At 66.4% G+C, this 57671-nt stretch carries 50 protein-coding genes (1 of these 50 running past the window's edge); 24 read left to right on the forward strand and 26 right to left on the reverse strand.

The window, feature by feature from the left end:
• Positions 1 to 349: 349 nt before the first annotated feature.
• Positions 350 to 1513 carry a cobalamin-independent methionine synthase II family protein gene (locus tag VGV41_RS22645; protein WP_326866513.1) on the reverse strand — a complete coding sequence of 388 codons (1164 nt, stop codon included), beginning with the start codon at positions 1511 to 1513 and terminating at the stop codon, positions 350 to 352.
• Positions 1514 to 1723: 210 nt separating this feature from the next.
• On the opposite strand from VGV41_RS22645, the gene VGV41_RS22650 reads away from it, so the two are divergent.
• Positions 1724 to 3304 (forward strand): benzoate-CoA ligase family protein, encoded by a 1581-nt coding sequence (locus VGV41_RS22650; protein ID WP_326866514.1) that lies wholly within the window; start codon positions 1724 to 1726, stop codon positions 3302 to 3304.
• Between the two features lie 96 nt (positions 3305 to 3400).
• On the opposite strand, the gene VGV41_RS22655 is transcribed toward VGV41_RS22650, so the two are convergent.
• The gene (locus VGV41_RS22655) at positions 3401 to 4609 is read right to left on the reverse strand and encodes a pyridoxal-phosphate-dependent aminotransferase family protein (RefSeq protein ID WP_326866516.1); all 1209 of its coding nucleotides are present in this window, start codon (positions 4607 to 4609) and stop codon (positions 3401 to 3403) included.
• 190 nt (positions 4610 to 4799) lie between these two features.
• Between VGV41_RS22655 and VGV41_RS22660 the strand changes: the two genes are divergently transcribed.
• The 4 genes from VGV41_RS22660 to VGV41_RS22675 all read left to right on the forward strand — a co-directional run bounded on the left by VGV41_RS22660 (position 4800) and on the right by VGV41_RS22675 (position 10345).
• Positions 4800 to 7721: an FAD-binding and (Fe-S)-binding domain-containing protein gene (locus tag VGV41_RS22660; protein ID WP_326866584.1), complete on the forward strand. Its 2922-nt coding sequence runs from the start codon at positions 4800 to 4802 to the stop codon at positions 7719 to 7721.
• A gap of 78 nt (positions 7722 to 7799) precedes the next feature.
• Positions 7800 to 8789 (forward strand): ABC transporter substrate-binding protein, encoded by a 990-nt coding sequence (locus tag VGV41_RS22665; RefSeq protein WP_326866517.1) that lies wholly within the window; start codon positions 7800 to 7802, stop codon positions 8787 to 8789.
• Complete coding sequence (locus VGV41_RS22670; protein WP_326866518.1) at positions 8790 to 9566, forward strand: ABC transporter ATP-binding protein; 777 nt, start codon at positions 8790 to 8792, stop codon at positions 9564 to 9566.
• A complete protein-coding gene (locus VGV41_RS22675) occupies positions 9563 to 10345 on the forward strand; it encodes an ABC transporter permease (protein WP_326866519.1) in 783 nt (260 codons plus the stop codon). The genes VGV41_RS22670 and VGV41_RS22675 overlap by 4 nt, the downstream gene beginning before the upstream one ends.
• Here the strand turns inward: VGV41_RS22675 and chrA are convergent.
• The 3 genes from chrA to VGV41_RS22690 all read right to left on the reverse strand — a co-directional run bounded on the left by chrA (position 10342) and on the right by VGV41_RS22690 (position 13315).
• Positions 10342 to 11673, reverse strand: coding sequence for a chromate efflux transporter (chrA, locus tag VGV41_RS22680; RefSeq protein WP_326866520.1), 1332 nt, complete (start codon positions 11671 to 11673; stop codon positions 10342 to 10344). The genes VGV41_RS22675 and chrA overlap by 4 nt on opposite strands.
• The gene (locus VGV41_RS22685) at positions 11670 to 12494 is read right to left on the reverse strand and encodes a chromate resistance protein ChrB domain-containing protein (RefSeq protein WP_414705192.1); all 825 of its coding nucleotides are present in this window, start codon (positions 12492 to 12494) and stop codon (positions 11670 to 11672) included. The genes chrA and VGV41_RS22685 overlap by 4 nt, the downstream gene beginning before the upstream one ends.
• Before the next feature lie 95 nt (positions 12495 to 12589).
• On the reverse strand, positions 12590 to 13315 hold the full coding sequence (locus tag VGV41_RS22690; RefSeq protein WP_326866523.1) for a sulfite exporter TauE/SafE family protein: 726 nt from the start codon (positions 13313 to 13315) through the stop codon (positions 12590 to 12592).
• A 330-nt stretch (positions 13316 to 13645) separates the two neighbouring features.
• On the opposite strand from VGV41_RS22690, the gene VGV41_RS22695 reads away from it, so the two are divergent.
• The 8 genes from VGV41_RS22695 to VGV41_RS22730 all read left to right on the forward strand — a co-directional run bounded on the left by VGV41_RS22695 (position 13646) and on the right by VGV41_RS22730 (position 22122).
• Entirely contained in the window at positions 13646 to 14401 is a 756-nt protein-coding gene (locus VGV41_RS22695) for an SDR family NAD(P)-dependent oxidoreductase (protein ID WP_326866524.1), read from the forward strand.
• Complete coding sequence (locus VGV41_RS22700) at positions 14398 to 15318, forward strand: DMT family transporter (protein ID WP_326866525.1); 921 nt, start codon at positions 14398 to 14400, stop codon at positions 15316 to 15318. Before VGV41_RS22695 ends, VGV41_RS22700 begins: the two co-directional genes overlap by 4 nt.
• 104 nt (positions 15319 to 15422) lie before the next feature.
• Positions 15423 to 16457: a thiamine pyrophosphate-dependent dehydrogenase E1 component subunit alpha gene (locus tag VGV41_RS22705; protein ID WP_326866526.1), complete on the forward strand. Its 1035-nt coding sequence runs from the start codon at positions 15423 to 15425 to the stop codon at positions 16455 to 16457.
• Between the two features lies 1 nt (position 16458).
• Positions 16459 to 17439 carry an alpha-ketoacid dehydrogenase subunit beta gene (locus VGV41_RS22710; protein WP_326866527.1) on the forward strand — a complete coding sequence of 327 codons (981 nt, stop codon included), beginning with the start codon at positions 16459 to 16461 and terminating at the stop codon, positions 17437 to 17439.
• Between the two features lie 131 nt (positions 17440 to 17570).
• Positions 17571 to 19022: an NAD-dependent succinate-semialdehyde dehydrogenase gene (locus VGV41_RS22715; RefSeq protein ID WP_326866528.1), complete on the forward strand. Its 1452-nt coding sequence runs from the start codon at positions 17571 to 17573 to the stop codon at positions 19020 to 19022.
• 27 nt (positions 19023 to 19049) lie between these two features.
• A complete protein-coding gene (locus tag VGV41_RS22720; RefSeq protein WP_326866529.1) occupies positions 19050 to 20405 on the forward strand; it encodes a dihydrolipoamide acetyltransferase family protein in 1356 nt (451 codons plus the stop codon).
• Between the two features lie 13 nt (positions 20406 to 20418).
• Entirely contained in the window at positions 20419 to 21396 is a 978-nt protein-coding gene (locus tag VGV41_RS22725) for a 2-hydroxyacid dehydrogenase (RefSeq protein WP_326866530.1), read from the forward strand.
• A 21-nt stretch (positions 21397 to 21417) separates the two neighbouring features.
• Positions 21418 to 22122 (forward strand): AprI/Inh family metalloprotease inhibitor, encoded by a 705-nt coding sequence (locus VGV41_RS22730; protein ID WP_326866532.1) that lies wholly within the window; start codon positions 21418 to 21420, stop codon positions 22120 to 22122.
• Positions 22123 to 22128: 6 nt separating this feature from the next.
• Here VGV41_RS22730 and radC read toward each other — a convergent pair whose 3' ends face one another.
• The 6 genes from radC to VGV41_RS22760 form a co-directional block, all read right to left on the reverse strand.
• Positions 22129 to 22836: a RadC family protein gene (gene radC / locus VGV41_RS22735; RefSeq protein ID WP_326866533.1), complete on the reverse strand. Its 708-nt coding sequence runs from the start codon at positions 22834 to 22836 to the stop codon at positions 22129 to 22131.
• Positions 22837 to 22909: 73 nt separating this feature from the next.
• The gene (map, locus tag VGV41_RS22740; protein ID WP_326866534.1) at positions 22910 to 23737 is read right to left on the reverse strand and encodes a type I methionyl aminopeptidase; all 828 of its coding nucleotides are present in this window, start codon (positions 23735 to 23737) and stop codon (positions 22910 to 22912) included.
• A 56-nt stretch (positions 23738 to 23793) separates the two neighbouring features.
• Positions 23794 to 24774 (reverse strand): D-erythronate dehydrogenase, encoded by a 981-nt coding sequence (gene denD / locus VGV41_RS22745; protein ID WP_326866535.1) that lies wholly within the window; start codon positions 24772 to 24774, stop codon positions 23794 to 23796.
• Entirely contained in the window at positions 24775 to 26019 is a 1245-nt protein-coding gene (locus VGV41_RS22750) for an MFS transporter (protein WP_326866537.1), read from the reverse strand.
• Positions 26020 to 26132: 113 nt separating this feature from the next.
• Positions 26133 to 26840, reverse strand: coding sequence for a GNAT family protein (locus tag VGV41_RS22755; protein ID WP_326866538.1), 708 nt, complete (start codon positions 26838 to 26840; stop codon positions 26133 to 26135).
• Positions 26837 to 27682, reverse strand: coding sequence for an isocitrate lyase/phosphoenolpyruvate mutase family protein (locus tag VGV41_RS22760; protein ID WP_326866539.1), 846 nt, complete (start codon positions 27680 to 27682; stop codon positions 26837 to 26839). The genes VGV41_RS22755 and VGV41_RS22760 overlap by 4 nt, the downstream gene beginning before the upstream one ends.
• Positions 27683 to 27843: 161 nt before the next feature.
• On the opposite strand from VGV41_RS22760, the gene VGV41_RS22765 reads away from it, so the two are divergent.
• The gene (locus tag VGV41_RS22765; protein ID WP_326866540.1) at positions 27844 to 28899 is read left to right on the forward strand and encodes an alpha-hydroxy acid oxidase; all 1056 of its coding nucleotides are present in this window, start codon (positions 27844 to 27846) and stop codon (positions 28897 to 28899) included.
• A gap of 83 nt (positions 28900 to 28982) precedes the next feature.
• A complete protein-coding gene (locus VGV41_RS22770; RefSeq protein ID WP_326866541.1) occupies positions 28983 to 30164 on the forward strand; it encodes a pyridoxal phosphate-dependent aminotransferase in 1182 nt (393 codons plus the stop codon).
• On the opposite strand, the gene VGV41_RS22775 is transcribed toward VGV41_RS22770, so the two are convergent.
• Positions 30161 to 30646 carry a GFA family protein gene (locus VGV41_RS22775; RefSeq protein ID WP_326866542.1) on the reverse strand — a complete coding sequence of 162 codons (486 nt, stop codon included), beginning with the start codon at positions 30644 to 30646 and terminating at the stop codon, positions 30161 to 30163. The two genes, VGV41_RS22770 and VGV41_RS22775, sit on opposite strands and share 4 nt — an antisense overlap.
• A gap of 163 nt (positions 30647 to 30809) precedes the next feature.
• On the opposite strand from VGV41_RS22775, the gene VGV41_RS22780 reads away from it, so the two are divergent.
• Entirely contained in the window at positions 30810 to 32057 is a 1248-nt protein-coding gene (locus VGV41_RS22780) for an acyl-CoA dehydrogenase family protein (protein ID WP_326866543.1), read from the forward strand.
• 3 nt (positions 32058 to 32060) lie between these two features.
• Here VGV41_RS22780 and VGV41_RS22785 read toward each other — a convergent pair whose 3' ends face one another.
• Positions 32061 to 32951, reverse strand: coding sequence for a DMT family transporter (locus tag VGV41_RS22785; RefSeq protein ID WP_326866546.1), 891 nt, complete (start codon positions 32949 to 32951; stop codon positions 32061 to 32063).
• Between the two features lie 125 nt (positions 32952 to 33076).
• Here VGV41_RS22785 and VGV41_RS22790 point away from each other — a divergent pair, with 125 nt between their 5' ends.
• Both VGV41_RS22790 and VGV41_RS22795 read left to right on the forward strand, forming a co-directional pair.
• Positions 33077 to 34012 (forward strand): 3-keto-5-aminohexanoate cleavage protein, encoded by a 936-nt coding sequence (locus VGV41_RS22790; RefSeq protein ID WP_326866547.1) that lies wholly within the window; start codon positions 33077 to 33079, stop codon positions 34010 to 34012.
• Positions 34013 to 34258: 246 nt separating this feature from the next.
• Positions 34259 to 36037: a potassium/proton antiporter gene (locus tag VGV41_RS22795; protein WP_326866548.1), complete on the forward strand. Its 1779-nt coding sequence runs from the start codon at positions 34259 to 34261 to the stop codon at positions 36035 to 36037.
• On the opposite strand, the gene VGV41_RS22800 is transcribed toward VGV41_RS22795, so the two are convergent.
• From VGV41_RS22800 to VGV41_RS22835, 8 genes are all read right to left on the reverse strand, one after another.
• Entirely contained in the window at positions 36026 to 36817 is a 792-nt protein-coding gene (locus VGV41_RS22800; RefSeq protein ID WP_326866550.1) for a cobalamin-binding protein, read from the reverse strand. The genes VGV41_RS22795 and VGV41_RS22800 overlap by 12 nt on opposite strands.
• Before the next feature lie 63 nt (positions 36818 to 36880).
• Positions 36881 to 37426 carry a DUF6580 family putative transport protein gene (locus VGV41_RS22805; protein ID WP_326866551.1) on the reverse strand — a complete coding sequence of 182 codons (546 nt, stop codon included), beginning with the start codon at positions 37424 to 37426 and terminating at the stop codon, positions 36881 to 36883.
• A 55-nt stretch (positions 37427 to 37481) separates the two neighbouring features.
• Positions 37482 to 38138, reverse strand: a complete 657-nt coding sequence (locus tag VGV41_RS22810) for an HAD-IA family hydrolase (protein WP_326866552.1) — start codon at positions 38136 to 38138, stop codon at positions 37482 to 37484.
• Positions 38139 to 38366: 228 nt separating this feature from the next.
• Positions 38367 to 38852 carry an ATP F0F1 synthase subunit B gene (locus VGV41_RS22815; RefSeq protein ID WP_326866553.1) on the reverse strand — a complete coding sequence of 162 codons (486 nt, stop codon included), beginning with the start codon at positions 38850 to 38852 and terminating at the stop codon, positions 38367 to 38369.
• Between the two features lie 12 nt (positions 38853 to 38864).
• The gene (locus tag VGV41_RS22820) at positions 38865 to 39407 is read right to left on the reverse strand and encodes a F0F1 ATP synthase subunit B' (RefSeq protein ID WP_326866554.1); all 543 of its coding nucleotides are present in this window, start codon (positions 39405 to 39407) and stop codon (positions 38865 to 38867) included.
• Between the two features lie 28 nt (positions 39408 to 39435).
• On the reverse strand, positions 39436 to 39663 hold the full coding sequence (locus tag VGV41_RS22825) for a F0F1 ATP synthase subunit C (protein WP_056913469.1): 228 nt from the start codon (positions 39661 to 39663) through the stop codon (positions 39436 to 39438).
• Between the two features lie 40 nt (positions 39664 to 39703).
• A complete protein-coding gene (locus VGV41_RS22830) occupies positions 39704 to 40453 on the reverse strand; it encodes a F0F1 ATP synthase subunit A (protein WP_326866556.1) in 750 nt (249 codons plus the stop codon).
• A gap of 9 nt (positions 40454 to 40462) precedes the next feature.
• A complete protein-coding gene (locus VGV41_RS22835) occupies positions 40463 to 40819 on the reverse strand; it encodes an AtpZ/AtpI family protein (RefSeq protein ID WP_326866557.1) in 357 nt (118 codons plus the stop codon).
• Between the two features lie 286 nt (positions 40820 to 41105).
• On the opposite strand from VGV41_RS22835, the gene VGV41_RS22840 reads away from it, so the two are divergent.
• From VGV41_RS22840 to VGV41_RS22850, 3 genes are all read left to right on the forward strand, one after another.
• A complete protein-coding gene (locus VGV41_RS22840; protein WP_326866558.1) occupies positions 41106 to 41726 on the forward strand; it encodes a hypothetical protein in 621 nt (206 codons plus the stop codon).
• A gap of 5 nt (positions 41727 to 41731) precedes the next feature.
• Complete coding sequence (locus tag VGV41_RS22845; RefSeq protein WP_326866559.1) at positions 41732 to 42193, forward strand: secondary thiamine-phosphate synthase enzyme YjbQ; 462 nt, start codon at positions 41732 to 41734, stop codon at positions 42191 to 42193.
• A gap of 131 nt (positions 42194 to 42324) precedes the next feature.
• On the forward strand, positions 42325 to 42975 hold the full coding sequence (locus tag VGV41_RS22850) for a response regulator transcription factor (RefSeq protein ID WP_326866585.1): 651 nt from the start codon (positions 42325 to 42327) through the stop codon (positions 42973 to 42975).
• 33 nt (positions 42976 to 43008) lie between these two features.
• On the opposite strand, the gene VGV41_RS22855 is transcribed toward VGV41_RS22850, so the two are convergent.
• Positions 43009 to 46524, reverse strand: a complete 3516-nt coding sequence (locus tag VGV41_RS22855; RefSeq protein ID WP_326866560.1) for a PAS domain-containing hybrid sensor histidine kinase/response regulator — start codon at positions 46522 to 46524, stop codon at positions 43009 to 43011.
• A gap of 170 nt (positions 46525 to 46694) precedes the next feature.
• On the opposite strand from VGV41_RS22855, the gene VGV41_RS22860 reads away from it, so the two are divergent.
• Positions 46695 to 47804, forward strand: a complete 1110-nt coding sequence (locus VGV41_RS22860) for an AbrB family transcriptional regulator (protein WP_326866561.1) — start codon at positions 46695 to 46697, stop codon at positions 47802 to 47804.
• A 3-nt stretch (positions 47805 to 47807) separates the two neighbouring features.
• Here the strand turns inward: VGV41_RS22860 and hemA are convergent, their stop codons facing one another.
• Positions 47808 to 49037 (reverse strand): 5-aminolevulinate synthase, encoded by a 1230-nt coding sequence (gene hemA / locus VGV41_RS22865; RefSeq protein WP_326866562.1) that lies wholly within the window; start codon positions 49035 to 49037, stop codon positions 47808 to 47810.
• 289 nt (positions 49038 to 49326) lie between these two features.
• Here hemA and VGV41_RS22870 point away from each other — a divergent pair, with 289 nt between their 5' ends.
• Together VGV41_RS22870 and VGV41_RS22875 are read left to right on the forward strand one after the other, a co-directional pair.
• Positions 49327 to 51039 (forward strand): dihydroxy-acid dehydratase, encoded by a 1713-nt coding sequence (locus VGV41_RS22870; protein ID WP_326866563.1) that lies wholly within the window; start codon positions 49327 to 49329, stop codon positions 51037 to 51039.
• 163 nt (positions 51040 to 51202) lie between these two features.
• Complete coding sequence (locus tag VGV41_RS22875; protein WP_326866565.1) at positions 51203 to 53398, forward strand: putative bifunctional diguanylate cyclase/phosphodiesterase; 2196 nt, start codon at positions 51203 to 51205, stop codon at positions 53396 to 53398.
• Here the strand turns inward: VGV41_RS22875 and VGV41_RS22880 are convergent.
• The 3 genes in view from VGV41_RS22880 to VGV41_RS22890 are tightly spaced (at most 17 nt apart) and all read right to left on the reverse strand, a layout consistent with a single transcriptional unit that may run on beyond the window.
• Positions 53395 to 55713, reverse strand: coding sequence for an amidase family protein (locus tag VGV41_RS22880; protein WP_326866566.1), 2319 nt, complete (start codon positions 55711 to 55713; stop codon positions 53395 to 53397). The two genes, VGV41_RS22875 and VGV41_RS22880, sit on opposite strands and share 4 nt — an antisense overlap.
• 12 nt (positions 55714 to 55725) lie before the next feature.
• On the reverse strand, positions 55726 to 56895 hold the full coding sequence (locus VGV41_RS22885) for a serine hydrolase domain-containing protein (protein ID WP_326866567.1): 1170 nt from the start codon (positions 56893 to 56895) through the stop codon (positions 55726 to 55728).
• Positions 56896 to 56912: 17 nt separating this feature from the next.
• On the reverse strand, positions 56913 to 57671 hold the 3' portion of the coding sequence (locus VGV41_RS22890; protein ID WP_326866568.1) for an aldo/keto reductase. It continues 93 nt past the right edge of the window; 759 of the gene's 852 nt are visible here — the last part of the coding sequence; the start codon falls outside the window, past its right edge; the stop codon is at positions 56913 to 56915.

Below are 57671 nucleotides of genomic sequence, written 5' to 3' on the forward strand. Positions count from 1 at the left end.
GGCCCCGTCGCTGCCCGGAAGTACGGCCCAAAGGGTCTTCAAGAACGCCGCAAGTGGAGCGCCGGGAGGCGCCTCGTCCCGATCGCAAGGGATGAGGAGACGCCTCGCAAGCGTCTCATCGGGCGGCTTCGCCAGCCGCTCCGGGAGCGATCGCAAGCTCCCGCGTCTGCCGGCGCTCCGCTCCCCTCGGGGAGCCGAGAATTGGAATTTGCACGACGGCGTACCCGGCGCCGACCAAAGAATACGGGCGGCGGAGCGTTGGCTGTTTGACAGTTGAATCGGAAATGCGAATGCGGCGCGCCGCTCTCGCTTCACCCTTCCCTGGAGGGGGAGGGTGAAGACAGGTCGCTCACGCCACCTTCTTGCCCCACAGCCGCGCCGAGGCGAGATCGGCGCCCTCGCGCAACGCGCGCAGCTTCAGCCACACCGCCGGCTCGATCACCCATTCGCGGTTGGTGAAGGTGCCGAAGCCGCAATCGGTCGAGGCGACGACGCGCTCGCGCTCGCCGACCGCGCGCACCGCGTCCTCGATGCGCCGCGCCACCACTTCCGGATGCTCGACGAAGTTCGACGTCGTCTCGATGACGCCGGGCACGAGCACCATGTCCTTCGGCAGCGGATGCGTCTTGAACGCGGCGTATTCGTGCGCGTGCCGCGGATTGGAGAACTCGATCGACAGCGCGCCGACGTTCGCCTGGTACAGCGCCGGCAGGATTGTCGTCAGCGGAATGTCGTGGATGTGCGGGCCTTCCCAGTTGCCGTAGCAGACATGCAGGCGCACGCGGTCGCGCGGGATGCCGGCGATGCCTTCGTTGATCGCGGCGACGTGCCGCTCGACCGCCTTGACGAACTCCGCGTCGGAGAGATCGCGGTACAGCATGGTGCGGTCCATGGCGAGATCGGGCGCGTCGATCTGCAGGATCAATCCGGCCTGATGGATCGCCTGGTATTCGTTCTTCATCTCGCGCGACAGCGCCGACAGATACTTGTCCTGCGAGCCGTAATAGGCGTCGAGCATGGTCGAGGAGATGATGCCGGGCGAGGGCGCCGTCATGAACGTCTCGCTGAACTTCGCGCCGGCGATGCGCTTGAAGCGCGCGATCTCGGCCTGCAGCGGCTTGATGTCGCGATATTTGAGTTCGCTCTGGCACTCCGGCGCGTTCTGCTGCTTGCTCACATGCGGGAAGCGGCGCATCAGGCTCGCCACCAGCTCCGGGAATTCCTCGAACTCGCGGCCGCGCCGCCGCTTCGACACGCCGCCGAAGCCGGACATGCGCTGCGGCACGTAGGTCTGGAAACCGACGCGCTGCTGCTCCCCGTCGTTGCCGACGTCGATGCCGGCGGCGGCCTGCTTGTCGACGACGTGGCCGACCGCCTTGTCGAGCTCCGCCGCCATCTCGGCCGCGTCGAAGGCTTCGCCCGCTTCCTGGCGGAGCAGCAAATCGGACAGCTTGTCGTTGCGCGGCAGGCTGCCGACATGCGTCGTCAGAATACGGTCGCGGCTGAAGATCATGAAATCCTCCCTCGCATGTCGTCCGGACGGCTCGGCCGGAGCGGCGTTTGCCGCGACCATACCGGCAAATGAAGCGCTGTACAGTGGTGGGGCGGAATGGCCAGAATAACCGGCGAAATATAATCGCATTGCGGTCCCTGCCCACGCTCCGCATAATTCGCGGCAAGACAACGACGAAGCGGCCGGAGGCCGCGATGGGGAGGTTCGACGATGACAGCCGCGGATCAGGCGGTCGACGCCATGGGCGTCGTCCCACGCGAGTACAACTTCGCGGCCGACGTGCTGGCGCGCAACCTCGCCGCCGGGCGCGCCGACAAGGCCGCCTATATCGACGGCCACCGCACGCTCACCTATCGCCAGCTCGCCGACCGCGTCGCGCGCTTCGCCGCCGCCTTGCGCGGTCTCGGCGTGCGCCGCGAGGAGCGCGTGCTGATCGCGCTCACCGACACGATCGACTGGCCGACCGCGTTCCTCGGCTGTCTCAAGGCCGGCATCGTCGCCGTGCCGGTCAACACGCTGCTCACCGAGGACGACTATCGCTTCATGCTCGCCGACAGCCGCGCGCGCTGCCTCGTCGTCTCGGAGGTGCTGCTCCCCAAGTTCGAGCCGCTGATCGGGCAATGTCCCGATCTCGATCACGTCATCGTCTCCGGCGACAACCCGCACGGCTATCGCCTGTTCGAGGATCTGATCGGCGCCGACGAGCCGGAGGATACCACCGCGCCGACCACGGCCGACGACATCGCCTTCTGGCTCTATACGTCCGGCTCGACCGGCAAGCCGAAGGGCGCCGTGCACGTGCATGCGAGCCTCAAGCTCACCGCCGATCTCTTTGGCACGCCGATCGTCGGCCTGACCGAGCACGACGTCGTTTACTCCGTTGCGAAATTGTTCTTCGCCTACGGCCTCGGCAACGCGATGACCTTTCCGCTGATGGTCGGCGCCACCATCGTGCTCAATCCGGACCGGCCGACGCCGGACGGCGTCGCGGCGCTTCTGCGCAAATATCCGGTGACCGCGTTCTTCGGCGTGCCGACCTTCTACGCCGCCTTCCTCGCCAGTCCGAACGCGCCGGCGAAGAGCGAGGTGAAATTGCGCCGCTGCCAATCGGCCGGCGAGGCGCTGCCGGAGAACGTGGCGCGCCGCTTCCTCGATCGTTATGGCGTCGAGATTTCCGACGGCCTCGGCACCACCGAGATGCTGCACATCTTTCTCACCAACAGCCCCGGCAACAACAAGTTCGGCACCACCGGCAAGGCCGTGCCGGGCTACGACATCAAGCTCGTCGGCGAGGACGGCCAGGCGGTGCCGCGCGGCGAAATCGGCGAGTTGTACGTACGCGGGCCGACCAGCGCGGTCATGTACTGGAACAACCGCGAGAAGTCGCGCGACACCTTCCGCGGCGAGTGGACGCGCTGCGGCGACAAGTACATCGAGGACGAGGAGGGCTTCTACGTCTGCTGCGGCCGCGCCGACGACATGCTGAAGGTGTCGGGCATGTACGTGTCGCCGTTCGAGGTCGAGGCGGCGCTGTCGTCGCATCCGGAAGTGCTGGAGGCCGCGGTGGTCGGCTGGTTCGACGACGAGAAGCTGGTCAAGCCGAAAGCCTTCGTCGTGCTCAAGCTGCCGGAGAAGGCCACCGACGCGCTCGTCGGCGCGTTGCAGGAGCATGTGAAGCAGAAGCTGGCGCCATTCAAGTATCCGCGCTGGATCGAATTTCGCAGCGAACTGCCGAAGACCGCGACGGGAAAGATCCAGCGGTTCAAGCTGCGGGCGGAAGGCGGACTGTGACGGGCTTCATCACCGGGCCGCGCGAAGCGGGGGCATAAAAAAATGGCCGGGGTGTTGCCCCGGCCATTTGCATCTCAGCCGCGTGAGCGAAGCGGCTTATTCCGCCGCCTGCTTGGCCGCGCCGGCCTGCGCCGAGGCGAGATAGTCGACCGCCGCCTGCACGCCGCCCTTCTTGTGCGGAATGCCGGCCGCCGACAGCGCCATCTCGGTGATGCCGAGCGCGCCGATCAGCGTGCCGTCGTTGATGTCGCCGAGATGGCCGATGCGGAAGTACTTGCCCGCGTACTGACCGAAGCTGGCGCCGTACGAGATGTTGAACAATTCGAGCGCGAGGCTACGGAACTTGTCCGCGTCGTGGTCCTCCGGCAGCAGGATCGCCGTGATCGTCGGCGAATACTGCGCGGCGTTCTTGTTGAGGTTCTCGAGACCCCAGGCCTTCGCGGCGCGGCGCGTCGCCTCGGCGAGGCGGTCGTGACGCGCGAACACGTTGTCGAGGCCTTCCTCGTGCAGCATGTCGATGCCGACAGCGAGGCCGTGCAGCATCTGCGTCGCCGGCGTGTAGGGGAAGAAGCCGACCTTGTTCATGGCCAGCATCTCGTCCCACGCGAAGAACGACTTCGGCAGCTTCGACGTCTTGTTGGCGGCGAGCGCCTTGTCGCTGACGGCGTTGAACGACATGCCCGGCGGCAGCATCAGGCCCTTCTGCGCGCCGCCGACGGAGACGTCGACGCCCCACTCGTCGTGACGATAGTCGGTCGAGGCGAGCGAGGAGATGGTGTCGACCATGAACAGCGCCGGATGGCCGGCGGCATCGATGGCCTTGCGGATCTCGGCGATCGGCGTCAGCGCGCCCGTCGAAGTCTCGTTGTGCAGGACGCAGACCGCCTTGATCTCCTTGGCCTTGTCCTCACGCAGCTTGGCCTCGATCGCCTTCGGGTCGGCGCCGTTGCGCCAGTCGCTGGCGATGAACTCGGCCTTGAGGCCGAGCTTCTCGGCCATCTTCTTCCACAACGTGGCGAACTGTCCGGTTTCGATCATGAGCACGCGGTCGCCGGGCGACAGCGTGTTCGCGAGCGCCGCTTCCCACGCACCGGTGCCGGTCGCGGTGTAGATGATGACCGGATTGGTGGTCTTGAAGATGGTCTTGATGCCGTCGAGGCAGCGCTTGGCGAGCTTGGCGAATTCCGGACCGCGATGGTCGATGATCGGCGTGTCCATCGCCCGCAGGATGCGGTCGGGGACCGGCGACGGTCCGGGAATCTGCAGGAAATGGCGCCCGACTTGGCGCGACGAATTCTGAGCCATAGGCAGCGCTCCTAACGCGGTAGCTTCAGGGATTGTGGGTAACCACGGCCCGGTCCCGGCCAGGGAGCGGTGCTTGTGGCGTTGAACTATGAATGCAACATTGCGGTCAAGCGGTTTTCCGCATCGCAAACACCTCCGACGCGCATAGGCCGATCGTGGTCAATCAGGGATTTATGCCTTGGCTGTCGTAATGCCAGGCCTGGAGCGGCGGCTCCGGGCCGAATTGACCGGGGACGTGCATTTCGACCGGTTTACCAAGGGCCGCTACGCCACCGACGCCTCGCACTACCAGATCGAGCCGGTCGGCGTGGTGGTGCCGCGCTCCATCGAAGAAGCCGATCGGGCGATAGCCATCGCCCGGGCCGAGGGGGTGACCGTACTGCCGCGCGGCGGCGGCACCTCGCAGTGCGGCCAGACCGTCGGCCACTCGCTGGTGGTGGACTGCTCGAAATACCTCAACCGGATCCTCGATCTCGACGTGAACGCCCGGCGCGTGGCGGTGGAACCTGGCATCGTTCTCGACGAGCTCAACCGGCAGCTCAAGCCGCACGGCCTCTGGTATCCGGTCGACATCTCGACCGCCTCGCGCGCCACCATCGGCGGCATGGCTGGCAACAACTCGTGCGGCGGCCGCTCGCTGCGCTACGGCACGATGCGCGACAACGTGCTGTCGATCGACGCGATCCTCGCCGACGGCGCGAAGGCGCACTTCGGACGCATCGGCCGCGCCGAAGACGCGCCGGAGGCGATCCGGCCGCTCGCGCGCGATCTGCTCGCCATCGGCGCACGCGAAAAGGACGAGATCGCGCTGCGCTTCCCCAAAGTGCAGCGCCGCGTCGGCGGCTACAATCTCGACGCTCTGACGCAAGGTTCGTATCTTGGCAAGAACGACATCAACCTCGCGCACGTGCTGGTCGGTGGCGAGGGTACGCTCGCCTTCTCGACGCGCATCGAATTGCAATTGTCGCCGCTGCTCGGCCGCCGCGCCGTCGGCGCCTGCCATTTCGGCAGCTTCTATGAGGCGATGAATGCGGCGCAATATCTAGTGCGGCTGAAGCCAATCGCCATCGAACTGATCGACCGCACCATGATCGAGCTCGCGGGCGCCATTCCGATCTTCCAGCCGACGCTGGAGCGCTTCGTGCGCGACCAGCCGGAAGCGATCCTTCTGGTCGAGTTCGGCGAGGACGATCACGAGGAAAACCTCCGCCGTATGCGTGAGCTCAAGCAGCTCATCGGCGACCTCGGCTTCGGCTGGGACAAGGGCGGCGCCAAATGGGGCGGCGTGGTCGAAGTGCTCGATCCCGGCCTGCAAGCGGCGATCACCGACCTGCGCACGTCCGGCCTCAACATCATGATGTCGATGAAGGAGCAGGGCAAACCCGTGTCCTTCGTCGAGGACTGCGCGGTGCCGCTCGAGCATCTCGCCGACTACACCAGCCGTCTCACCGCAATCTTCGAGAAGAATGGCACGCGCGGCACCTGGTACGCACACGCCGGTTCCGGCTGCCTGCACGTGCGGCCGATCCTCAACCTGCGGCTCGAGAAGGACGTGCACGCCATGCGCGCCATCGCCGAAGAGGCGTTCGCAATGGTGCGCGAGTACAAGGGCTCGCATTCCGGCGAGCACGGCGATGGCCTGCTGCGGTCCGAGTTCAACGAGCCGATGTTCGGCGCGCGGCTTGCGCGCGCCTTCGAGGAAGTGAAGGACCGCTTCGATCCGCACGGCCTGTTCAATCCGGGCAAGGTGGTGCGGCCGTCGAAATTCGACGACCGCTCGCTGTTCCGCTTCAAGCCCGGCTATCGCGGCGAGGATTTCACGACGCGGCTCGACTGGTCGGCCTGGCCGGGCGCCGGCGGCGGATTCCAGGGCGCCGTCGAGATGTGCAACAACAACGGCGCCTGCCGCGCGCTCGCCGGCGGCGTCATGTGTCCGAGCTATCGCGTCACCCGCGACGAGCGCGACGTCACGCGCGGCCGCGCCAACTCATTGCGTCTGGCGGTGACGGGGCAACTCGGGCCCGATGCGCTCGCCTCCGACGAAATGGTGGAGACGCTCAAGCTGTGCGTCTCGTGCAAGGCCTGCCGGCGCGAGTGTCCGACCGGCGTCGACATGGCACGCATGAAGATCGAGGTGCAGGCCGCGCGTGCGGCAAAGCGGGGCTTCTCGCTGCACGACCGCCTGGTCGGCTGGCTGCCGCGCTATGCGCCCTTCGCCGCGCGCTTGCCGTGGCTGTTCAATCTGCGCGACCAGGTGGGCGCCTTTCGTCGCGGCTTCGAGCGCCTCGCCGGTTTCTCCGAGCGGCGCAGCCTGCCGCAATGGCGACGTGACATCTGGCGCGACAAGTCATCGGCGGGTGAGGGCAAGGAGGTCGTGCTCTTCGCCGACACCTTCAACCGTTATTTCGAGCGTGAAAATCTCGACGCCGCGCTTCGCGTGCTCACGGCGGGCGGCTATCGCGTTCAAGTCGCGGAACCGGCGGCCGGCAAACGGCCGCTCTGCTGCGGCCGCACATTCCTGTCGGTCGGTGCGGTCGACGAGGCGCGGGCCGAGATGGCCCGCACGCTCGATGCGCTGGCGCCTTACGTCACGCGCGGCGTGCCGGTGGTCGGGCTCGAGCCGAGCTGCCTTCTGAGCTTCCGCGACGAATTGCCGGCGCTGATCAAGACCGAGGTGGCGCAGGCGCTCTCGGAAAACGCTTTGCTGTTCGAGGAATTCCTCGTCCGTGAACAGAAGGCGGGCCGCCTGTCGCTGCCGCTCGCGCCGCTGCCGCAGAAGGCGCTGCTGCACGGCCACTGCCATCAGAAGGCCTTCGCCGCCATGGGCGCGGTCGAGGGCGCGCTGCGGCTCGTTCCCGAGCTGCAGGTGGAGACCGTCCAGTCGAGCTGCTGCGGCATGGCCGGCGCCTTCGGTTACGACGCCGACACCATCGACGTGTCGCTGGCGATGGGCGAATTGTCGCTGCTGCCGGCGGTGCGCCGTGCGCCCGCCGACACGCTCATCGTCGCCGACGGCACCTCGTGCCGGCACCAGATTCACGATGGCGCCGCGCGCGAAGCGATGCACGTCGCGCGGGTGCTGGAGATGAGCGTGGAGCGTGCGGGACACTAGCCCCTGATCGCTTTGAGTGTGCCCCGGCCGGGTTCCCGCGCTACACTGCATCGCATGTATTGAACTGAAGGAGATCCGATGCGTCCGACCTTGCTGATCCTGGCTCTCGCGGCCGCGCTCACGGCAACGCAGGCGCAGGCGCTCGATAAGGTGCGGTTTGGAACCAACTGGGTGGCCGAAGCCGAGCACGGCGGCTTCTATCAGGCGCTCGCCGACGGCACCTACAAGAAGTACGGCCTCGAGGTCACCATCGTGCCCGGCGGCCCGAATGTGAACAACCGCATCCTGCTGCCGGTCGGCAGGATCGACTTCTTCATGAGCGCCAATTCGCTGCAGACCTTCGATGCGGTCGCGCACAACGTGCCGACGATCGCGGTGGCCGCGAGCTTCCAGAAGGACCCGCAGGTGCTCATCGCGCATCCGGACGTGAAGAAGCTCGAGGATCTGAAAGGCCACACGCTGTTCATCTCGAAGGAAGGCATGACCACCTATTTCCAGTGGCTCAAGGCCGACTTCGGCTTCGATGACCGCAAGGTGAAGCCCTACACCTTCAATGCGCAGCCCTTTCTCGCCGACCCGAATGCCGCGATGGAGGGCTACGTCACGTCCGAGCCGTTTGCGATCGAGAAGCAGGCGAAATTCAAGCCGTCGGTGTTTCTGCTGGCCGACCATGGCTTCGACAGCTATTCGACATTGATCGAGACGCGCCGCGATCTGGTGGAGAAGAATCCCGATCTGGTGCAGCGCTTCGTCGACGCTTCGGCGATCGGCTGGTACCACTACATCTACGGCGACAGCCGTCCCGGCAATGCGCTGATCAAGCAGCACAACCCGGAAATGACCAACGACCAGCTCGCTTATTCGATCGCGAGGATGCGGGAGGACGGCATCGTCGATTCCGGCGACACCGTAAAGCTCGGCATCGGCGCCATGACCGATGCGCGCTGGAAGGACTTCTACGACAAGATGGTGCACGCCGGCGTGGTCAGGCCTGGCCTCGATTACAAGCGCGGCTACACGCTCCGGTTCGTGAACAAGGGCGTGGGCGTGGACCTGCGGCCGAAGTGAATGAGCGCGCCGGCCGCCACAACAGCGACGATCGTTTCTCTCCGCCACGTCGGCAAGACGTTCGATAGCGGCACGACGGCGCTCGCCGGCTTCGATCTCGACGTGCGCGGCGGCGAGTTCGTGTCGCTGCTCGGACCTTCGGGTTGCGGCAAGTCGACCGCCCTGCGCATCGTCGCGGGCCTGAGCGCGCCGTCTGCCGGCACGGTGGCGTGGCCTCAGGGCGAGCGGCGCATCGGCTTCGTTTTCCAGGAGCCGACGTTGATGCCGTGGGCGACCGTGTCGGCCAACGTCGCCTTGCCGCTGCGGCTTGCCCATGCGGATAGCCGCACCACAGACAGCGCGGTCGCGCAAAGTCTGGCGCGCGTTGGGCTCACTGATTTCAGTGGCGCCTATCCGCGCGAACTGTCCGGCGGCATGAAGATGCGCGCGTCCATCGCCCGCGCCTTGGTGACCGAGCCCGATCTCTTGCTGATGGACGAGCCCTTCGCCGCGCTCGACGAGATCAGCCGCTTCAAGCTCAACAACGACCTGCTCAGCTTGTGGCAGTCGCTGCGGCGCACGGTGGTCTTCGTCACGCATTCGGTATTCGAGTCGGTCTACCTCTCGCAACGCATATTGGTGATGAGCCCGCGTCCGGGCCGGGTCGTGGCCGAGATCACCATTCCTGCCGCCTATCCGCGCGACGAGGAGTTCCGCACCTCCGCCGAATATGCCGGCTACTGCCGTCAGGTGGCGCAGGCGCTGGCGGCGGCGATGGCCGGGGAGCGCGCGGCATGAACGAGCGCCTGCTCCGTCTTGCGCTGCCTGTCCTGGTGCTCGTCATCGCGATCGTGCTGTGGGGCGCGGTCGTGCGCATCGAGGCGATCCCGCCTTACGTCTTGCCGTCGCCGGGGCTGGTCGCGTCGACTTTGGTCTCCGACGGCCCGCTGCTGATGCACTCGCTTTGGGCGACCTTGGTCACCACGCTCGAGGGCTTCGCGCTGGCGGCGATCGGCGGCATCGGCCTTGCCGTGTTGTTCAGCCAGTCGCGCGCCGTCGAGTATTCACTCTATCCCTACGCCGTGATCCTGCAGGTGACGCCGGTCGTCGCCGTCGCGCCGCTGTTGCTGATCTACCTGCCGCAGCCGCTCGCCGTGCTCGCCTGCGCCTGGATCGTCGCCTTCTTCCCGGTGCTGGCCAACACCACGCTCGGGCTGAATTCGGTCGATCACAATCTGCTGGCGCTGTTCGAACTGTACAAAGCCTCGCGCTGGCAAATCCTCTGGCGGCTGAAGCTGCCGGCGGCGCTGCCGCAGATGCTGACCGGCCTGCGCATCGCCGGCGGCCTGTCGCTGATCGGCGCCGTCGTCGCCGAGATCGCCGCGGGCTCGGCCGGCGCCGGCTCGGGGCTTGCCTACCGCATCGCCGAGTCGGGCTACCGCCTCAACATCCCGCGCATGTTCGCGGCCTTGTTGCTGCTCTCGGTCGCCGGCGTGTGCATCTATTTCGTGCTGTCGTTCCTGTCGCATCTGATGCTGCGGCGCTGGCACGAAAGCGCGATCGCCCGCGAGCGCTAACCGTAATACTGCGAGGCGATGCCGAGCAGCGCCATCACCACGATCACCTCGATCATGCCGCGATGGAAGCGGAAGGCGATGATCGCTGCGGTCACGGCGAGGATCGCCGCGTGCGTGTCGAGGCCGGCCGGATCGAAGGCGTACCAGCGCAGCACCCCGAGATGGCGTTCGGTGATCGTGCCGAACAGGACGTGCAGCGCGAACCAGACCGATAGATTCAGAATAACGCCGACGACGGCCGCGGTGATGGCGGCGAGGGCGCCGGCGAGCCGCTTGTTGGCGCGCAGCTCTTCGAGAAACGGCGCGCCGGCGAAAATCCAGAGCAGGGCCGGCACGAACGTGACCCAGGTCGTCAGCGCGGCCCCGATCAGTCCGGCTCCGAGCGGCGAGAACGGCGCCGGCGCGCGGAACGCGGCGAGGAATCCGACGAACTGTGTCACCAGGATCAGCGGACCCGGCGTCGTCTCGGCGAGACCGAGGCCATCGACCATCTCCGGCGCGGTCAGCCAATGATGCGACTGCACGACCTGCTGCGCCATATAGGCGAGCACCGCATAGGCGCCGCCGAAGGTGACAACGGCGAGCTTGGAGAAGAACAGGCCGATCGCCACCAGCACGTGGCCGGATCCGAGCAGCAGCGCGGCGAGCGCGACCGGAGCCCACCAGATCGCCAGGCCGATCGCTAGCGCGAGACCGAACTGGCGCCAGCGGCCGGCGCCGCGACCGGCTTCGACGACCTGCGTCGTCGTCAGGCCAACGAGGTCCGGCCGCGAGCGCGCGACCAGATAGCCGGTCAGCGCCGCCAGCCCGACAATCAGCGGGAAGGGCAGATCGAAAAAGTAGATACCGACGAAGGCGAGCGCGGCGAGGCCGATCATCAGCCAGGATTTCAGCGCGCGCTTGCCGATGCGGATCAGCGCCTCGACGACGATCACCAGCACGGCGGCCTTGATGCCGAACAGCGCGCCATCGATGGCGGTGACGCCGCGTCCGTAGGCGTAGAGCAGGCTCAGCCCCAGCATGACGAAGGCGCCGGGCAGGACGAACATAATGCCGGCGGCCAGCCCGCCGCGCACGCCGTGCAGCATCCAGCCGACATAGGTGGCGAGCTGCGTCGCTTCCGGTCCCGGCAGCAGCATTGAGAAATTGAGCGCGTGCAAAAAGCGCGGCTCATCGATCCATTTTTTCTCGTCGACGAGGATGCGATGCATCATCGCGATCTGCCCGGCCGGGCCGCCGAAGTTGATGCAGCCGATCTTCAGCCAGACCGCGAAGGCCTCGCCGAAGGTCGGCTGTTCATTTTCTGTTGTCATCGTGCTGGTGCTCATGCTGCGGCTTTCGCGGGCCAATTGTGCCGTTCGCCGGCGGCGAAGCGCAGCCAGGCGAACAACGCATCATAGATGACGAAGCCGCGCGCGAGCAGGCCGTGATCGTCGTCGCCGGCTAGCGCCGACAGGCCGAGCGAGACCGCGTGCAGGCCGGCCGCTTCCGGCGCGAGATCGGCACGCGCGGTGTCGGCACCGCGCACGATCAGCGCCAGCCGGTGCAGGTGGGCGTCGCTCTCCAGCCGGAACAGGGCCAGCATGGTGTCGAACGAACAGCGCTCGCCCACATGGCTCAGTTCGACGTCCGGAACGTCGAACGGGATGGCGCCGCTCTCGCGCGCGACCGCCAGCACCTCGTCGGGATCGACGAAGAGGATACGCGCCTGCGGATCGAGGAAACGGCGGATCAGCCACGGGCAGGCGACGCGATCGATCTTCGGCCGCCGCCGCGTCACCCAGACGCTCGGGCGCGTGGGCGCGATGCGGTCGAGCGCAGCTTTGTCGACCAGCGGCAGGCCGGCCGCCGTCCAGGCGTCGTAGCCGCCGGCGAGGATGTGCGCATCGTAGCCGTCGGCGCGCAACTCGGCCGCCGCGCGTTGGCTCAGGTCATGTCCCGCCTTGCAGAAGAAGACGATCGGCCGTTCGCGATCGAGGTCGGGCAGCCGGTGGGCGAAGTTGGCCAAATCGCACCAGGTCGCGCCCGGCAGCAGATGTGGTGAGGCCTCGTATAGATCGCGCCGCCGCACGTCGATGATCTGCGGCGCGTCGTATGTCGCAATCGCGTTCCAGAGATCTTGCGGTGAGACGGCGTAGCTTGGAGACAGCATGGGTCCCCTCCGTAATCGAAGGAGACGGCGCTTGGGCTCGCAAGCCTTGGGAAGCGGGGCGACCGTCGCAGGCCCCGTGCATGGATGTTAGGTCAGTGGATCGGCACGATCAACGACAATCCCGACAGCAGTAGCAGACCGAGGATGATCTTGCGGAAGGCGGCGTCATCGAGCCTGCCGTAAAGCCGGACGCCTACCCACAGGCCCAGCAGCAACGCCGGCAGCCCCAGCGCGAAAAGCCGCAGGATGCCGACGTGGAGGAGGTGGCCTGAGGCGGCGAAGGTCGCCGTCGTCATCGTCATGGTCAGGAAGAGCACCGGCTGGAAGATCGCCCGTTGCGCGTCCTTGGCCCCGCCGCCCAACTGCACCCAGATCGTGCTGATGACGCCGCCGAGGCCGGTCAGTCCGCCAAGCAGGCCATTGAAGATGCCGACGACCCCGTCGAGAACCGGACGAGACTTGACCGGTCTGAAGCTTGGCCGCGCCAGATTGTAGGTGCTGTAAGCGATGAGCAGCACGCCGACACCGAAGCGGATGTGCATGGGATTCAGATAGGTCACGAGATGCGCGCCGAGCGGCACGCCGACGGCGCCGCCGATTACGAACGGAAAAATTCGCCGCCACTGCACGGCGTGGCGGACCTTCCAGATGCCATAGCCTTGATTGACCATCCCGTAGGCGGCGATCAGCACCGCGGTCTGCAGCGGCGTGATGATGTGCAGCCAGATGCCGGAGACCACGAGGCCGGCCGCGAACCCGGTCAGGCCGCTGGTAAAACCGCCGAGAAAAGTGGCGAAGAGAAAAAGAGACAGGCTCATTGCATCCATAGCGTTCGCTCCCAAAGCGAAAGGGCGCAGCGCTTGGATGAGGCTCATCTGACGGGGAGGCGGCTCGGACCCCGAAGTTGGTGATGTTCGGAGTTCCGTCAGCGCGCAAACAGCATGGGTCCCCTCCGCATACGAAGGAGACGGCGCTTGGGCTGGTGAGCCTTGGGAGGCGGGGCGCCCGTCGCATGCCCCGCGTGGCAATGCATAGGATATCTCGTTACCGCGTTCAAGCCTGCTGGCGTCAAATCGACGGGAAACGTGTCGGCATCTCCGCCTCGCCAGCCGCTCTTCGCTTCTGTAGCTTTCGCGAGGGAGGAGCAAATGAGCAATCGAATCGATCTGTCTGGCCGCAAGGCGGTCGTTACCGGCGGCGCGCAGGGCATCGGCCGCACGATCGTCGAGCGTTTTCTCGAGTCGGGCGCGGACGTCGCGATCTGGGATCGCGATCTCGCGCTGGCGCAGAAGACCGCCGAGGCGCTGAAGGGCAAGGGCTGCGTCGCGGCTTTCGCTGTCGATGTGACGCAATACGCCGACGTCGAGCGCGCGCGCGACGCCACCATCAAAGAGTTCGGCGGCATCGATATCCTGGTGAACAATGCCGGCATTTCCGGGCCCAATGTGCCGACGTGGGAATATCCTTTGGACGCCTGGCGCAACGTGCTGTCCGTCAACCTCGACGGCCCGTTCCACTGCTGCCGCGCTATCGCCCCCACGATGATCGCGCGGAAATACGGCCGCATCGTCAACATCGCCTCGATCGCCGGCAAGGAGGGCAATCCGAACGCGCCCGCCTATTCGGCATCGAAGGCCGCCGTCATCGCACTGACGAAATCGCTGGGTAAGGAACTGGCGGGCTACGACATCTCGGTCAACGCCATCACGCCGGCGGCGGCGCGCACCGCGATCTTCGACCAGATGACGCAACAGCACATCGACTTCATGCTGTCGAAGATCCCGCGCGGCCGCTTCGTCACCGTCGAGGAGATCGCGGCGCTTGCCGCCTTTTGCGCCTCGGCCGAGTGCTCCTTCACGACCGGCGCGGTCTTCGACATCTCGGGTGGGCGGGCGACCTATTGACCGACCTTGTACTCCATCGGCGTCAGCGGCTGATCGGCATCGCACTGATGTGTGGCACGGTGGCGCTGTTCGCCTGCCTCGACACGACCGCGAAATATCTCAACACCGAGATGGACGCATTCCAGATCGCGTGGGGGCGCTACACCAGCGCTTTCATCCTCACTTTATTCGTGTCCAACCCGGTCAGCCGGCCGGAGCTCTTGAAGACCGGTAGCCTCAAGCTTCAGATCCTGCGCTCGCTGCTGCTGGTTGCGTCGACGGTGCTGAATTTCCTCGCGCTGCGCTGGATGCAGCTCGACGAAGTGCTGTCGATCATCTTCACCTTTCCGTTCATCGTCGCCATGGCCTCGATCCCGCTCTTGGGCGAGCGTATCGGCTGGCGGCGCTGGTCGGCGATCTGCTTCGGCTTCTGCGGCGTGCTGGTGATCACGCGGCCCGGTTTCACCGCCGTGCAGCCGGCGGCTTTGTTCTCGCTCGCCGCCACGATCTGCTACGGCTTCTACGCCGTCATCACGCGCATCGCCTCGCGCACCGATTCGAACCAGACCTCGCTCTTCTACACGAACCTGATCGGCGCGTTGGTGATGCTGCCCATCGTGCCCTTTGTCTGGCAAAGCCCGGCGCACTGGACCACGGTCGCGCTGATGCTGATGACCGGCGTCCTTGGCAGCCTGGGGCATTTCCTGCTGATTTCCGGTCATAAACTGGCGCCGGCCTCCGTGCTGGCGCCGTTCATCTACACCCAGCTCATCTGGGTCGTGATCCTCGGCTACGTCGTTTTCGATCATGTCCCCAATGTCTGGACCATGGCCGGCGCCTCGATGGTGGTCGGCTCGGGCCTCTACATGATCTGGCGCGAACGGAAGTTGGGCCGAACCACGACCAGCGAGAGTGTTCTGGAGGGGCCGCGGGATTAGGCCCACCGCAGCGCTGGCCTGCATCATAGGCCAGTTGCGGCGCCGCGGTCGGAGGCGCTAAGTTCCGGTCACTAAAACGGAAAAGACGCCCTCTGAGGAACCCCATGGCAACAGCGAAGGACCGGGCGCAGGCTCAAGCCGCCTCCGGCTTGAACGACGATATCGGCGAGGCCAAGCGCCTGGAGCTGTACCGGACGCAGGTCATTATCCGCGAGGCCGAGCAGCGCGCCTTCGACCTGTTCCTGCAGAACCTGGTGAAGGGCACCAGTCATCTGTCCCTCGGTCAGGAGGCGGTGGCGGCGGGCTTTGCCGGCGCCATGAAGCCGGGCGACCTGTCGTTCTGCACCTATCGCGGTCATGCCCATACGCTCGCGCGCGGCGTCCCGGTCGAGAAGGTGCTCGGCGAGCTGATGCAGCGCGACAACGGGCTCATGCGCGGGAAGGGCGGGTCGATGCACCTGACCTCGGAAGAGCATGGCGTCATGGGCTCCTACGCCATCATCGGCGCGCATCTGCCGATCGCCTGCGGCGCCGCCTGGCGCGCGCAGTACAAGGGCGACAAGGACGTCTCGGTCTGCTTCTTCGGCGACGGCACCACCAATATCGGCGCCTTCCACGAGGCGCTGAACTTCGCCGCGGTGTGGAAGCTGCCGGTGGTCTTCGTCTGCGAAAACAATCTCTACATGGAATACACGCCGATCGGCGACGTCACGGCGGTGCCGCATCCGGCCGCCGACCGCGCCTCCGCCTACGGCCTCGAGCGCATCATCGTCGACGGCAATGACGCCGACGCGGTCTACCGCTCGGCGCAGACGGCCTTCGACAAGGCGCGCGCCGGCAACGGGCCGTCGCTCATCGAGTGTCTGACCTATCGCCACTCGGGCCACTCGCGCGCCGACCCGGCCAAGTATCGCCCCGAAGGCGAATTGGAAAAGTGGAAGGCGCGGGACCCGATCAAGATCTACAAGGAGCGGCTGAAGCAGTTCGGCATCGGCGAGCAGACGATCGCCAACATCGACGCCGAAGTGCGCAAGATCGTCGACGACGCCACCGAAGCCTGCAAGGCCGCGCCTTTGCCGCCGGTGGATATCATGACCACCGACGTCTATGCCGACGGCGGCTGGGCCTGGAGAAACTGAGATGGCCGAAATCACCTATCGCGACGCGGTCATCCGCGGAATCGCCCAGGAAATGTCGCGCGACCAGGACGTCGTGTTCCTCGGCGAGGACGTGGCGAAGGCCGGCGGCGTGTTCAAGGCGACCGTCGGCCTCTATGAGCAGTTCGGACCATTGCGCGTGCGCGACACGCCGATCTCCGAGCAGGCCATCCTCGGCGCGGCCATGGGCGCAGCGATGACCGGCCTGAAGCCGATCGCCGAGATCATGTTCTCGGACTTCTTCGCGGTGTGCTTCGACTACATCGCCAACGAGTTCCCGAAGAGCCGCTACATGTCGAACGGGCAGACCAAATGCCCGCTGGTCGTGCGCACCGGCAACGGTGCAGGCTCGCGCTTCGGCGCGCAGCATTCGCAGTCGGTTGAGAACTGGTGCATGATGATCCCGGGCCTGAAAGTCGTGGCGCCGTCGAACCCGACCGACGTCATCGGCCTCTTGGCCGCCGCCGTGCGCGATCCCGATCCGGTGATCTTCTTCGAGCACAAATCGCTCTATGCGACCAAGGGCGAGGTGCCGGACGGCGAGATCGTCGACAGACTCGGCACAGCCAAGATCGTTCGCCCGGGCAAGGATGCGACCATCCTGGCGCTGGCGCTGATGGTGCCGCGCGCGCTGGCCGCGGCCGAGACGCTCGCGGCCGAGCACGGCATCGACGCCGAAGTCGTCGACCTACGCTCGCTGGTGCCGCTCGACACGCAGACCATCCTGTCGTCGGTCGCGCGCACGCACCGCCTGTTCACGGTCGAGGAGAACCCGCGGCTGTGCGGCTGGGGCGCCGAGATCGTGTCGATCGTCGCCGACGAAGCCTTTTACGACCTCGACGGCCCGCCGGTACGCATCACCACGCCGCACATCCCGTTGCCGGCCGCCGACAATCTGGAAGACATCGTGCTGCCGACGCCGTCGCGCATCGTCGAGACGGTGAGGCGTTCGCTCGGGGGGTAATCGCTGTCATCACCGGGCCGCCGCGAAGCGGCGTGACCCGGTGATCCCGCTTAGGCAGGCACCGTGTCCAACTAAGCGGGATGGCCGGGACAAGCCCCGCCATGACAAGTGCAAATGTTTGAGGGCATCACATGTACGAAAACCTCCTCGCCAATGTCCCGACCGACCTGTGGATCGGCGGCAAGTGGCGCAAGGCTTCCGACGGCGGCCGCTTCGACGTGACCGATCCGGCGACCGAGAAGACCATCGCCTCGGTGGCGAGCGCGACGGTCGACGACGCCATTGCCGCGGTCGACGCCGCGCAGGGCGCTTTCGCCGACTGGGCCGGACGCAAGCCGCGCGAGCGCGCCGAAATTCTGCGCAAGGCCTACGAGTTGATCATGCGCGACGCCGAGCGCTTCGCGAAGCTGATCACGCTGGAGAACGGCAAGGCATTGTCCGACTCGCGCGGCGAGGTCGCTTACTCGGCCGAGTTCTTCCGCTGGTACGCCGAGGAAGCCGTGCGCAATATCGGGCAGATCTCGATGGCGCCGGCCTCCGGCGCCCGCATCGTCGCACAGCACAAGCCGGCCGGCATCGCCGTGCTGGTGACGCCGTGGAATTTCCCGGCGGCGATGGCGACCCGCAAGATCGGCCCGGCGCTCGCCGCCGGCTGTCCGGTGGTGCTGAAGCCCGCGTCCGACACACCGCTCACCATGCTGGCGCTGATGCCGGCTCTGGAAGAGGCCGGCGTGCCCGCCGGCGTCGTCAACGTCATCCCGTCGCGCTCATCCGGCAAGGTCGTCTCGGCGATGCTGCACGATCCGCGCGTGCGCGTCGTGTCGTTCACGGGCTCGACCGAAGTCGGCCGCAAGCTGCTGCACGAGGCGGCGGACCAGATCTTGAAGCCGGCGATGGAGCTCGGCGGCAACGCGCCGTTCCTGGTGTTCGAGGATGCCGACATCGACGCCGCCATCGAAGGCGCCATGATTGCCAAGATGCGCAATATGGGCGAGGCCTGCACCGCGGCCAATCGCTTCTACGTGCACGAGAAGGTGCACGACGAATTCGCCAAGAAGCTCACCGCCAAGATGGCCGGGCTCAAGATGGGCAACGGCCTCGACGAGGGCGTCGCGCTCGGGCCGCTGGTCAACAAGGAAGGCCGCGACAAGGTCATCGAGCTGGTCGACGACGCCGTGTCGAAGGGCGCCAAGGTGCTGACCGGCGGCAAGACGCCGACCGGCCCGGGCTTCTTCTATCCGGCGACCGTGATCACTAACGTTCCCGATTCGGCCAAGATGCTGAACGAGGAGATCTTCGGGCCTGTCGCGTCGATTCAGACGTTCAAGACCGAGGCCGAGGTGATCGAGCGCGCCAACGACACCGAATACGGTCTCGTCGCGTACCTGTTCACCAAGGACCTCTCGCGCGGCATGCGCGTCTCCGAGAAGCTCGACTTCGGCATGATCGGCTTGAACCGCGGGCTCGTCTCCGATCCGGCGGCGCCGTTCGGCGGCACCAAGCAGTCCGGCCTCGGCCGCGAAGGCGCGTCGGAGGGCATGAAGGAATTTCTCGAGACGCAGTATGTCTCAGTGACGTGGTAACTGCGGCAAGGAAGCGGGGATAAGCGCGTGGACGTTCTGATGCCGCAACTCGGCGAGACGGTTGCCGAGGGCAAGATCGTGAAGTGGTTCAAGTCGGCCGGCGACGCCGTGAAGCCGGGCGACAACCTGTTCGAGATCGAGACCGACAAGACCTCGATGGAAGTGCCGGCGACATTCGGCGGCACGCTCACCGACATCCATTTCAAAGTGGGCGAGGTGGCCAAGGTCGGCGCCGTGGTTGCGGTGATCGCGGGCGTGGGCGGCGCGGCGGCGCAGCCGAAGGCGTCTGAGGCGCCGAAGGCAGCGCCTCAAGCTCCGTTCGTTCCCGCGCAAGCGGGAACCCAGACTCAAACTGCACAGACTCAGAGAAGCCTGGGTCCCCGCTTGCGCGGGGACGAACGGACTGCGGGCTCGTTCGCCTATCCGCACATGGACCCGTTCCGAGAAGTCCGTACGCCCGAGCGCAATTTCGGACCCGCAAACGTCGGCGGCGTGACCGTCACCCCGCTGGCGCGGCGTCTTGCCGGCGAGCGCGGCATCGATCTCGCCAATGTCAAAGGCTCCGGTCCGCACGGCCGCATCGTCGCCGCCGACGTCGAGAACGCGCAGCCCGCAATGCGCGGTGCGATCGCGAGTGGGCCGACCGCGGCGCAGGTCAAGGCGCTGTTCGAGGGCATCGCCTACGACGAGGTGCCGGTCGATTCCATGCGCCGCACCATCGCCGCGCGCCTCACCGAAGCGGTTCAGACCATCCCGACCTTCTACCTGATGGCCGACATCGACATCGGCCGCCTCGCGGCGATGCGCGAGGAGGCCAATGCGGCGGCGCCGAAGGATGCCGACGGCCAGCCCGTCTTCAAGCTCTCGCTCAACGATTTCATCATCAAGGCCTGGGCGGCCGCGCTGAAGCGCGTGCCAGCCGCCAACGCGGTGTGGGCGCAAGACTGCATCCTGCGCTTCCAGCAGGCCGACATCGGCGTGGCGGTGGCGCTCGACGGCGGGCTGATCACGCCAGTCATCCGCAACGCCGACAGCAAATCCGTGACCGCCGTCTCGGCGGAAATGCGCGATCTTGCCGCCCGTGCCCGCGACAAGAAGCTCAAGCCCGCCGAATACCAGGGCGGCGCCTCCGCCATCTCCAATCTCGGCATGTACGGCATGCGCGAGTTCACCGCCATCATCAATCCGCCGCACGCGACGATCCTGGCGGTGGGCGCGGCGCGTCGCGCGCCGGTGGAGGCGCAAGACGGCTCCGTGAAATTCGTCAGCCAGATGACGGCGACCGTGTCGTGCGATCATCGCGTGCTCGACGGCGCGCTCGGCGCCGAACTGCTTGCCGCCTTCAAGGCGCTGATCGAGCAGCCGGTCACCTTCCTCGTGTAACGGAGTCTGGCCGATGGCTGGCGCGATGCCCGACGTCCTTCTGGTTGGCAACAAGAAGCCCGTTTTCATGAAGGGCTTCGAGGGCAGGGTGACGCTGCACCACTGGCTCGACCTCAAGGACAAGGACGCTTTCGTCGAAGAGCACGGCGGCAAGATCCGCGCGATGGCCATCGCCTATACGGCCAACAAGGTCGATGGCACGTTCATGAGCCAGTTTCCGAAGCTCGAGCAGATTTCGAGCTTCGGGGTCGGCTACGACCACATCGACGCCAAATGGTCGGGCGAGCACGGCATCGTCGTCACCAATACGCCGGACGTACTCAACGAGGAGGTGGCCGATACCGCGCTCGGGCTGCTCCTTTGCACGGTGCGCGAATTCCCGCAGGCGGACCGCTACGTGCGCGACGGCAAGTGGCCGTCATCCTATTATCCGCTGTCGAAGGCCACCTTGCGGAACCGCACCGTCGGCATGGTCGGCATGGGCCGCATCGGCCGTGCCATCGCACGGCGGCTCGAGGCCTTCGGCGTGCCGGTCGTCTATCATTCGCGTAACCCGCAAACCGGCGTCGCCTACAAGTACTATCCCAAGCTCCTCGACATGGCGCGTGACGTCGACACGCTCATGGTCATCGTGCCGGGCGGCGCCTCGACGAAGAACATGATCAATGCCGAGGTGCTCAAGGCGCTCGGGCCGACCGGCATTGTCGTCAACATGGCGCGCGGCTCCGTCATCGACGAGCCGGCGCTGATCGAGGCGCTGAAGAACCGCACCATCTACTCCGCCGGCCTCGACGTCTTCGTCAACGAGCCGCACGTGCCGAAGGAGTTGCTCGAGATGGAGCACATCGTGCTGTTTCCGCATCTCGGCTCGGCCAGCGAAGCCACGCGCGAGGCGATGGATCAACTGGTGGTCGACAACATCCTCGCTTGGGCGGCGGGCAAGCCGCCGCTGACGCCGGTGGCGGAGACACCCTTCCCGCCCAAGAGATAGGCACGCGAGAGCGTGGACGCCGTGCTAAAATCAACCATGGTCCGCGCGACGCTTCTCGCTGCAATTCTTGTCGCCGCGCCGGCTTTGGCGCAGGCGCCGCAGCCGGCGCTCGGCGATTCCGCCAAGGGGCTGATCGGCAGCTGGGAATTTTCCAACGCCGACCGCGACAAAATCTGCACCGCGACGTTCGCCGATAAGAAGACGCCGGCCGGTCTGGCGGTCACCTTCAGCAAGGATTGCGACAAGCTGTTTCCGGTGGTTGCCAACGTCGCCGGCTGGGTCTTCCCGGATAACGATCTGTTGCGGCTCGTCGATACGGACGGGCGCACTTTGATCGAATTCAGCGAGGTCGAGGACGGCGTCTACGAGGCGCCGACGCCCGGTCTCGGCGTGCTGTTCCTGCAGAATGCGGCGTCGGCCGCCGGCACGCCGGCCAAGTTGCCGGACCAGATGGCTGGCGACTGGACCATGAAGCGTGGCGACACGGTCATCTGCACCGCGACACTGTCGATGACGCCGGTCGCCGACGGATTCAGCGTCGCGTTCAAGCCCGGCTGCGATCCGGCGATTGTGCGGGTGAACTTCACGCACTGGCGGCTGGACCGCGGCATCCTGCTGTTCAGCATCGCGCGCGGCGCGCCGTGGCGTTTCGAGGAGATCGAAAACGACGTCTGGCGCCGCGTTCCGGAGACTGCGAACGAGATCACGCTGACGCGTCAGCAGTGACCTGTCTCAAATCAGCTTCAGCCCTTTCAGGCTCGCGTGACCTTCCTTGCCGACGATGATGTGATCGTGCACGGCGATGCCGAGCGGCTTTGCCACGTCGATGATCGATTGCGTCATCTGGATGTCGGCGCGGGACGGCGTCGGATCGCCGGAAGGATGGTTGTGCACGAGGATCAGCGCCGTCGCCGAGAGCTCGAGCGCGCGCTTCACAACCTCGCGCGGATAGACCGGCGTGTGGTCAACGGTGCCTTTCTGCTGCACCTCGTCGGCGATGAGCTGGTTGCGCTTGTCGAGGAACAGCAGCCGAAACTCCTCCTTGTCGGCGAAGGCCATCGCCGTGCGGCAATAGTCGAGTACGCTGCCCCATGATGAGAGCACCGGTCGCTTGCGCACCTCGCCCTTGGCCAGGCGCTGTGCCGCCGCGTGCACGATCTTGAGCTCGGTGACGGCGGCGTCACCCATGCCCTTGATCTCGCGCAGGCGCAGGGACGGTGCGGCGATCACTTCGGCAAAGGAGCCGAAGCGGGCGATCAGTTCTTTCGCCAGCGGCTTCACGTCGCGCTGCGGAATGGCGCGGAACAGCACCAGCTCGAGCAGTTCGTAATCGGTGACGGCGTCGGCGCCGGCGTCGCGGAAACGGGCGCGCAACCGCTCGCGATGGCCGTGATAATGCGGCGCCTGCTCGTACAGTCCGCTGTCGTGGTCCGAGGCCATGCAACCCGCCCGCAACTCTGAGGTGCAGTCTAGAGCAGGCGAGGCGCGAGGGGGAGGGCCGAGGGGAGGGGACTCAGCCCTTCTTGTACGGCGGCTTGTCGAGCCCGTCGGGGGAGAAGGTGAACACCTCGACGCCGGTCTGGGTCACTGCCACGGTATGCTCGAACTGGGCGGAGAGCGATCGGTCGCGGGTGACGGCCGTCCAGCCGTCGGAGAGGACTTTCACGTGCGGCCGGCCGAGATTGATCATCGGCTCGACGGTGAAGAACATGCCGGGCTTCAAAACGATGCCCTCGCCGGGACGGCCGACGTGGACGATGTTCGGCTCGTCGTGGAACAGCCGGCCGAGGCCGTGGCCGCAGAAGTCGCGTACCACGCTCATGTGCTGTGCCTCGACGAAAGACTGGATGGCGTGACCGATGTCGCCGGTGGTCGCGCCGGGGCGGATCACCGCGATGCCGCGCATCATCGCCTCGTGCGTCACCTCGATCAGGCGCTCGGCCCGCCGCGGGATTTCGCCGACCGGGTACATGCGGCTCGAATCGCCGTGCCAGCCATCGAGGATGAGCGTCACGTCGATATTGACGATGTCGCCCTCCTTCATCGGCTTCTCGTTCGGGATGCCGTGACAGACGACATGATTGAGCGAGGTGCAGGTCGACTTGCGATAGCCGCGGTACATCAAGGTCGCGGGCAGCGCGCCATGGTCCATTCCAAAATCGTGCACCAGCTTGTCGATGGTCGCGGTCGGCACGCCCGGCGCCACATGTTCCGTGAGCATGTCGAGGCAACGCGCGGTCAGTTGCCCGGCCTTGCGCATGCCGTCGAAGGCAGCGGCGCCGTGGATCTTGATCTGGCCGGTTTTGCGGAGAGGCGCCAGGGTGGCGTCGACGTAGGTCATGGTCGCAATGTAAGGATCGCGGCCGAAGGCGGCAAGTTGCCTTACGGCCTTTGGAATCAGGCGATTTTACCGCCCAGCTCGTCCTCGATATGGGCACGTATGATCTCGTCGAAGCTGCCCTCGACCGTAAACCCGAGCGCCAGTGCCCGCCGGGCGTCGAAACGGCTCGGCCAGCCGGCGACGATGCGTTCGACCAGCGGATCGGGCGCGCGCCGGATGCGTGCGGCGACCTTGTCGCCGGCGACGCGCTTGAGCGCCGCGATCTGCTCGCCGACGGTGCAGCACACGCCGGGCATCGTCAGATTGATGCGGTCGCCGAGCTGCTCGCGCGTCAGGCCGGCGGCGTGGATCAGGAAGCCCACTGCGGCGCGCGGGCTGGCGTGCCAGTGCAGCACGCTGTCGGCGACCGGCAGCAACGCCTCTTGACCGGCGAGCGGCTCGCGGATGATGCCGGAGAAGAAACCGGAGGCTGCCTTGTTCGGCTTGCCCGGCCGCACCACGATGGACGGCAGGCGAATGCCGGCGCCGTCGAGGAAGCCGCGGCGATTGTAGTCGGCGAGCAGGAGCTCGCTGATCGCCTTCTGCGTGCCGTACGACGTCAACGGCGTGAGGTGAAAATCGTCCGGAATCGCGTCCGGGAAGGGAGCGCCGAAGACGGCGATCGACGAGGTGAAGATGAGCTTTGGCTTGTAGCCGCCGCCGGCAAGGCGCACCGCCTCGAGCAGCGCGCGCGTGCCGTCGAGGTTGACGTGATAGCCCTTTTCGAAATCGGTCTCGGCCTCGCCGGAGACGACGCCGGCCAGATGGAAAATCAGATCCGGCCGTTCGGACACCGCCTTCTCGGCGACACCCGGCGCAGCCAGATCGGCTGCGCGGGTCTTCACATGATCGGAAAATCCCACCGGCCGGGTCGGCGCGACGATATCGATCAGGGTCAGCTTTTCGATCGGCTGTCCGCCGATCGCCCGGTCGATGACAAGCCGCTCGGTCAGTTTGCGGCCGATCATGCCTGCCGCGCCCGTGATTAGAATATGCATTCACACCCTCTCGCTCTCGTCCGCCGGCTCGAACCGGTCGATGCGGCGCAACGTCGGGAAGAATAGCATCCACAGCCCGGCGATGACCAACGAGCCCAGGCCGCCGATGAGCACCGAGGGCACGGCCCCGAGCCAGGCGGCCACCGTGCCGGATTCGAAGTCGCCGAGCGTGTTGGACGAGCCCACGAACAGGTAATTCACCGCGCTGACGCGGCCGCGCTTGTCCTCGGGTGTTTCGATCTGCACCAGCGAGAATCGGATCACCACGCTCACCGCGTCCGATGCGCCGAGAACGACGAGCGCGAGCAGCGACATCGGGAACCAGGTCGAGAGGCCGAAGGCGATCGTCGCCAGCCCGTAGACGGCGACTGCGGCGAACATCTTCGTGCCGATATGTCGCTCGATCGGATAGCGCGACATGATCACCGTGATGGTGAGGGCGCCGACGGCCGGCGCCGAGCGCAAGAGGCCGAGGCCGATCGGCCCGGAATTGAGAATGTCCTTGGCGTAGATGGGCAGCAGCGCGGTGGCGCCGCCGAGCAGCACCACGAACAGGTCGAGCGTAATGACGCCGAGCAGGCGGCGGCGATGGCGGATGAACTCGAAGCCGATCAGCGCCGAGCGTAAGGTCGGCGGCTCGCGCCTCTCTGCCTGGCCGCGCGGGCGGACGAAGGCGAGCAGCGTCACCGACGTGACGAAGAAAGCCGCGCACAGCGCGCTGACGATGATCGGGTTCAACGCATAGATGACGCCGCCGAGCGCCGGTCCGCAGATCACCGCGACCTGGTTGGCAGAGGTCCAGGCGGCCACGGCGCGGGCGAGCAGCTTTGGCGCCACCAGCGACGGCACCAGCGAATGCGCCGTCGGCATCTCGAAGGCGCGGGCACAGCCGATCATGAACACGGCGACGAAGAGGAGGTCGCGGCTGAGTGCATGCAGGACCAGCGCGGTCGTGATCGTCAGCGCGGCGAGGGCGTGGACGCACTGCGCCACGCGCACGATGGACAAGCGGTTGTAGCGGTCGGCGGCGTGCCCGATCACCAGTGTCAGCACCACCGCGGGGACGAACTGGATGAGGCCGACGAGGCCGAGATCGAAGGCGCTGCCGGTCAACGCATAGACCTGCCAGCCGATCAACAGCGCCAGCATCTGGTAGCCCACGGTCGAGGCGAGCCGGGCGATCCAGAACAGCACGAAATGGCGCTGCTGCATCAGCCGAAGCGGTGGAACCAAGGCCGTGTTCATGAAGGCAAAAATATTCCGGGCCGGCGCGACCGGCACTCCGGACTCCGAATGGCGGGGCGACCTTATATCCGGAATCCGCCAGCGCGCCTACCGAGGTGCGGGATGGCAGGTCTTCACACGCCGGCGTCGGCGGCGCGGTCCAGGCTCTCGATCTGGCGGCCGGCGGCATCGAAGTTGTCGGGACTCAGCCAGCGCTCGAACGCGGCCTTGCGCGCCGGCCATTCGCCATCGACGATGGAGAACCAGGCGGTGTCGCGGTTACGGCCGTTACGGATCATGTGCTGCCGGAAGATGCCTTCGAAGACGAAGCCGTAGCGCAGCGCCGCGCGTCGTGACGACGCGTTGAGCGCATTGCACTTCCATTCATAGCGGCGATAACCGAGCGTCTCGAAGGCGTAGCGCGCCAGCAGATATTGCGCCTCAGTGCCGAGTGGCGTGCGCTGCAGCGCCGGGGAATAAATGATGGAGCCGACCTCGATCACGCGCATCGCCGGGTTGATATTCATCAGCGCCGCAGTGCCGACGGCGTGGCCGTCGCGGTCGACGATCGCGTAAGCGTAGGGGTCCTCGGCCGCGACACGCCGGGCGAGCCAGTCGCGAAACGCCGCTTCGTCCGCGAAGGGACCGGAATCGGGGATGTAGGTCCAGATCGCGTCGGCGTCCTTGACCTGCGGCCACAGCGAAACAGCGTGCAATGACGACAGGCGCTCGACGCGGCCATAGCGGCCTTCCAGTGTCACCGGCCCTGGCCGCGCGGCCGGCTTCGTATCGACAGGCGCGCCGACGGGCTGCCCCGTTTGCGGGTGCCTGTGCTCGCTCACGACGAGCGCTTCTTCACATCGTCGCTGAAAAACGCGTTCAGCTCGGCGTTCGAAATCACGCCCGCGAAGCTGTCGAATTTGCCCTGCTCGGCAATCGCGCGCGCTGAGGCGATGAAAGCATGCATGGCAACGCGCGCCATCGTTCCACCAACACTGATGCGCCGTACGCCCATTGCACCGATCTCGGCGACGGTGAAGCCGAAGGCGCCGCTGTTGAGGAAATTGACCGCCTTGGGCGACACCGCCTTGCAGACGGCCTCGATCTGCTCGCGCGTCTTGATGCCGGGCGCATAGAGGCAGTCGGCCCCGGCGTCGACGAAGGCTTTGAGCCGGCGAATGGTCTCGTCGAGATCGGGGCGGCCGTGGATGAAGCCCTCGGTGCGCGCGGTGAACACGACGCCGGTGCCGCTCTTGTCGATAGCCTCGCGTGCGGCGCGCACCCGTTTCACCGCCAGATCGAAGTCGTAGAGCGGGTCGGCCTCGTTGCCGTTGAAGTCCTCGATCGACAGGCCGGCGACGCCGGTATCGACACAAAGCCTTACGTTTTCCGCCACTTCCTCCGGATCGTCGGCGTAGCCGTTTTCGAAATCGGCGTTGACGGGCACGTCGGCGGCCTCGGCGAGTTCGCGGCAATGCGCCAGCGCCATATCGAACGTGATGGCGCCATCGGCCAGGCCGAGCGAATGCGCGTAGCCGGACGAGGTCGTCGCCAGCGCCTTGAAGCCGAGGCCCTGCAGATAGCGCGCGCTGCCGATATTCCATGGGTTGGGAATGACGAAACACCCGCGCTGGTGCAATTCGCGGAATGTCTTGCGCTTGTCGGCAGGGGACGGGCGGGGCACGGGCGATCTCCTTCAAGGAGCTGCGGGACCGTGCCATGGGCCGCGGGCAGAGGACAATGCCATTCCGTGATGATTGCATCAGCCCTGCTGATGAGACAGTGGCGTGTCGCCCAAGGTTCGGCCACACTCCGTCGCCGAAAAAGAAGACGAAGGGGAAACCGATGGACTGTGTCGATCTCGATGCGCTGGAGCACGCGGCCCGCGCAAAAATGGCGCCGGCATCCTATGCGTTCTGCGCCTGCGGCGCCGACGACGAGATCAGCCTTGGCGAGAACATCGGCGCCTGGCGTGGGCTGCGGCTGCGGCCACGCGTGCTGCGCGACGTGACGGCGATCGACACCAGCGTGAGCATTCTCGGCCAGACGATGCCCACGCCGATCATGGTGGCGCCCACCGGCCGACACAAGCTCTTCCATCCGGAAGGCGAGCGCGCCACCGCGCGCGGCGCCGCGGCCGCGGGCGTGCCTTATGTCGTCGCCAGCAATTCCAACGTCCTCCTCGAGGAGGTCGCCGCCGAGCGGAAGAGCGCGCCGCAGTGGTTCCAGCTCTACTACTGGCCGAAGGTCGCCGAGGTCGAGGCGCTGATCGATCGCCTCGCCGCCGCCGGCTTCAGCGCGCTGGTGCTGACCGTCGATGCGCCGGTGCCCGGCTGGGCGCCGGTGGCGGCACGCGAGCAGCACGAGCCGTCGCCCGACATTCGCAACATCAATATGCCCGGCCAGCCGATGGCGCGCACGGCCTATCATCCCGACTTCGTCGGCAAGGTGATGTACCCGGCGACCTGGCGCGAGTTGGAATGGCTGGTGAAGCGCTCGCCGATGCCGGTGCTGGTGAAGGGCGTGCTGCGCGCCGACGACGCCGTCGCTTGCGTCGAGCACGGCGCCAAGGCCGTGATCGTCTCCAACCACGGCGGCCGTCATCTCGATACCACGGTGACGACGGCGGCAGCGGTTGCCGAGATCGCGCCCGCGCTCAAGGGCAAGGCGGAGGTCTACGTCGACGGCGGCATCCGCCGCGGCACCGACATCCTCAAGGCGCTGGCGCTGGGCGCCCGCGCGGTGCTGATCGGCCGTCCGGCGATCTGGGGCCTGACCGTGTCGGGCGCCGAGGGCGTGCGCGACGTGCTCGATCACTTCCGCATCGAGCTCATCCGCGCCATGCAGCTGACCGGCACCGCCCGCATCGCCGACGCCACCCCCGATCTGCTGGCCCGTTGATCCCGTTTGATTTTTCTCGCTCGATCGGGTGAACTCCGCGCGACAAAAGAGCGGGCTCGCCGGCCCGCCGGAGGAATACTGCCATGCTGAAGACCATTGCCGCCTTCGACCGTATCGGTGAGGAAAACGCCTTCGCGGTGCTGGCGCGCGCCAATGCGCTCGCCGCGCAGGGTCGCGACATTATCAGCCTCGGCATCGGCCAGCCGGACTTCCGGACGCCCGACTTCATCGTCGAGGCCGCCATCAAGGCGCTGCGCGACGGCCACCACGGCTACACCGCGGCGAACGGCATTCCGCAGCTGCGCGAAGCGGTCGCCGCCGACCTGCACAAGCGTTATGGCGTCGAGGTGTCGCCTGACAGTGTCATGATCATGCCCGGCGGCAAGCCGACCATGTTCATGTCGATCCTCATGTTCGGCGAGCCGGGCGCGGAGATTATGTATCCCGACCCGGGCTTCCCGATCTATCGCTCGATGATCGAGTTCACCGGCGCGACGCCGATTCCGGTGCCTATCCGCGAGGAGAATGGCTTCGCCTTCTCGGCCGAGGAAACGCTCAAGCTGATCACGCCGAAGACGCGGCTCATCATCGTCAACTCGCCGGCCAATCCGACCGGCGGCGTCACGCCGAAGTCGGAAGTCGACAAGCTCGTCGCCGGCCTCGAGAAGTGGCCGGACGTCGCGATCATGTCGGACGAGATCTACGACCACATGGTCTATGACGGCGAGACGCACGTCTGCCTGTTGTCGTATCCGTCGATCCGCGACCGGCTCATTCTGCTCAATGGCTGGTCGAAGACCTACGCCATGACCGGCTGGCGCCTCGGCTACGCGGTGTGGCCGGGCAAGCTCTACGACTACGCGCGCAAGCTCGCGGTCAATTTGCATTCCTGCGTCAACGCCTCGGCGCAGTACGCGGGACTTGCGGCACTCACCGGTCCGCAGGACGAAGTCACGAAGATGGTCGCCGAATTCGACCGCCGCCGCAAAGTCGTAGTCGAGGGGCTGAACAAATTGCCGGGCGTGTCCTGTGTGGTGCCGAAGGGCGCCTTCTACGCCTTCCCGAACATCAAGGGCACCGGCTGGAAGGCGAAGGAACTCGCCAACACCTTGCTCAGCGACACCGGCGTTGTCACCATCGGTGGGCCCGACTTCGGCATCCTCGGCGAGGGCTATTTGCGGCTATCGTACGCCAATTCGACGGAGAATATCCTGAAGGCGCTCGGCCGCATGGGCGATTTCCTGGCCAGCCGCAAGGCGGCCTAAGTCGTCGCCCGCGCCGCCTTGAAGCGGGTGAGGCTGTCAGGCGACCAGACCTCCGCCGGCTTGTAGAACTCCGGCACCGCGGGAACGCCGTCCGGAATGATCACCCAAGGCTGCTTCGTCGAAGTATAGATGTGGATGTCGGGCGGCAGGCGCGCCGGCTCCTCGAGCGTACCGACGCGAATGAAGTGGATGCGGGGGCCGGCCTGCGGATAATTGCTCCACACCGTGACGCCGCAATTGACGCAACGCCAGAACGCTTGTCCCTTGCTGCTCGCACTCGGCAGCGTCGACTTGACTGGCTGGCCGTGTTGCAATTCGACCTGTGAGGCCTCGATGACGGCGTTGACGGCGAAGGCCGAGCCCGACTCGCGCTGGCACCAGGTGCAATGACAACAATGCACGATCAGCGGCTTGGCCTTGAGACGATAGCGCACGGCGCCGCAGGTGCAGCGGCCGTCGACGTTAGTGCTCCGGTCGATCATCGCAAAGCTCCCGAATATCAACATAAAGTTACGCGCCGTCCGGTGAGCTTGCCAGCTTTCGCCCTATCGAAACAGCGACCGAGGTCGGGCGGCCACCGCCCTCGACACGTCAGCGCATCCGCGCGACACTTGGCGCAACAATAATTAGTGCGAGGAAATGTTCATGCTCGAGCGGATGTCGCGAGACCGGGGCCTGTCGGAAGAACTGCGGATGATGCGGCAGAGCTGCCGCCAATTCGTCGACGATATCGTGCTGCCCTACATCAAGCAGAACTGGCAGAAGGAATGGTCGATGGTGCCGGAAGAGCGCCTTCCGGTCTCCATCCTGGAAGCGGCCGACAAGATCGGCATCCGCACGCTCGGCGTGCCGGAGGAATACGGCGGCGTCGAACTGGAGAAGGGTACGGAGGTGAAGACTTTCGCCGTCATCTCCGAGGAGATCGCGCGCGGCGATTCCGGCCTCGCCGACAAGATGGTGCAGAACTGGAAGGTGTCGGTGCTGCTGCGCGAGCTGGCGCCGAAGCATCTTCAGGACAAGTGGTTCCCCGAACTGGTCAACAATCCGAAGTTCCTGATGGCGCACTGTCTGACGGAGCCGCGCGGCGCTTCCGATCGCTGGCTGCCGTACAACGTGCCGGAAGCGGCGATGCAGACGAAAGCCGTGAAGGTGAACGGCGGCTGGGTGATCAACGGCCGCAAGCAGTTCATCTCCAACGGCTATGACGCGTCGCTCTACGTCGTCTACGCCAACAGCAATCCAAAAGTCGGCATGTTGCAGGGCACATCGTCGTTCCTGGTGCCGCGCGATACCAAGGGCTTTTCCGTTGCGCGCTGCAACGAGACGCTCGGCTGTCGCTTCATGAACAACGGCGAGATGGTGTTCGAGGACATGTTCGTGCCCGACGACCACTGCCTCGTGCAGGACTCGGCGATGGGCTCGGCCGGCGTCTATTTCCGCCCGGGCAAGATTATCCAGGCGGCGAAGAATCTCGGCGTCGGCGTGCGTGCCTTCGAGGCGACCGCTGACTACGTGCAGAACTACGTGCAAGGCGGTAAGATCCTGATCAAGCATCAGGCGGTGGCGATACGGCTCGCCGACATGGCGACCAAGATCGAGGCGGTGCGTGCGCTGCTCGATCGCGCCGCGGCGGCGGTCGACGAGGACGCGCCGGAGGCGGACACGCTGGTCAACATGGCCAAGATGTTCGCCTCGGAGGAGATCATGAAAGTGGCGCAGCACGCGGTCGAACTGCACGGTGGCAACGGCATCATGCTCGATTTCGGCATCGAGAAGGTGCTGCGCGACGCCGTCATCTTCATGCACATGGACGCGACGGTCGACATCTCGCGCTTCAAGATCGTCAAGTCGATGTTTCCCGAGACGGCGGGCAAGTACGCGGGGCCGGAATAATGGCTACTTCACCACGAACCTGAAGCCCACCACCACGATCACCAGGCCGACGACCTGCGCCAGGCTCGGCACGACGCCGAGCGCGAGGAAGCCGATGACCATGCCGAAGCCCGGCACCAAAGCGGGGAAGGTGGCGGCGCGGCCCGCGCCGAGCAGGATCACCGAGCGCGCGAACAGGTAGATCGGCAGCGCGCCGGCGAGCAGGCCCTGTACCACGATCTGGAGCAGGTTTTCGGCAAGGCTCAGATGCAAAATGTGGTCGTAGCCGACGAAAATCGCGTGCAATGGCGCGAACACGAATACCGACAGTGCGCCGACGACGGCGGCAGCCTGCATGCCGGGCACCCGCCAGTACCGCAAGAGCGTGCCGAAGATCGCCCAGAACAGGCCGGCGCAAGCGAACAGCAGATCACCGCCGATGCCATGGCCGCCGATCGTGGCCAGCGACTCGATTCCGAACACGACCAGGCCGCCGATGATGATGATGCCGCCGAGGATCCGCTGCGGCGTGGCGCGTTCACGCAGCACGAGGCTCGCGAGGACCAGGCCGAACAGCGCGGCGCAGGCGGGCTGGATGGTCGTGCCGTGGCCGAGCGGCACCAGCATGAAGCCGGTATAGGCGAGCATTGCCTGCACCGGGCCGGAGAGAACGGTCATGATCAGGCCGCGGCCCCAGCCGATGCCGCCGAGCTTGATGACGCCGTGGCGCAGCGCCAGCGGCGTCAGCAGCAGGCCGGTCCAGAAGAAGCGGTGCAACGCCAGGTCGGCTGGCGTGAAGCCCACCGCCACGCCGTGCTTGGCGGCGACGAAGCCGGCGGCCCAGCCGAGCGCCGCGCCGATGCCGCACAGCGTGCCGATCAGGATGGGCCGGGCGGTCTGCGTCTTTTCATCCACGGCAAATTTCCGGGGCACAGGCGAGGGTGACTTGGTGGTGACTTGGGCCCGGCTGATACTCTAGGATCGGTCCGCAAGTCCAATCGTGAAATCAAAACTCACGCTTTACCGGGATTGAACGCTCCATGGCTAAGTCGCGCAAAGTCATCATCACCTGTGCCGTCACCGGCTCGATCCACACGCCGTCGATGTCGCCACACCTGCCTGTCACGCCGCAGGAGATCGCCGATGCGGCCATCGGTGCGGCTGAGGCCGGCGCTTCAGTCGTGCATCTGCATGCGCGCAATCCGCAGGACGGCCGCCCGGATCAGTCGCCCGAGGCCTTCGCGCCGTTCCTCAAGGTGATCAAACAGCGCTCGAACGTGGTGGTGAACATCACCACTGGCGGAGCGCCGACGATGACCGCCGAAGAGCGCGTGCGCCCGGCCGCAACGTTCAAGCCGGAAGTCGCCTCGCTCAACATGGGCACGATGAACTTTGGCCTTTACCCGATGATCCCGCGCTACAAGGGCAAGTTCAAATACGACTGGGAGGAGCCGTATCTGGAGAAGTCGCGCGCGGGCATGTTCAAGAACACCTTCGCCGACATCGAGTACATCCTCGCGACCTGCGCCGAGAACGGCACGCGCTTCGAGGTGGAGTGCTACGACGTCGGCCATCTCTACACGCTACGGCATTTCCTCGACCGCGGGCTGATCAAGCCGCCGATCTTCGTGCAGGGCGTGTTCGGTATCCTCGGCGGCATCGGCACGCACCCGGAAGACGTGATGATGATGAAGCGCACGGCGGATCGTTTGCTCGGCGATAATTATGAGTGGTCGGCGCTTGGTGCGGGCGCGTCGCAGATGCGCATCGCCGCGCAGGTGCTGGCCATGGGCGGCAACGTGCGTGTCGGCATGGAGGATTCGCTGTGGGTCGGCTCCGGCCAGTTGGCCGAATCGAATGCGCAGCAGGTCACCAAGGTGCGCAAGATCGTCGAGGGCCTCGGCCTCGAAGTGGCCTCGCCCGACGAGGCGCGCGAGATCCTCGCGCTCAAGGGCGGCGACAAGGTGAATTTCTGAGCGTTGTCATTCCGGGACGCGGGCAAAAGCCCGCGGGCCCTCTACTGGAGGGGTCATGGCCGGGCTTGTCCCGGCCATCTCGCTTAGGGAGGCATAGTGCCCGCCTGGTCGGGGTCGCCGGGACACAAGGGCGTTCACGCCCGTCTTCGACGGGCTATGCCCGGTGACGGCGTCGTCGAGTGCAGACGTTAGCCATTGCCCTTCCGGCCATGAAATCCTCCTATACGGGGAGGAGATTCGCCGCCCATGGCCGCCCTCGACGCAATCAGCATCGCCATCCTGCTCGGCAGCCTGCTGGTGCTCGCCGGCATCCTGTCGAGCCTGATCGCGCTGCGCTTCGGCGCGCCCTTGCTGCTGGTGTTCCTGCTCGTCGGCATGCTGGCCGGGGAAGGCGGCCCCGGCGGCCTGAAATTCGACGACGTGCAGGTCACCTATGTCGTCGGCTCCATCGCGCTCGCTTTGATCCTGTTCGACGGCGGCTTGCGCACCCGCATTGCCACCTTCCGCAATGTGCTGGCGCCCTCGGTGATGCTCGCCACAGTCGGCGTGCTGATCACGACCCTGATCACCGCGCCCTTCGCCAAGTTCGTGCTCGGTATCGGCTGGCTGCAGGCCATGCTGGTCGGCGCCGTGGTTGCCTCGACCGACGCCGCGGCGGTGTTCTTCCTGATCAACGCTCGCGGCCTGCGCCTGCGGCCGCGCGTGCGCGCGGTGCTCGAGGTCGAGTCCGGCACCAACGATCCCTTCGCGGTGTTCCTCGCGCTGCTCATCGTCGAGATGCTGCTCGCCAACCACCAGAGCTGGTCGCACGCGCTCATCACGCTCGCGCGCGATACGTTGCTCGGCATCCTGTTTGGATACACCGGCGGCAAGCTGATCGCAGCCGTGCTCAACCGCGTGAACCTGGCACAGGGCCTGCACGCGCCCTTCGTCGCCGTCGGCGCGGTTGCCGTGTTTGCCTTCTGCAACGCCGTGCACACGTCCGGCTTCCTGGCCGTCTATCTTGCCGGCCTCGTCGTCGGCAACCAGCAGACCCGCGCGCATAATTCGGTCGTCGTGTTCCTCGACGCCATCACCTGGCTGGCGCAGATCGTCATGTTCGTGCTGCTCGGCCTCTTGGCCTGGCCGCATCGGCTCGCCGACAGCATCTGGGGCGCCATCGTCGTCGTCCTCGTGCTGACCGTCGTGGCTCGCCCTGCGGCCGTGTTCCTGTGCCTGGCGCCGTTCAATTTCCAGTGGCGCGAGAAGCTGTTCATCTCGTGGGTCGGCCTGCGCGGCGCGGTCGGCATTTTTCTCGCCTCCATCCCGCTGCTGGTCGGCCTGCCCGCCGCCTATTTGTTCTTCGACGTCGCTTTCGTCGTTGTGCTGTTCTCGCTGCTGGTGCAGGGCTGGTCGGTCGCCTTCGCAGCCAAGAAGCTTGACATGTCGTTTGCCCGCGCCGATCCGCTGCCGCGGCGCGTCGAGCTCGACCTGCCCGGGCAACTGGCGCGCGAGATCGTCGGCTATCCGCTGGCGCCGAACAGCCCCTTCATGCGACGCGGATTGATCCCGAACTGGGCGCGCCTGACAATGGTGGTACGCAACGAGCAGATCCTGACGCCGCCGGAGGCGCAGCCGCTGCAGAACGGCGATTACGTCTATCTGCTGGCGCCGCCCGAGAAGGCGCAGGCGCTCGACCGCTTCTTCGTCGACATGCCGCCGCCGGCGAAACCCGATCCACGCTTGCTCAGCGATTTCTTCGTACCCGGCACGGCGACGCTCGGCGCGCTCGCCGACATCTACGGCCTGCAGGTGGCGGCCGCGCATGCCGACCTGCCGCTCGCGTTCTACTTTGCCGAACAGCTCGGCCGCGCGCCTCGTGTCGGCGATGTTGTCGCGCTGGGGCCGATCGCATTGCTCGCCCACCAGGTCGAAGGTGGCCGCGTGGTCACGGTCGGCCTGAGGCTCGCCGAGCCGGAGCCGCCGGCCACATGGCGCGAGCGGCTCACGCTCTGGCGCGACAAGCTGCAGAGACTACTGGGCTGAAGCCCATTCCTGGAACATCGCGGCGAGTGCATCGATACCGTCGGTCAGCGCCGCCGGGCCCGGCTGCAGGATGATTGTCGACTTCACCTCGCGCAGCCATCCGGTCGCGACCGCAGGCACAGTGCCGAAGCCGGGCCGCTCGGCGACGCGCCTCGGCACGAATTTCTTGCCGCACCACGAGCCGACGATGATGTCGGGACTTGCCGCGATCACCTGCTCGGCTGAGACGATGCGGTTCTTGGCGCTTTTCTGTGCGCTCAGTTCGGCAAACACGTCGATGCCGCCTGCGACCGCGATCAATTCCGAGACCCAGCCGATGCCGGAGATCATCGGTTCGTCCCATTCCTCGAAATAGACGCGCGGCTTGCGCTTGAGTGTGGCGGCCTGGGCGCGGATGCCGTCGAGTCGCGCTGCGAGGGAGGCCGCCAGCGCATCCGCATTGGCGCTCGCGCCGATAAGCGCGCCGAGCGTGCGGATCATCGCCAGGATGCCGGCGACGTCGCGCTGGTTGAATGCGTGCACGGCGACGTTGGCGCGGATCAATTCCGCGGCGATGTCGGCCTGCAGGTCCGAGAAGGTCAGCGCGAGGTCGGGCTTCAGCGCCAGGATCTTCGGCACGTCGGCCGAGATGAAGGCCGCGACGCGCGGCTTCTCCTTGCGCACGCGGGCGGGGCGCACCGCATAGCCGGAAACGCCGGCAATGCGCCGCTCCTCGCCGAGCAGGTAAAGCGTCTCGACGGTCTCTTCGGTCAAACAGACGATGCGTTCGGGCGGAAACATGTGCCTCAAAACAAAATGGCCGGGAACGTGCCCGGCCATTTCAGCAGATTCGGTGCGCGGCGGTCAGAGCGGACGCTTGGCCAGCTCCGGCCCGTGCAATGCCAGCCAGGCGCCGCCGAAGAGCGCCGCGGCCCAGGCGAGATCGCCGAGCACGGTACGGTCGAGGAACGGCAGTGCGGCGATGTAGCAGTCCGCGAGCCCCTGCCAGGTCATCGGATAGAGGCCATCGAACGCCCAAACGGCGAAATTGGTGAGACCGAAGAAGACCAACGAACTCGCGATCATCGCTGCCGCGGTCGGCGCGATGCCGGACCAGCGGCGGGCGAGCATGCCGAGCAACGCCGGCACGCAGAGCGCAGCGGCGACCGCCACCAGCACCTGCCAATGATCGCCGGGCAGCACGAGATTGCTGGCGGCCACGGCGCCGAACGGCACCACGAAGGCAAGCCACGGCCAGCGCAAGGTCCGGCCGGCAAAGAGCGCGCTCGCAGCCACCGGCCAGACGCCGGGAACGTGCGGCAGAAGCCGCGCGGTCACGTCGAAGCCGATCAGGAAGGCCACCAGCGCCAGATCCATCCAGAGCTCGGTGCGGTTTTTCGCGGGCTGCATCGTCAGGTCCTCGTCTCGTCGAACGGGCTGAGACTAGCACGTTCGGGAAAGCGTTTCACCAGCCGCGCAGATCGATAATTGTGCCCTTCAGGGCCCGCATGTCGGTGATGACAACATTGGCGCCTGCCGCCCGCAGCTGTTCCAGCATCGCCGGGCCGGCATGGCTGCCGCCGGCGAAACCAATTACGCGCATGCCGGCGGCGACGCCGGCCGCCACGCCGACCGGGGAATCCTCGACCACGATGCAGTTCCGGGCGTCGACCCGCATGCGGGCGGCGGCGTGGAGGAAGAGGTCGGGGGCCGGCTTGCCGTGCCTCACCTCGCTGGCCGAGAACAGGAAGGGCTCGAAGAAGCGCAGCAGGCCGGTCGTCTCCAAGCTCAGTCGGATGCGGTCGATGCCGGACGAAGAGGCGACGCATTTCGGTCCACGCAGCCATGCCAGCGCATGCGCGGCATGGGCGGTGACCCGCAGATCCGCGCGAAAGCGCTTGAGGATCTCGTTGGTGAGGACAGTCGCGAAATTCGGCGGTAGGCGCCGGCCTGCCGCGATTTCCACGTCCGCGAACATGTCGGCGGGGCGACGGCCGGTGAAGTAGCGCGCGACGATCTCGGGCGTCAGCGCGAAGCCCGCGCGCATGAACTCGCGCGAGACGACCTCGGCAACGAGCGGTTCGCTGTCAACAAGCACTCCGTTGCAGTCGAAGATGACCACAGAGGATGCCCCGGCCAGGGCAGGAGGTCGGCCTGCCACCGAACGCTGTGTCGAATCACTGACAAATAGGAATAGCGCGGCAACCGATGGTACGCAAAGACCGCTGGCGCAGCCCGCTCCGATGAGCCGTTCATAACTCCGGGGATAACCGGACGCGTTGCCCTCGCGCCAAAAGACAATGGCCGGGAGGGGCCCGGCCATTTCAACATATCCAACTGGAAACAGCGCTCAGTTCAGCTTCTTGCTGACGTCCTCGATGCCGCGGGCGAGGAGCCGGCCGGCCACTTCGCCCTTGGTCTCCTGCCGCAAAATCTTCTCGGCGGCGGCGACGGCCGCTTCCGCGGCGGCGGCGCGCACATCGGCGGCAGCCTGCGCTTCGGCCTGGGCGATCTTGGTTTCCGCCATCTTTGTGCGGCGGGAGACAAACTCCTCGATGCGGGCCTTGGCCTCGACAGCGAGACGCTCCGCTTCCGCCTTGGCGCTGGACACGATCTCCTGCGCTTCCCCTTCCGCGTCCTGACGCTTGCGCTGGTATTCGGCGAGCAGCGCCGCCGCTTCATTGCGCAGCCGGCGCGCCTCGTCGAGCTCCGCCTTGATGCGGGCGGCGCGGTCGTCAAGCGACTTGCCGATCGTGCGATGGACGCCGACCCACCCCATAAGTCCGAGAAAGACGAGGAAGCCGATGGCGACCCAGAATTCAGCCTCGTGGAACATCGTCCGGGCTCCTTACGACTTCAGCACGTCGGCGACGGCGTCGGACACGGCCTGATCGCCAGGCTTGATGCCGATCAGCCGCTCGACAATCGCCGATGCGGTGTCCTGGGCGATGCCGCGGACGTTCGCCATCGCCGCCTGCTTGGTGGCGGCAATGGTCTTCTCGGACTCGGCAAGCTTGCGGTTGAGGTCGTCCTCGAGCCGCTTGCGCGTGGCGTCCGCTACGGCCGCCTGCTTCTCGCGGGTCTCGTTGGCGATGGCCTGCGCGTTGGCGCGGGCATCCGCCAGCGCCTTTTCGTAGGCCGCGATCGCCTCTTCCGACTGGCGCTTGAGCCGGTCGGCTTCGGCGAGATCGCCAGCGATGCCCTTCTGGCGGCCCTCGATCACCCGGGCCACCTGCGGCAACGCCCACTTCGCCATCAGCGCGTAAAGCAGGACGAAGCAGAGCACCAGCCAGACGAGCTGAGAGGGGAAGGTGTGCGCGTTGAACGGCGGGAATATGCCGTGCTGCCCACCCGGGGCCTCGGTGCTCGTGCCGTGAGCTTGTTCTGCCATCGTTGGCTCCCGCGCCTCGCCGGTCGCCTTAGAGCGCGAACAGCAGCAGGAGCGCGATCAGCAGCGAGAAGATGCCGAGCGCTTCGGTGATGGCGAACCCGAAGATCAGGTTGCCGAACTGGCCCTGGGCGGCCGACGGATTGCGGATGGCCGCGGCGAGGTAGTTGCCGAAAATGATGCCGACGCCGACGCCCGCGCCGCCCATGCCGATCGCCGCGATGCCCGCGCCGATGTACTTCGCTGCCACTGGATCCATAACCAAGCTCCTTTTGCGTTAGCCGTATTGGGTCGGGCCGTCAGTGGCCCGGGTGAATCGCATCGTTGAGATAGATGCAAGTGAGGATCGCGAACACGTAGGCCTGCAGGAAGGCGACCAGCGCCTCCAGGGCAAACAGCGCGACGATCATGGCGAACGGCAGCACGCCGCCGATCCAGCCGATTGTGCCGAGCGCGGTGCCGAGCAGGATGATGAAGCCCGCGAACACCTGCAGCGCGATGTGGCCGGCGAGCATGTTGGCGAAGAGACGGACGCTGTGCGAGATCGGGCGCGAGATGAAGGAGAGTATCTCGATCGCAACGATCATCGGCAGAATGTAGATCGGCACGCCCTTCGGCACGAACAGATTGAAGAAGTGCAGGCCGTGACGGACGAGGCCGTAGATCAGCACGGTGAAGAACACCGTCAGGGCCAGTACCGACGTAATGATGACGTGGCTGGTGACCGAGAAACCGTACGGGATGAGGCCGAACAGGTTCAGCAGGAGCACGAACATGAAGATCGTGAACACGAACGGGAAGAAGCGCATCCCTTCGTTGCCGCCGGTCGAGCGCAGCATGGTGGCGACGAACTCATAAGTGAGCTCGGCGGCCGACTGCAGGCGGCCCGGCACCGGCTTGGCGCCGGCGGTGCCGACGACCAGGAAGCCGGTCAGCAGGATCACTGCCGCGACCATGAAGAGGGCGGAATTGGTGAAGAAGATCTCGGCGTTGCCGATCTTGCCGATCGGGAACAGGTTGACGATCGTAAACTGGTGGATGGGATCCATGGCGCAGTCTTAGTCTTTCAAATTCCTGTCAGGCGCAACACCCGCAGCCCGCATCACATTCAGGACGCCGGCCGCGAAACCGAGCAGCAGGAACACGATCAGTCCCCACGGCGTCGTTCCGAGCCAGCGATCGAGCAGCCAGCCTAGCCCCGCTCCGACGAGCACACCGCCGACCAACTCGGTCGACAGACGGAAACCGCGGGCGAATGCCGAGGTGTCGTTGGTCTGCCGAGCACCAAAGCCTGTTTCGGAGGGCCGGCTCGCTTGATCGAGCCGTTCGCCGAGACGCTTGAGCCTCGCAGAGAGGGCGGCCTCGTTGTCCGGCGGTTCTGTCCGTTCGTCTTCGCGTCGCGTGCCGTCAGCCATGCTTTCGACTCGCGCGGATTCGAAGACCCCGTGTGCTACCGCCGCCCCTCAAAGCCGCGCGGACCATACTGATGCGGTCACAATGAGTCAAGAAAGCGCCACTGGGCACTAAGTACATGGAAATGCAGGAAAAATGCAACTTTTTTCAGAGCCGGAGAGAGCGCCCGCGTGCGTTGCGGCAAAGCTCCGGGGATTGCGCCGCGGAATGCATGTTCAGGGCCGCGGCACGGGTGATAAAGTTGGCGCGTTGAGGCTGATCGCGGACCGAAAGGTGAGGATGAAAGCCATGCGCATGCTGGTGCCCGCACTCGTGGTCCTGCTCGGCGGCGCGCTTGCCGCCCACGCCGAGGACACGCCACCGCCGCCCGCCGCTGCCGCGCCGGTCAGGATCATCGACGCGACGCCGGCCCCGCCTGCGGCTCCCAAAACCGATCAGACACTGCCTGCGGCCCCGCCGGCCGTCAGCACGCAGGACAAGACGGTGCCGACGCGGCCGCAGGACGGCGCACGCAATCACTTCAGCTTCGTACGTGTCGACGACGGTTTCCTGCGCTTCGATCTCGAGACCGGACAGGTCGCCTACTGCAATTCGCGCAAGGATGGCTGGGGCTGTCAGGCCGTGCCGGAGAACCGTTCGGCGCTCGAACGCGAGGTGCGGGGCCTCAAAGACGCAGTCGCTGCCTTGAAGCGGCAGGTCGAGGAACTGCGGCAGCCGCCACCGCCGCCGCGCCCGCCGGTGCCGATCCCGTCGCCGGCCACGCCCGCCCCGCCGGCGCAGGGCGACATCATGCGCGATGGGCCCCGGCACGCCGACATGGATCGCGCGAAGGCCGTGCTGCAGGATGTATGGCAGCGGCTGGTCGAGGCCATCGTCGGCTTCAAGAACGACGTGCTGCGAAAGAGCTGAGTGGTTTGCCGGCCTCACTGTCGCAGATCAGGACGAGCGCGCCGCAGGTCATCGCGGCGGCTCAGCTGCATATCGACACGCCCGGCGCCGGCCTCATCGAATTCACGCGCGAGGCGGCCGACTTTCTCGACCGCCTCGGCGCCGGAGACGGCGTCCTGCTGGCCTTCCTCCGACACACGTCGGCCTCGCTGACGATCCAGGAGAACGCCGATCCCGATGTTCGCCGCGATCTGGTGGCCGCGCTCGCCCGGCTGGCGCCGGAAAACGCCGGCTGGGTGCATGACGTCGAGGGCCCGGACGACATGCCGGCGCACGTCAAGGCAATGCTCACCGGCGTCTCGCTGCACGTCCCGGTAGCCGACGGCCGCATGGCGCTTGGAACCTGGCAGGGCCTGTATCTGGTGGAACACCGCCGGCGGCCGCACGTGCGGGAGATTTCGCTGCAATTCGTCGGCAGCCGTGGCTGAAGACTCTCGGCCTGCGGCAATACGGTAGGCGAGACATACCGTCTCGAACGATAGTATAACGCCCGACGAGGGTGGAGCGCCCGTATGCGCAAAAGGGTCTGTCGGTGAGTGAGAACGCGCAGTACCGGTTGATGATCGCCGACGATCATCCCCTGTTCCGGGGCGCCTTGCGCGAGGCGGTGACGGGACTGCCCGAGGGCGTCGACTGCACCGAGGCCGGCAGCTTCGACGAAGTCGTCGCACTCCTGGAGAAAGGCGGCGAGTTCGACCTCGTCCTGCTCGATCTGTCGATGCCCGGCGCCCGCGGTTTCTCCGGCCTGATGTATCTGCGCGCGCAGTATCCCGGTGTGCCGGTTACCGTGGTCTCGGCCAACGACGATCCAGCCGCCATCCGCCGCTGCATGGATTTCGGCGCTTCCGGCTTCATCCCGAAAACGCTCGGCGTCGACGGCATGCGCAACGCCATCTCGCGCATTCTCAGCGGCGACGTCTGGACGCCGCCCGACGTCGATCTCGCCGCCGGTTCCGATGCCGAGGCCGCGGAATTGATGGCCCGCATGGCGAGTTTGACGCCACAGCAGGTGCGCGTGCTGATGATGCTGTCGGAGGGACTGCTGAACAAGCAGATCGCCTACCAGCTCGGCGTGTCCGAGGCGACGGTGAAGGCGCACGTCTCGGCCATCCTGCAGAAGCTCGGCGTCGAGAGCCGCACCCAGGCGGTCATCGCCGCCGCCAAGATCGAAGCCGGGCAGTGGCCGCAGGGCGCCGCCGCCGAAGGGTAGCCGCAGCGTCGTCAGGGTGACGGAAGTTATCGGTTATTCGGCTGCCGCAACCGCCCGCAGCACGCGCCATTGCGCCAGTAGCGCGCGCAAGGCCGCCGGCTTCAGCGGCTTGTGCAGAATCTGGATGTCCATCGCGCGTGCTTCTTCGCGCACGGCCGGGGTGCGGTCGGCGGTGATCAGGATCGCCGGAAGGTCGCCGCAGCGCGCGCGCAACGCGACGATCGCCTCGATCCCGGTGCCGTGGTCGAGATGATAGTCGACCAGCAGCCCGTTCGGCGGCAGCGGACGTGCATCGACGGCGGCGAGCGCCTCGGAAAGATTGGGCGCCTTGATGACGTCGCAGCCCCAGCCGCGCAGCAGCGTCTCCATGCCGTCGAGCACCGACGGCTCGTTGTCGATGCACAGTGCGGCGATGCCGGCGAGCTGGCCCGGATCAATGCGGCGGTCGTCGCGCGCCGGCAGTTCCACCGGAGCGCCGTCCGACAGTGCAACCGTCACCGAGAACTGCGAGCCCTGGCCGACGCCGGACTTTACGCCGATGTTGCTGCCGATGACGCGCGCCACGCGCTCGACGATCGACAGACCAAGGCCGAGGCCGCGGGCGATGCGGGCGCCATTGTCGAGGCGATGGAATTCCATGAACACGTCGCGCAGCTTGTTTTGCGGGATGCCGATGCCGGTGTCGTGAATATCGACGCGCAATTGGCTGCCTTGCCGGCGGCAGCCGACAAGGACGCGGCCCGACGGCGTGTATTTGATGGCGTTGGAGACGAGATTCTGTAACAGCCGCCGCAGCAGGCGGCGGTCCGAGCGCACCACCAGCGAGCACGGCACGTAGGTCAGCGTCAGGCCCTTGCCGGCGGCCATCGGCGCGAATTCCAGTTCGATCTGCCGCAGCAATTCGTCGATGCGGAACGACGCGAATTCCGGCCGCAGCGCGCCGGTGTCCAAACGGGACATATCGAGCAGCGCGCCGAAGATTTCCTCCACCGCCTCGAGCGAGGCGTCGATGTTGTCGGCCAGGCGGCGGTCGTCGCCGGCGCCGCGCTCGATCAGGCTGGTGACGTAAAGGCGCGCGGCGTTGAGTGGCTGCAGGATGTCGTGGCTGGCGGCGGCGAGGAAGCGCGTCTTCGAGATGTTGGCGGCATCCGCCTCGGCCTTGGCACGCGCGAGCGCGGCGTTGAGGCGGGTGAGTTCCTCGGTGCGCTCCTGCACGCGTCCTTCCAGCGTCTCGTTGGAGCGCTCGAGCGCCTCGGCCGCCTCGACGCTGGCGGTGATGTCGGTGAAGGTGGTGACGAGGCCGCCGTCCGGCATGTGGTTGGCGCGCACCTCGATCACCGTGCCGCGCGCGGCAAAGCGCCTGAGGAAAGGCTCCTGCTCGCTGACATAGCGTGCGATCTGCTCACGTACGAACTCGTCGATGCGCTCCGGCGGCATCGCGTCGCGTTGCGCGCTGAACTGCAGGATGTCGGCAAGGCCGATGCCGGGCCGCACCAGCGAGGGCGGCAGGTCGACGATCTCGCCGAACTGCCGGTTCCAGCAGATCAGCTGCAGGTCCTTGTTGAACACGGCGATGCCCTGACGCACGTGATCGAGCGCGGTCTGCAGGATTTCGCGGTTGTACTGGATCGCCGCGTTGGCGTCGTCGAGCAGCCGCAGCGCCGCCTTGGTCGACACCGTCCGCTTGCGCAGCAAAAGCGACATCACGAGCCGCGAAGAGGCGGCGCCGATGGCGGAGGCGAGGATGTGCTCCGCGTAACGCACGAGCCGCATGTCCGCCTCGTCGCTTGGCTCGAGGCTGATGCGATGCGTGACGGCGAAGCTGTCGAAGGCGCTGCGCGTGCGCTCCTCGCCGAGATAGCGAGCAACGGTCTCGGTCAACTCGCCGACGGTCACCGTGGACAGCCAGAGCCGGAAGCCGGGCGTCATCGGCGTCCGCTCCGCCGGGGCGAAGGTGTTCGCCTGCAGGCGCTCGATCGGGCTCGGCGCGCGGCGCAACGACACGCCGACATAAAGCAGGATGTTGAGGCCGAGACTCAAGACGACGCCGTGCACCAACGGCGACAGCTGCATGCCGAATACATGTTGCGGTCGGAACAGGCCGAGACCGAACGGCCCGGCCGTCATGATGTGCTGGCCGATCACGCCGATGTCGGCGAAGGTCGGCAGCAGCAAGGTATAGGCCCAGACGAGGATGCCGGCGCTCATGCCGGCGATAGCGCCGGCGCCGGTGGCGCGCCGCCAGATCAGGCCGCCGAAGAACGCGGGCGCAAGTTGCGCCACCGCCGCGAAGGACAAAAGGCCGATGGAGGCAAGCTGCGCGTCGCCGGCCGAGCGGTAATACATATAGGCGAGCAGCAGGATGCCGAAGATCGACAGCCGCCGCACGCGAAGCAGCATCGAGCCGGGATTGTCGCTGCGCTTGAGCAGAGCCCCGCGCCGCTGCAGCACCAGCGGCATGACGATGTCGTTTGACACCATGATCGACAGGGCGACGGATTCAACGATCACCATCGCCGTCGCCGCGGACAGGCCGCCGACGAAGGCGGCGATCGTCATCACGCTCGAGCCGTTGAGCAGAGGCAGCCCGAGCACGAACATGTCGCTGTCGATCTCGCCGGGCGCGAAGGTCAGCAGTCCGGCGAAGGCGATCGGAATGACAAAGACGTTGATCAGCACGAGGTAGAGCGGGAAGAGCCACGCCGCGCGCTTGATCTCGCTTTCACTGTTGTTCTCGACCACCGCCACGTGGAACTGGCGCGGCAGCAGGATGATGGCGAAGAACGACAGCATCGTCGTGGCGATGAACGTGTCGAGCGGCGGCTCGCGCGTGAACAGCTTGGTCGACCAATCCTGCGTCCGCGCGGCTTCGAGCAGCGCGCCGGGCCCACCGAACATCCAGAACGTGACGTAGATGCCGACGGCAAGGAACGCGAACAGCTTGATGATCGACTCGGAGGCAATGGCGAGCATGAGGCCGTCCTGGTGCTCGGTCGCGTCGATATGACGGGTGCCGAACAGCACGGCGAAGGTGGCCATCGACAGCGCGACGAACAGCGAGATGTCGCCAAGCACGGGATTGGTGATGTGCGAGCCCGGGTCGACATGCGCGAGAATCGTCTCGAGCGAGGCCGACACCGCTTTGAGCTGCAGCGCGATGTAGGGAATGCTGCCCATGATGGCGATGAGCGCCACCAGCGCCGCCACCGGCTGCGCCTTGCCGTAGCGGGCGGCGATGAAGTCGGCGATCGAGGTGATGTTCTGCGCCTTGGCGAGCCGCACGATGCGGACAATGAGCGGCGAGAACAGCCCGAGCATCAGCACCGGGCCGATATAGATCGTGAGAAATTCGTAGCCGGTGCGGGAGGCCGATCCGACCGAACCGAAGAAGGTCCACGACGTGCAGTAGATCGCCAGCGACAGCGGATAGATCAGGCGGGCGCGGCCCTTGCGGCCGAGCTTGCGCGTGCGGTCTCCGTAGCTCGCGACGAGGAACAGGAGCCCGATGTAGGCAAGCGCCACCGCGATGACGACCCAGCCTTGCAGCATGCTTGCTCCGCCACTCGCGCGATGCCGGACCGGACGGTCCCGGGCCGCCGTTTGATCCTTTAAATCAGCACAGTTTTGCCCGCCGGTCCAATATAGCCGATTGCGCACACCGCGATTTGACGGAGTGCCCGGCGCGCGGCATTGATCGCGCGCCCGCGAAAGTTTCCCCCTTGCCCACAGACAAAAGCCTTGCCGTTCTCATCGAGCGCCTCGCCGAGACGCTGCTGATCGCCGTCGCCGGCGGGCTCGGCGTCGGGCTGACCGGAGTTCCAGGGGGCTATCTCTCCGGCTCCATCCTGGCGGTGGCGGGCGCGGCACTGGCGGGCCGGCCGATGCTGATCCCGGCGTCGATCGTGCGCACTATCTTCGTGCTGCTCGGCGTATCGCTCGGCTCGGTGATGACGCCGCAGATGCTGCAAGGCATGGCGAAATATCCGGTGAGCATCGCCATCCTGCTGGTGGCGATGGCCTGTGTGGGCATCGCCTGCGCGCTCTATCTGCAAATCGTGCACGGCTGGGACTGCGTCTCGGCCTATCTCGCCTCCGCGCCCGGCGGCATGTCGCAGGTGCTCGCGGTGGCGGCGGAAGTGGCGAGTGACGTGCGCGCGATCGCCATCGTGCAGAGCATGCGCGTGGTCATCGTCGCCGTCGGCCTGCCGTCGGGGCTGTCGCTGCTCGGACTGGCCTCGCACGCGTCGCGGCCGGTCGGCTCGCCGCTGACCCTCGCGAGCCTGGATGAGTTCGCCATCCTGTCCGTCGCGGCTGTCATCGGCGCCCTCATCTTCCATCGGCTGCGCTTTCCTGGCGGACTCCTGTTCGGCGCGATGTTCGCCTCCGGCGCCCTGCACGGCACCGATGTCGTCCATTTCATTCTGCCGTGGTGGGCGACCAATACGGCGGCGATCCTGCTCGGCGCCGTCATCGGCGCCCGCTTCACGAATATGCCGATGCGCCTGTTCATGAACTATATCGGCGCGGCGTTCGGCTCCATCGCCGTCGCGGTGACGATCGCATCGGTGTTTGGCACGATCGTCATCGAACTGATGTCGCTGCCGGTGCCGGAGGTCATGGTGGCCTTCGCGCCGGGCTCGGTCGACGCCATGATGCTGCTGGCGCTCGCGCTGCATCTCGATCCGGTGTTCGTCGGCGCGCATCACGTCGTGCGGATCTTCTTCGTCGCGCTGGCGACGCCCTTCATGGTGCGGCGCGAGGCGGGCAAGGCGAAACCGGCTGCGGGCACGGCGGTGCCCGAAGCGATGCAGGCGCCGTTGGACGAGTGAAAGTTATTCCGCCGCCAGCGCGAGCGGCTTGCGCGGCAATTGCAGCTTTTCCCACACGTCGACCAGCGCCTCGGCGAGGCGGTCGACCAGCGCGTCGTCATGATAGGGCGACGGCGTGATGCGCAGCCGCTCCATGCCGCGCGGCACGGTGGGATAGTTGATCGGCTGGATGTAGATGCCGTGCTCGTCGAGCAGCATGTCGCTCGCAAGCTTGCATTTCTCCGGATCGCCGACCAGCACCGGCACGATATGCGTCGACGACGGCATCACCGGCAGGCGGGCGGCGTTGAGCACCGCCTTGACGCGCGCGGCGCGGTCCTGATGGCGCTCACGCTCCCAGCTTGACGACTTCAGGTGCTTGATGGCGGCGGCGGCGGCGGCGCAGATCGCCGGCGGCAGTGCGGTAGTGAAGATGAAGCCCGGGGCGTAGGAGCGCACGGCGTCCACCATCTCGGCGGAGCCGGCGATGTAGCCGCCGAGGCAGCCGAACGCCTTCGCGAGAGTGCCCTCGATCACGTCGACGCGTTGCATGGCATTGTCGCGGTCGCAGATGCCGCCGCCGCGCGCGCCGTACATGCCGACCGCGTGCACCTCGTCGACATAGGTCATGGCGTTGTAGCGTTCGGCGAGATCGCAGATCGCGTGCACCGGCGCGACGTCGCCGTCCATCGAGTAAAGGCTTTCGAAGGCGACCAGCTTTGGCCGGTTACGATCGGCGGCCTTCAGCAGCTGTTCGAGATGGGCGAGATCGTTGTGCCGCCAGATCTGCTTCTCGCAGCCGGATTGGCGCACGCCCTCGATCATCGAATTGTGGTTGAGCGCATCCGACAGGATCAGGCAGTTCGGCAGCAGCCGGGCGATGGTCGGGATGCCGGTCTGGTTGGAGACGTAGCCCGAGGTGAACAGCAGCGCGGCCGGCTTGTTGTGCAGGTCGGCGAGCTCACGCTCCAGCTCGACCAAGGGATGATTGGTGCCGGCGATGTTGCGGGTACCGCCGGCGCCGGTGCCCATGCGCGCCGCGGTTTCGGTCATGGCGCCGACCACCTTCGGGTGCTGTGCCATCCCCAGGTAGTCGTTGGAGCACCAGATCACCACCTCGCGCGCGCCCTGCGGCGAATGCCAGACGGCATGTGGGAACCGGCCGGCAATGCGCTCGAGGTCGGCAAACACTCGGTAGCGACGCTCGTCCCTCAAGGCGTTCAGCGCCGATGCGAAAAACTCGTTGTAGTTCATGCGCCTTTACTTTCCCGCCCCGCGGCCGGAGCCCTTTTTAGAAGCCTTCCAGGGGGTTTGTCGAGGCGGAGATTGGCTTGGTTCCGGTCCGGTGTATTGACGAACGTCAACGGCGCCGCAGAAGCTCCCCAACCGGCACGGGTTCGCAACCCGATCCGCTGCGGCAATTCGGCCTATCATGCGACGATGGCCACCGGGTAGCCGCGGCCATGTACTGCCCGGCGCGGGCAGGCTATTGCTGAGCACCCACCGTTCCGCATCCCAGCCCAGCCAAAACGAGAGCGGCAGAATGAGCGACAAATCGACCGGCATCGCCAACGGCCTCACCAATTACGGAGACCGCGATTTTTCGCTCTATCTCCGCCGCTCCTTCGCGCAATCGATGGGCTATTCGCTCGACATGCTGAAGAAACCGGTGGTCGGCATCGCCTATACTCCGTCCGGCTTCAACAACTGCCACCGCCACTTTCCGGAATTGCTGCAGGCGGTGAAGCGCGGCGTGCTCGCCGCCGGCGCCTTGCCGCTCGAATTCCCCACCATTTCGCTGGGCGAGGTCTTCCTCAATCCCACCAGCCTGAAATTCCGCAACCTGATGTCGATGGATACCGAGGAGATGATCCGCGCCCAGCCGATGGACGCGGTGGTGCTGATGGGCGGCTGCGACAAGACGGTGCCCGCGCAACTGATGGGCGCGGTGTCGGCAGCGAAGCCGACGGTGATGCTGATCGGCGGTCCGATGATGACCGGCCGACATCACGGCGAGCGGCTCGGCGCCTGCACCGACTGCCGCCGCTTCTGGGCCATGTATCGCGCCGGCAAGGTCAGCGACGATGAGATCCACGTCGTCGAGAGCCGGCTCGCCACCACGGCTGGCAGCTGCGCGGTGATGGGCACCGCTTCGACCATGGCCTGCATCGCCGAGGCGCTCGGCATGTGCCTGCCGGGCACGGCCGCCATCCCCGCCGTTCACGCCGACCGCCTGCGCGCGGCGGAGGCGAGCGGCGCGCTCGCCGTGCGCATGATCGGCTCGCAGCTCACGCCCGACCGCATCATCAATCGGAAGTCGGTCGAGAATGCGCTGCGCGTGCTGCTCGCCATCGGCGGCTCGACCAATGCCGTCATCCACCTGACCGCCATCGCCGGCCGCGCCGGCGTGCCGGTCTCGCTGGAACGGCTCAACGAGCTCTCCGACACGACGCCGGTACTGGTGAACCTCAAACCGGTCGGCAACGGCTACATGGAGGACTTCTTCGCCGCCGGCGGCGTTGGCGCGCTGCTGCGCGAATTGAAGGACCTGCTGCATCTCGACGCCATAACCGTCACCGGCGAGACGCTCGGCGAGCGGCTGGCGCATGAAGGCGAGGGCGACGACTGGGTCGACCGCACCATCGTCGCCGAGCGCGGAAAGCCGCTCGAGCCGCAGGGCGGGCTCGTGGCGCTGTTCGGCAATCTGGCGCCGCAGGGCGCGATCCTGAAGCGCTCGGCGGCCGACCCCAGCCTGTTCGAGCACGAGGCGCGTGCGGTGGTGTTCTCTTCGCTCGAGGATCTGGCGGCGCGCATCGACGATCCCGCGCTCGACGTCACCGCGCAGGACATCCTAGTGCTGCAGAACGCCGGTCCGCACTCGGCCTCGGCCATGCCGGAAGCCGGCTATCTGCCGATTCCGAAGAAGCTCGCCATGGCCGGCGTCAAGGACATGGTGCGCGTCTCCGACGCGCGCATGAGCGGCACGGCCTTCGGCACCATCGTGCTGCACGTGACGCCGGATTCGGCCTCAGGCGGCATCCTCGGCCTCGTGCGCAACGGCGACCGCATCAAGCTGTCGGTGAAGGAGCGCCGCATCGATCTCCTGGTCGACGATGCCGAGCTCAAGAAACGCGCGGCGGCAAGGGCGCAGGCGGAGCCGGCTCCGGTACGTGGTTACGCCAATCTCTATGCGCGGGAAGTTCTTGGCGCGGATCAGGGCTGCGATTTTGCCTTTTTGAAAGGACCGAAAAGCTGAGATGCCGGTGACGGCATCTCAGTACCGTAAAAAATTTACAAATTTGTAGCTCTAACCGCCGATTGCGGCGCGCGGGCCACAGACATTAACGCGTGTCGAGGACAAGAGCCCTAGGCTGTCCCTGTCATTCTGCTTGCAGGCAGATATAGCGGCGGCGGGCACCATGCTGGGGGTTCTCGGTTTCGGATCTGGGCTCGATGCGACCACAGGCCTTGCCGCCGGCGCGGTTCTCGTCGCGGTAAGTGTCTGTGCGGCCGGCATCGCCTCCGCCCGGCGCAGCGGCCGCAAGCTGCTCAAAGAGCACCTGCTGCTCGAAGGCGCCCTGAACAACATGGTGCAGGGCCTTTGCATGTTCGATGCCGACGACCGGCTGGTGATGTGGAACCAGCGCTACGTCGACATGTACAAGTTCGGTCCCGGCACGATCTGGGTCGGCTGCAGCAGCCGCGACCTGCTCAATGCCCGCATCGCCGCGGGAACGTTCCCGCTCGATCCCGACGGCTACATCAAGAAATTGTACGAAGCGCTCGGCGAGGGCCGCAGCTTCATCCTGGAGATCGAGCTCAATGACGGCCGCGTCATGGCCGTCGTCAATCAGCCGATGCCGAACGGCGGCTGGGTCGCCACGCACGAGGACATCACCGAGCGCCGCCGGGCCGGCCGCGAGTTGGAGCACACGCGCAACTTCCTCGACATGATCATCGAGAACGTGCCGTCGCCGATCATCGTCAAGGACGTTCCGGCCTTGCGCTACCGCTTCATCAATCGCGCCGCCGAGAAATATCTGGGCGTAGGCCGCGAGGCGATGTTGGGCAAGAGCCTGGCAGAGGTGATGCCGGACGAGGCGTCGATCTCCGTGATCGATGCCGAGGAACGTAAGCTGATCGCGACCGGCCAGGTCGCCGTGCTCGACGAGCACGTGGTGGTGACGCCCGGCAACGGCAGCCGTATCGTCAATACCGCCCGTCTGCCCGTGATGGGCGAGGACGGCACGCCGAAATATCTCATCACCGTCATCCGCGATCTCACCGAGCGAAAGCGGCACGAGCAGCAGATCGAGCATCTGTCGCATCACGATCTGCTCACCGACCTGCCGAACCGGGCGGCGTTCAACGAACGTCTCGACGAAGGGATCGCGGCCGCCGCCGCGAAGGCCTCAACTTGCGCGCTGCTGATGTTCGACGTCGACGGGTTCAAGACCATCAACGACGTCTACGGCCAGGAAACCGGCGATGCCATCCTGCGTCTGGTCGCCGAGCGCGCGGGCAAGGCTTGCAATGGCGCTTTCCTCGCGCGCGTCGGCGGCGACGAGTTCGCGGTCATCGCGCCGGAGGGACCGCAGCCGCAAGCGGCCATGGCATTCGGCGAACGTATCGTCGCCGCGTTCAACCCCGCGATCGAGGCCAACGGATACACCTTGAAGGCCGGCGTCAGCATCGGCATCGCGATCTATCCGCACGACGGCGGCGACGGCGCCGCGCTGGTGGCGAACGCCGATGTCGCGCTGGAGCACGCGAAGGAGCACGCGCGCGGCTCGATCCGCTTCTTCGAGCCGGAGACCGACCGGCAGTTGCGCGAAGAGCGCGCGCTGCAGCAGGACCTGCGGCTCGCGATCTCTCGCGGCGAGATCGATATTCATTACCAGCCGCAGGCGCGCATGGATGGCAGCATCGTCGGCTTCGAGGCGCTCGCGCGCTGGCATCACCCCGCGCGCGGCATCGTGCCGCCGGGCCGCTTCATCCCCATCGCGGAGGAGAGCGGCGCAATCATCGAGATCGGCGAATGGATCCTGCGCCGCGCTTGCGAAGAGGCGGCCTCGTGGCCGAACGACCTCAGCGTCGCCGTCAATCTCTCGCCGGTGCAGTTCCAGCACGGCGACCTGCCGAAGCTCGTGCACGAAGTGCTGCTGCAGACGGGCCTGCCGGCGGCGCGGCTCGAGCTCGAGATCACGGAGAGCGTGCTGATCGACGATCTCGATCATGCCGTCGGCATCCTGCGCCGCCTGAAGAATCTCGGCGTGCGCATCGCCATGGACGATTTCGGAACCGGCTATTCGTCGCTCTCGTATCTGCAGGCGTTCCCCTTCGACAAGATCAAGATCGACAAGGGCTTCATCAGCAAGGTCGACCGGTGCTCGCAATCGGCGACCATCGTGCGCGCGGTGATCGCGCTCGGCCGCGAATTGTCGCTGCCCGTCCTCGCCGAGGGCGTCGAGACCGAACAGCAGCTTCGCTTCCTCGCCGATGAATCGTGCGACGGCATTCAGGGCTACTATATCGGCCGGCCGATGCCGATCCGCGAATACGGTGACGTCGTCGGCCGCCCGCCGGAGGCGAAGCCGGCGCGCGCCGCCGGCTAGAGCGGCGGAAAGGCCGGCGGTGGAATGCGCCGGCGGCTCGCGTTCTCGTAGGCCGACGCGATTTGCAGCACCACATCCTCCTTGCCCGGCTCGACGCGGAAGACGAGCGAGAACGGCAGTCCCGGCTCGGCGAGTGGCGTGGCCTTGTCGGACGGCGTGTAGTCGTAGCGCCGGCCGTCGGCGCTCAAGGTGAACACCGGATCGTAAGCGGTGCTGACGTAACCGGCCGGGATCAGCACTTCGGTCAGACCGGCGTTCGGCCCGCTCAGCGACTCCAATGTGAGGTTGCTCGGCAGTCCGGGCTGGCCGGCGCCGCCGATCAAGGCCGGCGGGAACGGCGTGTGCAGCCGCACCAACGCGTCGAGCTTGTTTTCGAGAATGACCATCATGTCGGCGCGACGTAACAGCTCGCGCAGCATGATGCGCTCGTTGACGCCCTGCCGTTCGCCCAAAGGATTGCGCGGGTCGGCGATCTCCTCCCAGTTCCTGAAGGCGGCGCGCTGGTCGTCACCCCAGAATTTCGAGCGCGCATTGAGCGCGGTCCAACTGTCGAGACTTTCGCCGAAGCCCTGCGCGCGCCAGTCGGCGGCGCGGCGCACCAGGTATTGCGAGATGTGGAAGCGGAAGGTTGGCGCCAGTTCCTGCTGCTGGATTGTGGCGAGATCGAAATTCGCCGGCGGCTCGATGGTGCCTTCGGCCAGCCCGACGAGATAGTCCATCGGCTGCATCGTGCCGCTGCCGAAGAATTTGCCCGGCTGGAATTCGGTGCGCACGATCGCCGCGGCGAACTCGGCGAACAGAGGCTGCCCGTCCTTGCCGAGGCGGAACAGGATGTCCGGCATGAACACCGGCACGAGCTGCGCCAGCGCGCGCCGGTAATCGACGCGCATGCGCTCGACGTCCGGATCGGGCGTCCACCAGCGATGGCCTGACTCGACTAAAGTCGCGCCGAGATGCGCGCCGAGCATTGTTTTGATTTCCTTCGCCGCGGCCTCGACGATCGGCTGCTCGGTCTTCGATCCCGGTTTATGGACCATCGACTCGCGGATCACGCCGATTCGCATGCCCTTGAGTGATCCGGCGGCGCCCGAGTGCGTCGCGTGACGCGCATAGCCGTCCGGCAGCACCGAAGTGCGCGGCACCGTGGTGTAGATGTCCCGCGGATCGTAGTAGCCGTTGTCGGCGTCCTTCAGCGCATCGAGCACCTTGGCGCAGTCGGCGATGGTGCGGCAATGCACGCCGCTGCGGTCGCAATAGATGTCGGCGCCGATGGCACCGCCGTCGAAGCCGAGCATCGCCTTGTGCGGCAGAATCAGCGCCACGGCGTTGTGGTTCGACGGGCCGCGGCAGGAAGCGCGCGTCTCCTCGCCGAGGCTGGCCATGACGAAGTTGACGCTCACCGACAGCGCCGAGCCCGAGCTCGAGCCGAGCGAGGCCGAGCGCGTGGTGTCGTAGGGGTTCGATGGATTGCCGCCCCACGACGTGCGCTGATAGCCGATGGTCGACGGCAGCATCCGGTCCGGCTTGTGCCGGCCGCCGGGATCGCCGCCGCCGCGGCCGTTGTATTCGGTGCACACCGCCTTGGCGAAGATGATCGCGCCCTTCTTGCGCAACTGATCGACCAGCACGTGGTCGCGCGCGGGCGCATCCATGTCGTAGCGCGCGTCGGCGCCGCCGGTCGAACGCATGTCCTTGGTGTCGAACGAATCCTTGAACGAGAACACGACGCCGTACATCGGCAGCTTCGCGAGATCGGGACTGCGGCCGTATTGCTTGTCGAGCGCGGCGGCCTGCTCGAGCGCGTCCGGCAACTGACGGAAGTATTCGCAGACCGGCGGCGCGCCCTTCGGCAACGGCCCAAGAGAGGGATGGCGGTCGAAGTCGCCCTTACAGGTGACGGAACGCTCGCCGCGGATGTTGAGCGTCGCAAGCGCGTTGACCTGGCCGGCGTTGGGGATGCCGACGATCATGCCGTATTGCTGTGACACCGACGGATCGGACGCGGTCGGCTCCATGCGGCCGAATTCCAGCGGCGCGCCTTTGTAGCGATCGAGGTCGGGTAGGAGGTCGGAGGCCTTCAGCGTCCGCGTCGGAAAGGTGAGCGGCGCCTGGCCGCGGACCGCGCCCGGCGCCTGCGGCACCGCCGCGCCGTCCGCGGTGACCAGCATGCTGGACACGCCGTTGAACGACCGGATACGCGCGAGATAGTGCTCGACCACGCCGACGCAGGTCGTCTCGCCGGAGCGGATCGCATCATGCAGGTCGGCGATCGTCGCCTCTTCGAGGCGGAATTTGCTTTTGGTGACCGCGTCCATGTCCATCTTTCGTTAGTTCAGCCACGACGGCTTCGATCCGCCGCCGGCGGCGAGCGCCAGCACCGCGCCGCGCGCGCCGATGCCCGGGCCCTCGCGCTGGAAGTTGGTGCAGTAGGCGAACGACATGCGGCGGTCGCGGTCGCACCAGGCGAAGGCGCCGCCGGTGCCGGTGTGACCGTAGGAGGCCATGTTCCTGCCCATCGGCACCGTCTCGGTTTCGTTGTGCATGAAGCCGAAGCCCATGCGCAGCGGCCGCCGCGTCATGATGCAGTCGCGCTCCCAGACGAGCCAGCGCGTGCGCTCGACCGCGCCGGGCGAGAGGATGCGCACGCCGTCGATCTCACCGTCGCCGGCGAGCATCGCGTAGACGCGTGCCATCGCCCGCGCATTGCCGTGGCCGCCGAAGGACGGCACCTCGATCTCGCGGATCTCGCGCATGTTCTGGAAGTAGGGCACCTGCGGCGCCGACTTGAAGGCGCGGCCGAGCGGCGTCGAGGCATCGGACGAGATATGGAAGAAGGTGTTCTTCGGATTCTCGTGCATGTCGCTGACGCGCGCGATCTCGTCCGGCGTCAGGCCGATATTGTAGTCGGCGCCGAGCGTGCCGGTGACGTTCTTGCGCAGGAACTGGCCCGGCGTATCGCCGGTGACGCGACGGATCACCTCGCCGAGCAGGTAGCCGATATTGATCGAGTTGTAGGCGCCGAAGGTGCCTGGCACCCAGGCCGGCTCCTGCTGCTCGAGCGCCTTGATGTGCTCGTCCCAGCGGAACCAGGAGCCGGGCGTGGCGCGGTCGCAATAGATGACGCCGCAAGTATGCGAGAGGATGTGCCGGATGAGCACGCCCGCCTTGCCCGCCTGCGCGAACTCCGGCCAGTAATCGGCGACCGGCGCGTCGAAGTCGACCTTGCCGCGGTCGATGAGGATGTGCATCGAGACCGCGCACATGCTCTTCGCCAGCGAGTTCTGGATGACGATGGTGTCCTCGGCCCAAGGCTCCTTGCGCGCGAGATCCTTGTGCCCGCCCCAGAGGTCGACGACCTTCTGCCGGTCTTTGTAAACGCAGACAGCGGCGCCGATCTCGCCGCGGCGCTGGAAGTTGTCGACGAAGGCGTCGCGGACCGCAGCGAATTCCGGGGCGCAGTGACCGTTGATGGGAATGTCCCTGACGATCTCGTCCATCGCAACCTCCCTGTTCGCTACGCCACGGTTTCCACGTCCCATTTCGGTGCGCGTTCCGGCGGGTCGGCGATCCTCACCTGCCGTTTGCGCAAGGCCGACAGGCGGCGCATCTCGTCGTCGCTGAGCGTGAAGCCGAAGATGTCGAGATTTTCGACGATATGCCGTTCCTCGAGCGCGCGCGGTACCGCCGCGACGCCCGGCTGCTGCACCAGCCAGCGCAGGGAAACTTGCGCCGGCGTCTTGTTGTGCGCTTTGGCAATCTCGATCACGACCGGATCGGTCAGCAGTTGTCCGCGCGCGACCGGGCAGTAGGCGGTCAGGATCATGCCGTGCCGCTTCAGCGCCGCCAGCATGCGGTCCTGCGGCAGGTAGGCGTGATACTCGACCTGGTTGGTGACGAGCGGCTCAGGGCAGAGGCTCACCGCCTCGTCGAGCATCGCCAGCGTGAAGTTCGACACCCCGATGTGCCGCGTCATGCCCTGCCGCTTTGCTTTCGCGAGCGCGCCCAAGGTCTCCTTGAACGGCACTTTTGGCTGTGGCCAATGCACCAGCAGCAAGTCGACGTAATCGAGACCGAGCGTCTTCAGGCTGGTTTCGATCGAACGCATGAAGTCGGCTTCGCGCGCGTTCTCTTCCGTCACCTTGGTGGTGACGAACAGTTCGCTGCGCGCGATCTTGCTGGCGCGGATGCCTTCGCCGACGAACTGTTCGGTGCCGTACTTGCGCGCGGTGTCGATGGCGCGATAGCCGGCGGCGATGGCTGCGGCGACGAGTTC

The organism is Pseudolabrys sp. (genome assembly GCF_035943735.1).
Lineage (GTDB): Bacteria > Pseudomonadota > Alphaproteobacteria > Rhizobiales > Xanthobacteraceae > Pseudolabrys.

Coding starts and splice junctions, on each gene's coding strand:
- VGV41_RS22645 (WP_326866513.1), bottom strand. CDS start 1,513: ATGATCTTCAGCCGCGACCGTATTCTGACGACGCATGTCGGCAGCCTG.
- VGV41_RS22650 (WP_326866514.1), top strand. CDS start 1,724: ATGACAGCCGCGGATCAGGCGGTCGACGCCATGGGCGTCGTCCCACGC.
- VGV41_RS22655 (WP_326866516.1), bottom strand. CDS start 4,609: ATGGCTCAGAATTCGTCGCGCCAAGTCGGGCGCCATTTCCTGCAGATT.
- VGV41_RS22660 (WP_326866584.1), top strand. CDS start 4,800: ATGCCAGGCCTGGAGCGGCGGCTCCGGGCCGAATTGACCGGGGACGTG.
- VGV41_RS22665 (WP_326866517.1), top strand. CDS start 7,800: ATGCGTCCGACCTTGCTGATCCTGGCTCTCGCGGCCGCGCTCACGGCA.
- VGV41_RS22670 (WP_326866518.1), top strand. CDS start 8,790: ATGAGCGCGCCGGCCGCCACAACAGCGACGATCGTTTCTCTCCGCCAC.
- VGV41_RS22675 (WP_326866519.1), top strand. CDS start 9,563: ATGAACGAGCGCCTGCTCCGTCTTGCGCTGCCTGTCCTGGTGCTCGTC.
- chrA (WP_326866520.1), bottom strand. CDS start 11,673: ATGAGCACCAGCACGATGACAACAGAAAATGAACAGCCGACCTTCGGC.
- VGV41_RS22690 (WP_326866523.1), bottom strand. CDS start 13,315: ATGAGCCTGTCTCTTTTTCTCTTCGCCACTTTTCTCGGCGGTTTTACC.
- VGV41_RS22695 (WP_326866524.1), top strand. CDS start 13,646: ATGAGCAATCGAATCGATCTGTCTGGCCGCAAGGCGGTCGTTACCGGC.
- VGV41_RS22705 (WP_326866526.1), top strand. CDS start 15,423: ATGGCAACAGCGAAGGACCGGGCGCAGGCTCAAGCCGCCTCCGGCTTG.
- VGV41_RS22710 (WP_326866527.1), top strand. CDS start 16,459: ATGGCCGAAATCACCTATCGCGACGCGGTCATCCGCGGAATCGCCCAG.
- VGV41_RS22715 (WP_326866528.1), top strand. CDS start 17,571: ATGTACGAAAACCTCCTCGCCAATGTCCCGACCGACCTGTGGATCGGC.
- VGV41_RS22725 (WP_326866530.1), top strand. CDS start 20,419: ATGGCTGGCGCGATGCCCGACGTCCTTCTGGTTGGCAACAAGAAGCCC.
- radC (WP_326866533.1), bottom strand. CDS start 22,836: ATGGCCTCGGACCACGACAGCGGACTGTACGAGCAGGCGCCGCATTAT.
- map (WP_326866534.1), bottom strand. CDS start 23,737: ATGACCTACGTCGACGCCACCCTGGCGCCTCTCCGCAAAACCGGCCAG.
- denD (WP_326866535.1), bottom strand. CDS start 24,774: ATGCATATTCTAATCACGGGCGCGGCAGGCATGATCGGCCGCAAACTG.
- VGV41_RS22750 (WP_326866537.1), bottom strand. CDS start 26,019: ATGAACACGGCCTTGGTTCCACCGCTTCGGCTGATGCAGCAGCGCCAT.
- VGV41_RS22765 (WP_326866540.1), top strand. CDS start 27,844: ATGGACTGTGTCGATCTCGATGCGCTGGAGCACGCGGCCCGCGCAAAA.
- VGV41_RS22770 (WP_326866541.1), top strand. CDS start 28,983: ATGCTGAAGACCATTGCCGCCTTCGACCGTATCGGTGAGGAAAACGCC.
- VGV41_RS22775 (WP_326866542.1), bottom strand. CDS start 30,646: ATGATCGACCGGAGCACTAACGTCGACGGCCGCTGCACCTGCGGCGCC.
- VGV41_RS22780 (WP_326866543.1), top strand. CDS start 30,810: ATGCTCGAGCGGATGTCGCGAGACCGGGGCCTGTCGGAAGAACTGCGG.
- VGV41_RS22790 (WP_326866547.1), top strand. CDS start 33,077: ATGGCTAAGTCGCGCAAAGTCATCATCACCTGTGCCGTCACCGGCTCG.
- VGV41_RS22795 (WP_326866548.1), top strand. CDS start 34,259: ATGGCCGCCCTCGACGCAATCAGCATCGCCATCCTGCTCGGCAGCCTG.
- VGV41_RS22800 (WP_326866550.1), bottom strand. CDS start 36,817: ATGTTTCCGCCCGAACGCATCGTCTGTTTGACCGAAGAGACCGTCGAG.
- VGV41_RS22805 (WP_326866551.1), bottom strand. CDS start 37,426: ATGCAGCCCGCGAAAAACCGCACCGAGCTCTGGATGGATCTGGCGCTG.
- VGV41_RS22815 (WP_326866553.1), bottom strand. CDS start 38,852: ATGTTCCACGAGGCTGAATTCTGGGTCGCCATCGGCTTCCTCGTCTTT.
- VGV41_RS22820 (WP_326866554.1), bottom strand. CDS start 39,407: ATGGCAGAACAAGCTCACGGCACGAGCACCGAGGCCCCGGGTGGGCAG.
- VGV41_RS22825 (WP_056913469.1), bottom strand. CDS start 39,663: ATGGATCCAGTGGCAGCGAAGTACATCGGCGCGGGCATCGCGGCGATC.
- VGV41_RS22830 (WP_326866556.1), bottom strand. CDS start 40,453: ATGGATCCCATCCACCAGTTTACGATCGTCAACCTGTTCCCGATCGGC.
- VGV41_RS22835 (WP_326866557.1), bottom strand. CDS start 40,819: ATGGCTGACGGCACGCGACGCGAAGACGAACGGACAGAACCGCCGGAC.
- VGV41_RS22840 (WP_326866558.1), top strand. CDS start 41,106: ATGCGCATGCTGGTGCCCGCACTCGTGGTCCTGCTCGGCGGCGCGCTT.
- VGV41_RS22850 (WP_326866585.1), top strand. CDS start 42,325: ATGATCGCCGACGATCATCCCCTGTTCCGGGGCGCCTTGCGCGAGGCG.
- VGV41_RS22855 (WP_326866560.1), bottom strand. CDS start 46,524: ATGCTGCAAGGCTGGGTCGTCATCGCGGTGGCGCTTGCCTACATCGGG.
- hemA (WP_326866562.1), bottom strand. CDS start 49,037: ATGAACTACAACGAGTTTTTCGCATCGGCGCTGAACGCCTTGAGGGAC.
- VGV41_RS22870 (WP_326866563.1), top strand. CDS start 49,327: ATGAGCGACAAATCGACCGGCATCGCCAACGGCCTCACCAATTACGGA.
- VGV41_RS22875 (WP_326866565.1), top strand. CDS start 51,203: ATGCTGGGGGTTCTCGGTTTCGGATCTGGGCTCGATGCGACCACAGGC.
- VGV41_RS22880 (WP_326866566.1), bottom strand. CDS start 55,713: ATGGACGCGGTCACCAAAAGCAAATTCCGCCTCGAAGAGGCGACGATC.
- VGV41_RS22885 (WP_326866567.1), bottom strand. CDS start 56,895: ATGGACGAGATCGTCAGGGACATTCCCATCAACGGTCACTGCGCCCCG.